We start from the raw sequence: 57,671 nt of genomic DNA on the forward strand, positions 1-57,671 counted from the left end.
TTTCAGCCGATATGCCCAGCTGGCCTGATCACCCTCAGCACCGGTTAACGTGACATTTATGGTTTGATCATTGGTCAAATTATCGGAATCACTGGAGCCAGTATCTGTAGCCAAAGCAAGCCCGGGGGCATCCGGTGCAATGGAGTCGGTGGTAATGGCTGCCGTATTGCTGGTTACTTCAGAGATATTGCCTGCATCGTCCGTTTGGCGAATCTGAATTTCACCCACTGCATAGGTGGTATTGGCATCCAGCTCAAAACTGTCACCAGAGCCCGTTACCCAGTCCGCATTTTTCAGTTTGTACTGCCAGATGGCCTGATCACCAGCATCACCGGATAGCGTCACATTCATGGTTAAATCATTGGTGATGTTGTCGCTGTTACTGTTTCCGGTATCTGCATTAAGTGTGAGTAGAGTAGGTTGAGCGGGCGCTGTCGCATCATAGGTGAAAGATGTATCAGCTGGAACGGTAGCTGCATTGCCTGCGACATCACTGACTGTCAGCGTGTAATTGACAGTGCCTTCAGTGAGATCATCCAGATCACCAGCGGGTACTGTAATTGCAACAGAATTGTTGTTCACCTCACCGATGTAATTGTTTCCGCCCAGACCAAGAGTCAGTGTCTGACCATCTTCAATGCCAGTAGTGCTGGCTGTCAGAGTGGCATCATTGTCATCTCCCACAGCGTTCAGGGTATCACCGAAATCAAAGGAAGCACTGGTAACCTCTGGTACGCCAGCGTCGTATGAAAAGCTGCCATTAAACGTATCTGCAGCATTACCTGCGGCATCGCTGGCGGTGACGGTAAAACTCACTGCATCACTTTCTGGAATATCTTGCAAATCTGCGGCTGGCACAGAAATAGTAACCGTGTCTCCACTGACGTTTTCTGTGTAGGATTTTCCATTGAGCGTTAAAGTGACAGGGCGACCATCATCCAGCCCGGTTGTGCTCACGGTTAATGTGGCGTCATTGTCGTCGGATGTGGCATTCAGGGTGTCATCAAAATTAAAGGTGGCACTGGTAATTTCGGGTTTCAAAGAGTCTTTGTTAAAACTGCCACTTTGCTCGGCTGCCGCATTGCCAGCAGCATCACTGACGTTGATGGTGTAGGTGTGGTCTCCTTGATTCAAACCCTGCAACACGGTTGAACTCACGGTAAAGGTCGCGGAGTTATCATTCACAGTTGCCGTATAATTGATGCCATTTAAAGTTAAGGTGGCCTGCTCTTCATCTTCCACATTGGTGGTGGTGATGGTTAATGTACCGTTATTGTCGTCTTCGCTGGCATTGAGCACTGAGCCAAAGTTAAAAGCGCCTGCTGTGAAAGTGGGTGCGCTTTTATCGTACTTGAAATCACCTTCATAGGCTTGAGCGGCATTGCCCGCAGCATCACTGACAGTCACCGTATAATCAACTTCGTCAGCTTCAGTGATTTGACGTAAAGGGACTCCGCCCACAGTTATCTCTGCTAAGTTATTGTTAACCTGACCTGTATAACCCTGTCCGTTCAATAGAAGAGTAACTGTTTCACCATTTTCTACACCGCTGGTGGTGACGCTCAGTACTGCATCATTGTCGTCTTCTGTGGCATTGAGTACCGGGCCAAAGTTAAATGTTGCATCTATTATTTCAGGCGATACTGTATCTTTAGTAAAACTGCCAGTCAGTGTATCTGCAGGAGTCTCGGCAGCGTTACTTACCTCAACGGTGTAATCATATTCTCCTTGTTCCAAATCCTGCAGCACAGTAGAGCCTACAGTGAAAGTTGCTGAGCCGCCTGTTACCGTAGCTACATATTCTTCACCATTCAGGGTCAGCGTAGCTTCTCGAGTATCTTCAACACCGGTTGTAGTGATTTCCAATGTACCGTCATTGTCGTCTTCATTGGCATTTAACTCTGATTCAAAATTAAACCCGTCAGATAAAATAGTGGGCTGATTGGTATTGTATTCAAATGAGCCTGGAAACGAAGTTGCCGTGTTCCCAGCCAGATCACTGACGTCTACGGTATAGTTGACAGTTGTTCCTGTATCATCTGTTGTTAAATCGGCTAATGCTTGTAAATCAGCCGCTGGAATTCCTGAGATGGTGGCAACATTATTACTCACAATGCCATTGTAGGCTTGGTTATTCAGCATCAGTGTAACTGTTTGACCGTTTTCCACACCCGTGGTTTCAACGCTCAAGCTGGCAGGACTATCATCTTCCGCAGCATTCAAAATCGAACCAAATGAGAATGAAGCTTCGGTGATTTCCGGCGCTGTATTATCCGTTCTATATACTGTGTCGTTAGTTACTATGTCAGAAACATTTCCTGCGGTATCCGTTTGGCGAACCTGAATATCATCAACGGCATAGGTCGTATTATCGGCCAGATCAAAACTTAAACTGTTGTCACCTGTCGTCCAGCTATCACCACCATCAACGCTGTATTCCCAACTGGCCTTATCGTCACTACCACCGGACAATGTCACCGTAATGTTTTTGTTGCTGGTGATGTTGTCATTATTTGCGCCAGTGGCGGTTCCGGTATCTTCTGTCAGTGAAAAGCTGGGGGCTGCAGGTGCGGTAGTATCAGTAGTGATCGCGTTGGGGTATTGGAATACATTGGAGGTATTACCAGCCGCATCGGTCTGCCTGACCTTAATTACATTGGCTGCGTAGCTGGTATTGGCAGCCAGCTCAAAACTGTCGCCACTGCCCTCAGTCCAGTTATCACCATTATCCAGGCTGTACTCCCAAGTGGCCGCATCGTCAGCAACGGTCACGTTCATGGTTAAGTCGCTGGTAACACCGTCACTGTTATCGCTACCGGTATCTTCGTTTAAAGTAACTTCTGGCGCTGCGGGTGCAGTTGTGTCGGTGGTGATGGCCGTTTCGCTACTGGTGATGGCTGAAACATTGCCAGCCGCATCGAATTGGCGAACCTGAATGGCGCCGGCTGCATACTCTACCCCAGCCTCCAACTCGAAAGAAGTGCCGCTACCCCCATCAGTCCAGTCGCCTCCATTAAGCCTGAATTCCCAACGATCCTGATCGTCGGCCAGGGTCACATTCATGGTGAGGTCGTTAGTCACATCATCATTACTGTTGCTACCGGTGTCCTCATTAAGAGTCAGCCCCGGCGCATCTGGACCAGTGTTGTCGGTAGTAATTTCAGTATTGATGGTGCCAACGGTCGACACATTGCCAGCAGCATCGTACTGTCGAACCTGTATATGACCATCGTCGTAAGTTGTGTCTACTGCCAAGTCAAAGCTTTCACCAGAACCTTCCGTCCATGAACTGCCATTATTCAGGCTGTATTCCCATTTGACCTGATCGTCTGACAACGTGACATCCACGGCACGGTTGCTGGTGATGTTGTCACTGGTGTTGCTGCCGGTATCTGCATTCAGAGCCAGAGTTGGCTCGGTTAAAGGTGTGTTATCAATAATGAATGTGCTTTCATTACTACCAGCGTCCGATACATTACCCGCCGCATCGAATTGGCGAACCTCAATATCATTGGCGTTATAAGTTGCATTTGCTGCCAGCTCAAAGCTACTGCCATCACCATTCTGCCAACCAGTCTCATCATCTACCCAATCAGCCTCATCATTGCTTTTTAAGCGGTATTCCCAGCGTACATCGGCACTGTCAACATTGACGTTTACAACCCAATCCCTGGTGATGCTGTCGCTATCACTGCTACCAGTATCGGTATTTAAATTCAGCTCAGGTGCATCTGGAGCAGTGTTATCGACTGTGATGGCGCTGTCATTTTTTCCAACCAGTGACACATTACCCGCTGCATCGGTTTGCCGAACCTGAATCTGCTCTGGGGCATAGGTAGTATTTTCTGCCAGATTAAAGCTGGTTCCGGTGCCTGTCTGCCAGCTTGAACCCCCATTCAGGCTGAACTCCCAGCTTACTCTGTCTTCGTTATCACCGAGGTTTACAACACCATCTGTCGTAATGCCATCGCTATTATTATTATCGGTATTACTGGTATCGTTTTGTAATGAGAAACCCGGTGCGGCCAGAGCAACAGTGTCAATAGTTATCGCGTCGCTGTTGTTGAAAATGGATGAAGCATTTCCGGCGCCATCAAGCTGTCGAACCTCAATTGAGCCAGCGGTGTATTCCCTATTTGCGCCGCCTTCCAGCTCAAAGCTGCTGCCAGTGCCATTAACCCAATCATTATCATCACTGCTATTCAGACGATACTGCCAACTTACTCCGCCATCGGACAATTCAACATTAACGGTTGTGTCATTGGTCAAGCCATCGGTGTTGCTGTTGCCTGTATCACTAGGCAAAGTCACGGCAGGTGCTTCGGGTACGATATTATCAACGGTCAGAGCGTCGCTGTTGCTGGCAATGGCAGATACATTCCCGGCGCCATCAATCTGGCGAACTTCTATAGTGCCTGCGGGGTATTCCGTATTGTCTGCCAGCTCAAAGCTGCTGCCAGTTTCATTAACCCAGTCGTTATCATCATTACTGTTCAAACGATACTGCCAGCTGACACCACCATCGGACATGGTAACCGTGACGGTTCTGTTCTGGGTAATGTTGTCATCTGCTCCGGTGTCACTTGGTAACTCGACGGATGGCGCTTCTGGTGCAGTGTTGTCGGTGGTGATGGCAACGGTATTATTGGCTGTGGAAGAGTTATTACCGGCTGTATCGGTTTGGCGCACTTGAATAGCATTCGTGGAATACTCGACATCTGTCGCTAAATCAAAACTATTGCCACTGCCAGTTTGCCAGTTTGCGCCACTATCCAGGCTGTATTCCCAACTGGCCTGATCTGCATCACCACCGGAAAGCACGACAGTGACCGTACGATTTTGAGTAACGCCATCAGCGGCACCGGTGTCAGTTGGCAGAGTGATTGTGGGCGCATCAGGCGGAGTGGTATCCAAGGTAAATGTATCTTGAGCCGTGGATTCGCCTTCGGTGTTTCCTGCTGAGTCGGTGATGGTGGCGGTAAGGGTATATTCTTTTTCGTCGGTTAAGTTATTCAGTATAATTTCAGCGTAACCATTGGTTATATCGTCTTCATCCACTTTATATTCGCTGTGCAGCGATGTGCTTTCACTACCCACTTCATAGACTTTGATGACGTCATCAATAAATACGGCAGAACCATCAGTACTATCAACATCCAGCTCAACCTTGACGACCACTGGGTTTGTGGCGAATTCGTTAATTTCAATGTTAATGGCTGCGCTTGGTGCCACGTAATCAAGGTATTTTTCCTGAACGTCTGCTATTGCTTCGGGAGTTTCAGACTCTTCTATCTCACGAGCAGCGGCAACAATTTCGTCACGAACGATCGTGTCTATCTCCAGACCAACAATCGCGTCATCAATAACACTGCCATTCATCAAATTAACGGGGTCGCTGGTTCCATCAGCTTCATTCTTAGCAATATTATTAACCAGTACTTCTGCAATATTGCTGAGAATCGCTGCTTCATTGCTTTGAACCGTTTCATCATCTCCGCTTTCAAGCGCCTCTTTAGACGCCATAGTAATCAGAGATACAATTTGCACTGCAGCCTTTTGAGCCTCCATGGCTTCTGTGTCATTTGAATCAGCAGCCAAATCAGCAAGAGGGTCATAGGTTTTAAGATCAATACCTTCTTTCAAACCCAGTGCTTTAATGACGATTTCCGCTGCTGCTTCCTGGTTTGCTGCCTGACCATTGTCAATTAACGTTTCCGCCAGGGTGGTGATGGGATTGATGATTTCTGAGCCCGCCGCCCCTCTCAAGCTTATGGTGTTAACAACACCGGTATCCGTGTTGACCCCACCTTTGGCGATAATGTCATAATTATTGGGGTTGGCATCTGCAGCCATTGAGAAGTAGCCGTCTTCATCGGTAAACACCCCTTCAAGACGTTCGTTGTCATCGGCAAGCCCATCATTGTCCTGATCCAGATAGATCTGAGCACCTTCTATATAACCGTCTGCGACTCTGCCTGTGATGTCTGGCACAGCATCAGGAACAGTTGCACTACCAGAACTACTACCATCGCTACTGCCATCGCTACTGCCAGAACCACTACCATCGCTGCTGCTACCACCACCAGAAGCTGCAGCAATTGCCCCAACGCCACCCAGAATATAAGGTGCATACTCCCAAATCGGAGAGGAAAACTCTTGCCAGATTTCATCGCCAGTTAAAAAATCAAAGTTTATTGGCTGGTTTTCATCGCTAAATAATGAAGTAGTGCTGTCATGGTGGGAAGGTGTTGATTCAGATTGATCAGAGCCATTATCGTCAAGATAATGCCCAGCCAGTTCTAAAACGGGGTTAGGGTTTGAATAAAAAGCAGCATTATTGAAAAAATCATTGAGCAGCAATGAATCACCATTTCCCAACTCAATAATTAAATCGCCATCCTTTTCATTAAGAGTGTGCTTGACGCCTGATTTCTTATCAGAGCTAACAATAGTAACTCGGTCACCCATTAAAAACTTGAAGTTTGCAAGCTCATTTTTAGCGAGCTGCAGAACCTCACCATTCTTGCGAACCACCAGCAGAAAAAAACCCGACGACATAAAAAAGCCCCTGATATTAATACACTTTTACAAAAACTGAATCAAAACGCCAGACTCAAAAATAATTCTTATATTCATCTAATACTTTGGTTGAATCTTTAGTGTAGCAGTCTAACCTTAATTTAAACCCAATCAATTAAATCATTTAAAAATCTTATAAAACCAATTAAAAACACTAACCAAAACCACTTTTTATAAATGAGCTTTTCTATGAATAAATCAAAGCTAGTCATTATTGATTCTTCACTCGACGATAAAGATGAGATCCTCAATCAATTTTCCAGTGATGCTCATATCATTTATCTTTCTCCGGATTCTGACGGCTTTGATCAACTGCTCCCTGAATTAACAGAAAACAATCAATTCTCCAATGTTCATATATTTACCCACGGTGAAGCCGGCAGTTTTGAATTGGGTTCAACCTCCGTTAATCAATCCTATCTGGATAACAACACGGAATCCCTGAGCCAATTAAAAAGCCATTTTGCCCCCGGTGTTGATATTCACCTTTACGGTTGTGATGTGGCCTCCACAGACAACGGTCAATTATTTCTGGAAAACCTTGCCACAACGCTGGATGCCGATATTGCCGCCTCTGATGATCTGACCGGTATTGATGGCGATATGGAGCTGGAATTCAGCACCGGAGAGTTATCAACGGAATCCGTTAGCGATATTGAACTGACCACCAACCTGAATGTGAGCTGGCTCGGTGATATCACAAACAGCTATTTCTCCGACTTAATCGCCAGTTACGACGATGACAACTCCTTTGTATATTCAGAAATTCTCGACATGATTCAACAAGTCGTTGATGGCGGGATTACAGAATCAGAACATGCCGACCTGAAAACCTTCTACTCCAAAACGTCTAACGACAACCAGTTCGCAAACGATTATCTGGAAACCGTCACCTATAACACCATCTACAGCAATAAAGGGAATGATTACTGGTGGGGTGGAGTTACCGATATTGATGACCGTATCGATCTCGGTAATATGGACGCTGGCATGACTGAGGAAAAAGGCGACTACCTCATCGGCAAATGGTTTCTGGGCACAGACACGCCAATGCCTGTAGTGGGAGGCGACACTGCAAATAACTCAGCGTCTTCCGGTGTCTACAGTTACAGCTTGGCAACCGGAGATTTCTGGGAAGCTAATACGCCGCTGGCAAACAGCCAGGGTGAAGGCGATCTCATTGATGAAGATGATGTTAATCAAGGGCAAGCAGGGACATGCTACCTTCTGGCAGCAATGGGCGCTATTGCTCATGATGATACGTCCAGTTATCTCACAGATGCAGTAACAGACAACGGAAATGGCACCTACGGTATTCGATGGTATGTTGACGGCGAAACTTACTATACAACGGTAGATAAGCAGGTCATCACCAATACCAGTGGCACAAAAATGGTGCTCACAGGTAACCCCGACAAGGCATTGGATGGTGAGTTGTGGGCTGCGTTGTTTGAGCGCGGTTATGCGCAACTGAACTCTCAGGTTAAAGTAGGTGATAACCTGGAAGCCAGCATACAAGCGGTTGAGGGTGGAATGGCAGATCCACTGACCCATATTACCGGCCTGGATTTCACCTATTATTCGGCCTCCTACAACATGGGAAGCGGAACCAAAATATTCACCCAAAATGATGAAAGCTTCAGCACCTACAAAACTGAAATAATTAATGCGCTGACGGTTGATAACTCCATCGGTTGGATTGGTGCTTGGGGAGACCATAAAGTTAATGGCAAGCAGACCGTGGTCAGTGGTCATGCTCAAATGCTGCTGGACTACAACAGTGATGACGATACATTCCTGATGCAAAACCCCTGGGGTGCGGGTGAGTCAAGCAGCTGGATCGGCACTTACTGGTTGAAACTGGAAGACTTCTGGAATGCAGACGTCAAACCAGTAATCGCCATATCCGAAAAGCCCGATCTGACCCCAAAACCGACATACCAATACGAAATCGTCGTACAGAATTCCCCCGTGGTAGAAGGTGACGCCGTTACCTTTGAAATTCGCAGGAGCGACTCCAATACCGAAACCAACGCTGCAAACGGACAATACGACATTGAATCATCGGTTTACTGGTCAACACTGTTGACGGACACAGGCGATGCAGCAGATGAATACGACTTTGAACAGATAGACAAAAAGAAAGTCACCTTTGCAAAAGACAGCAACACAATGACCATTACCCTGGATACTTATGAAGACAATCTGGGGGAAGCGCTCGAGTCCTTTAAGCTCGCGCTTTACGAAGAAGAGAAAGATACAACCCCTGCCACGTCAGAAACCGTCGCCATTGCCAATAAAACTGCCGCTGAGTTTAATTACACCATCACCACCAGTAACGACACAGAAGCCAATGCAGCGACAGAAGGTGACAGCATCAGTTTCAAGATCTCACGAGATGGTGACAGTGAGCGCTCGGTGGTTTACCTCAGCACCGTTCACGGTGGAACCGACAATTCTGACTTCGAACAGCTCGATAATTACGCCATGGTGTTTGAAGCCGGCGAAACAGAAAAGACCATAGATATCGTATCCTCAAACGACAGTTCTGACGAAGGTGTAGAAACCTTCGATTTGGTACTCCGCGAAAGCCGGGGCGGTAGCACTATTACCAGCAAAACCGCTCACATTACTGACTACGATGCCCCCTCCATTGAATACTCTGTGATTACCGATGCGGCCAGTGAATCGGGTGCTGTGGCAGAAGGTCAGCGAGTTGATTTCACTATCAGTCGCAGTGTTTCCGGTTTTACGTCGTCTGTCTTTGTTAAAACGGTCACAAAAACAGCCGGTTCTGAAGATTTTGAAGGCATCAATAAAACTGTTGAATTTGCTCCTAACCAGAAAGAAGCCACTGTCAGCGTCTGGATAAACAAAGACCTATGGCTGGAAACCAGCGAATATTTTGCTCTGGAAGTATTCAACAACGAAAACGATGAAGAGCCCGTAGCCACCAGCACAGCCTTTATCGAAAACACACCTTACGATGATTACAACTACACACTATCAACCACTACTGATGATAATGGAGACGACCTACCCGTCACTGAAGGCGACAACGCCAAGATCACCATTACCCGAAGCGGCACTGGTAATGCATCCACGGTCTATATTCGGACGGCAGAAGGCTCCGCCCAAGGGGATGACTTCAAAGAGATGGATCGCTTTGCCGTTGAGTTTGCTGAACACGAAGCATCGAAAACCATCGATATCAAAACCTTTACTGACAGCGTCAGCGATGACAACGAAGCATTTCAGGTGCAGTTGCTGAGAAACCCATCGGACGATGAAGCCACCGAAACTCTGGACATCACCCTGGCCGACAAAACCATAGAAGACTACGGCTATACATTGACAACAACAGGCGGTGGCGGTAGCGCAGAAAACGAATTTATTGAAGGTGATACGGTTGAATACACCATCACCCGTGATGGCGGTGACTCTGGCAATGGCAGCGGCACCAGCTCAACAATTTATCTAAGCACCACTGGCGTCACCGCAGGTGATGCCGATTATGTCGCAGCCGATACTGTGGCACTGACTTTTGCCGCCCATGAGACAACCAAAACGTTCACCGTCGAAACCCGTGAAGACAGCCGGACAGAAGGATCGGAAAGTTTTAAGCTATCACTGTTCAAAACCGAATCCGATGCGGCAAACAACAACGCCCTGCAAACCGCAGAAGCCACTCTGGTCGATAGTTCTCAAGCATCCAACCAATACACCTACGAATTATCAGCCGAAAAATCCGTGCTGGAAGGTGAAGACTATCAATTCACTATCGAAAGAGGCACCACCGGTTCTCCCAGTTCTGTTTATGTAAAAACGTCTTTCTGTAACTCAGACAGCAGTGACTTCGATGTCATGGCATTGACCAAAGTTAATTTTGGTTCCGTTGAAGAGCAAAAGACCATCAGCGTTGCAACCTACAATGACAACCAGATAGAAGGCACAGAATGTTTCTGGTTTGAAGTTTACGCCAGTAAAGCAGATGCGGAGAACTACAACTCTATTGCCCGCTTCAGAGCCAATATTCAAGATAAACTGGAAACACCGGTCTATCAGTACACCGTCACCAGCTCCACCGAAGACAAACCCACCGAAGAAGCAGCTGACCCAACCGCTGCGGATGAAGGCACAGAGATCACCTTTAACATCAAACGTGAATTGCTGAATGATGATCAGGCCGTTGATGAAGGTCCATCAAGCATTTATATCAACACAACGGATGGCACGGCAGGCAGTTTGGACTACGAAGGGTTGGAGCTAAATGAAATTCAATTTGCCTCAGCAGAAGACAATGAAAAAAGCGTCACCATTCAGTTAAATACCGACACAGCACAAGAAACAGAAGAGTACTTCTGGCTTAATCTTTACGAAACCTATGCTGATGGGTTAAACCAGAAAACCCTTGACGTTGCCAAGGGGCGTATCGAGCACGTTGACCCTACACAAGCCTACAGCTACACCATAGAAGCACTGGAAAACGATAATGGCGATAATGCGGCCCTGGAGGGAGACTCTATCGCATTTCGCATAAGCCGTGAGCGGGATGTGGATTACCTTGAAGATACTGCATCAACCACTTACATAGGTACCTGGGAGGGCTCAGCCATTGAAGGCCTTGATTACCTGGCAATGGACCCCACCGAGATAGTCTTTGGTAAAAATGAAACGGAAAAAGTCATCACCATTGAAACACTGAGGGATACCAACACCGAGCAAACCGAAGAATTCTGGTTGATGCAATATGACACGGCAGCAGATGCAAAAACCCAGAACTATGAAGCATACGCCGCAGGCTACATCAAAGACGACACAAACACTGATGTCTTAACCTATGAAATGACCACCAATGCGGCAGAGGATCAATTATCGGAAGGGCAGCAGATCGAAGTGACCATCACACGCAAGGGTGTTGATCTCAATCTCTCTTCCACCATTTATCTGGAATCCATGACTGGGAATGCCGACGGTCTGGATGTCGAAGAACTGGAACTGACCAAAATCGAGTTTGCCCCTAACGTAGAGAGTAAAACCATTACTCTCAACACATTTGTCGATTATGACTCGGAAGGTGACGAATATTTCTATATAGCCCGCTACGATAATCACACACAGGCAACCGACAAAAATGCAGTGGATTCCACCAAAGTTTACATTGGTGACACGGATGACAATGCACAGCACTACAATTACGAAATCATCATGCCCGCCGACGCCAATGGCATTCATTTCTTTAACGAAGGCTATGACATTCCGGTCACCATTCGCAGAACCCAAGATACTGAAAACCTCAGTACCGATGTAGCCTCTACCGTCTATCTCTCGGCCATTGAAGGCTTTGCAGACGCCACCGACTTTGATCCGATCACCAACATGGCAGTCAACTTTGCGGCTGACGAGCAGGAAAAAACCATTAACATCCGTACCTTTTCAGACTCTGAAGTCGAGCTGGTACCCGAAACATTGACTATTGGTGTTTTCAAAACTTATTCGGATGCGGTGTTCACCATCACTGACGTATGGGATACAGCCTTTATTCAGGATGATAATACGGATCATCAATTCAAAATCAAAAATGTTGCCCTATCCAGCTCGGCGACCACAGAAGATGTCCTTGATGAAGATGGTAACCCGGTGCTGGATGACAATGATCAAAACATCACCCAAAGCATCATGAACTTTGATACGCCAACGGCAATTGGTGATGTTCCCATCATCCAAAGTGGTGAGAGTTCTTATCGCACTCTGGCAGTGGAAGAGGGTAAGACTGTCAAGTTCACCGTAGAAAGAACCATCGGTTCGCAAGACATTGGCGCAAGAATGTACGTCAATACTTCCGGTGGCTATTCCACATCGGACGACTATGAAGCGCTGAACGCTCAGGAAATATGGTTTGAGGTTGGCCAGAGCGAAGTTGAAGTCGAATTTCAGGTCTACCGCGACAGTGACAGCACCGAGGCCGAAGAATATTTCTGGTTTGAAACCTACAATAGTTATGACGATGCTTATTGGGGAGCCCAGTTCACCGATTATACCCGCATTAATATCGACAATGTCGCGTTAGCTAATGACTACACCATCACCAGTTCAACCAACAACACCGATGGCGGCGCGGCGGAAGAAGGCGACACCATTACGTTCACAATCACCCGTGATGGCAGCGAAGGTGAAGAGGAGGTTTATCTGCGCCTTTACGAAGGGTCTGCGGAACGCACGATCAGTCAATCGTACTGGGAAGGAGACCAAGGGTTTTCTGGCGCCTATAACCCCAGTCAATTTGGTGATTTTATCGACGATGAGGGCTGGCCAACCACCGATCCCAGAGTCGTTACTTTTGCAGACGGTGAAACTGAGAAGACCATCACCGTTGACACCATCGTTGATACCAAAGTTGAAGGGATAGAAACCTTTGAACTGCTACTGTTTGGTGATCGGTGGGATGCCTATTTTGCCGACATCTCTGATGAGTACAGCTATGTTACCAAAGATGTCGCTCATATCAGAGATCAAGTCACGGCCACTGAGGATGGCTTCACGTTTACCCTCTCAGCGGACTCAACCAACGTAAACCCAACGGTAGAAGGCGATACGATGACCTTTACCGTCACTCGTGCCGGTGGCCCAAATAATGATGGTACTGGCACGGCTTCTGACATTTACCTGCTGGCAGATCTATTACAAGCACGGCCAGAGCCAGGCATTGCTGATCAAGGAGACATTGAGTGGCCTTTTGACCCTCAGCCAAGTTTCCAGAAAGTCAGTTTTGCAGCCAACGCCACCACCGCCACATTAACGGTGAATACTCTTTCAGACCCTGGGCCTGAGGGTCTGGAAGAACTCACTATGTACTTGTTCGATCGTGAATATGAACTCTCAGACAATGTTTTTAATCAGGCCCTAACCAGTACAAAAGGTTATATTACAGATCCAACCTCAAGCGCCACGCCACCCGAAACGGGCTCAACGCCACCACCTTTGGGCACAGGTACAGCCAGTGATGTCGATATCGCGCTGACAGATACCGGTGACGGCTCCGCTTCTCACCCCGGACACGATGGCTCCTTATATACCAACAAATACGCCTTTGCAGAAATTCGCGATGATGGCAGCGTGGTCGCCTGGGGCGAAAACGACAAAGGCGGCGATATTGAATCAATCCAGGGTCAACTGGTTAACGTTCAATCCATCAGCGCCACACACGGTGCCTTCGCTGCCATCAAGTCCGATGGTTCTGTAATCGCCTGGGGAGATGAAGATGATGGTGGAGACAGCAGTGATGTAGCTGCTCGCCTGAACGGCAACAATGCCGTCGTGAGCATCGCCTCCACACACTCAGCATTTGCCGCTCGTCACGAAGACGGCACCGTCACCGTGTGGGGTAAAAACGCCAATGGTGGTAATATTTCCTCCAGTGTCGAAACCCGGCTAAATGATACGGACAACCCGGTCACTGAGCTTTATTCAAACAGCTCAGCCTTTGTCGCCGTTCATCAGGATGGCTCTCTCACCACCTGGGGCTTCAGTACCTTTGGTGGCGACAGCTCCGGTGTTGCCAGTGACATTGATGGCACCGTTGATGTAGTGGCTGTGGAATCCACACACTCATCATTCGCAGCCGTTCGCTCTGACGGTAAAGTCATTACCTGGGGTAACGAATACGATGGCGGCGACTCCAGTGAAGTCGAAAGCAGCCTGAATGGCGATGCCTACGATGTGCTGAAAGTGTGGTCCAATGCCTCCAGTTTCGCGGCACTGCTTGACAACGGAGCCATCAAAACCTGGGGTGACCCCACCACCGGTGGTGACAGCTCGGCAGTCGCTGAGTTATTGGATGGCTCAACCAACATCAAAGAGGTGTATGCCAGTAACAACGCATTTGTTGCACTGACAGAAAACAACACTCTGGTGACCTGGGGTGATCCGGATTATGGCGGTGGCGCTCTTCCAGATACCCTTGATGGCAAGGAAGTTTCAACGGTTATTGCCAATGAAGCTGCATTCGCTGCCATTCTTAGCGATGGGTCTGTCGTCACCTGGGGACAAAATGCTTACGGTGGAGACAGCAGTTTCGTTGCCAGCTCGCTCGATGGCACGATTGATGTCACCTCCATTGTCGCCTCTGGCAACGGTTTCTCTGCTATACGCTCTGATGGTTCCTTAGTTTCATGGGGCGGTGGCTTACTAGAACAGGAAATGACAGACATTCAAAATACGCTGGATGGTGACATCGATGTTGTGAAAGTGATTGCCAACGATGCCGCCTTTGCAGCTATTGATGCAAACAACAACGTCTACGGATGGGGTAACCTGGAATACGGCGGCAACACCAATGGTGTGGACTTATCTGAATCCGGAAATGGTATTCGCCTGATTGTGAGTGGCAGCGCCATTCAAACCCGTGGTGGCGTCATTTTGACCGGTGTCGAAGTCCTTTGTGACTTGGTCGGTGCAGACGATGTAACCGTCACTACTGCTGCTGATGGCTCCTTTGAATTTGATCTTGACGGTGATACCGACCTTTCCGGAGCATCAGTGACCGCCAGTCTTGATACCGCAGGCGATGCGCTGATTAGCAGCAGTATTGATCTGCAAGACGCTTTGGCTTGCCTTAACCTCGCCGTGGGGTATGGCGTGACCGAGGACTCTACCGCCGACAGTGATGATTTGATTGCAGCTGACTTCAACGGTGATGGTGTGGTTAACTCGCAGGATGCTCTGGAAATCTATGAATACTCACAAGGCATTGGTTCCGGCTCCAACGCCGCACCCGATTGGCTATTTGTGGACACTGACGTTGCCGGAGTATCACTGGATAATGTTGCTTTCGAAACGGCTGTAGCGATTGCTGGAGCCAATAGCGATGTTAATTTGATGGGTATTTTGCGGGGAGATATTGACGCCTCTTATGGTGCTTGAGTACTGCAAGATGGGGAGCGTTAATCAGCGCTCCCCTAACGATTCATCCAAAGTTTTGATGATGGGCTTCGTGATGTACTGCAACACCGTTTTCTTTCCCGTTTGGATTTCCACTGTCGCCGTCATGCCCGGTTGAATATCCAAAATCACTCCGGAATTACTCGCCAACTGATCGCCTGAAGCTTTAACTCGCGCCCGGTAATACGGCGTTTCTCCTTGCTGCAGTTCCTTCTTGATAGTATCAGCACTGATAAACACAACCTCCCCTGCCAGATCACCAAAAATCGTGTAATCGTAAGCATCCACCTTCACTACGGCGGGCAAACCCAGACGCATAAAGGCGATATCTGAAGGGCTAACTTTAGCCTCCACCAGCAAATCATCATCGAGGGGAACAATCTGCATGATATCTTCCCCCGGCTTGACAACACCACCAACCGTGGTAATCCGTACATTTTTAACAACCCCTTTCACCGGCGCTTTTAGCTGTGTCTGCTCTAACAAGCTGCGCCTCTGGGTTAATAGTTGTTGATTTGTTTCCAATTGCTCACTGACAGAAGCCAACTCTGACTGTACTTCCTGTAGATAATCATTTTTCCGCTTAACAATTTTCGCTCTAAGATCTGACATTTGTCGTTCAATACGAAGCAAATCCGATTTACTGACATCACCGCTTCTATACAACGGTAGGTTCATATCCAGCTCCTGCTGTGCGAGATCACGAATTTCATCCAGAGATTCAAGCTCTTCACGCAGTGCGCTCTGACGAATCTTGAGCAAAGCATCTTGTCGTATTTTAAATTCGTTATAGTCTACTAAAACCTCCTCATAGGTTGGTGGCTCATTCAACAACTCGGCAGTCAACCGGCTGACCTGTGCACTCAATGAGGCGACTTTAGCACGGGTTTCCAAGTAGGCGGCTTCTGCCCGGGTTTTATCAATTAGAACCAATATCTCTCCAGCATCCACCTGATCCCCTTCCTGCACCATAATGCCTTCCAGAATGCCGCCATCCTGAGATTGAATTAACTGAATCCGGGAACTGGCGACCACTGTCGCCGGCGCCCGGGTGATTTCATCGATTTCAGCCAGTGACGCCCAGATAATGAGAATCATAAAACAAGAAGAGATAAGCAACACAATGCGCCTGGAAGGCGCCAGGATATCATTCAGAGAATCATCCGAAGCCTCTTCACTGGCCCTCCTTTTGAATAACGCCAGAATATTAATCATTAAGAACCCTTCCCTGGCGCCTGTTTTTTCTGGCTTTGATTGTGTTGATAAAGCTCAGCCATGATGGTCTGGCTGTCACCATCCAGAACCACCTGCCCTTTATCAATCACGACAATACGATCAACCTTGGGCAACAATGCAGTTTTGTGGGTGACAAAAATAATGGATGTTTCTGGCGGAAAACCAGAAAGAATCGCGTTGATGGCTTTCTTTTCCGTATTAGAATCCATAGACGCAGTGGGTTCATCCAATAAGATAACCGACGGTGTCATCAGTAACACTCTGGTCAAACCCACAAGCTGACGCTGCCCACCAGACAATCCTTTACCGCCTTCAGAGATGGTCAGGTCAAGACCTTTGGAGCTTCCACTGATGACAGTGTCCAACCCCGTCTTGCGCGACGCATCAAGAATTCGTTCATCGGACGTGTGACCTACACCTAACAGGAGATTCTCTCGCAATGTGCCGTTAAAAAGTCGAACATCCTGAGGGAGATACACGACTTGCTCCCGAAGGAATTCCGGTGCAATAAACGACATATCCATACCATCGAGACACACCAATCCAGCGGATGGCTTATAAAGACCGGACAGCACTTTCAATAGTGTTGATTTACCAGATCCCACTGGCCCCACAATCGCCAGTCGCTGCCCCCCCGGAATAATAAGCTCCGGGATATTAATAGCCTGAGTTTCCTGATTGTAGGTAAAGCCAAGCCCTTGAGCTTTAATGTCTCCATGACAAAACCCCGGTATGATTTTGCGCACACCTTCCACATGATCCGTGGGTAAATTCAGGATGTTAGTCAACGCATCCAGTGCAATTTTTGCTTGCTTCCATTGCACAATAAGGCTCGGAATCTGCGCTAATGGCGACAACGCCCGACCGGAGATAATGGAGCAGGCAATTAACCCTCCCATGGTTAAAGCGCCCGTTGTGATGAGATAGGCTCCCACGGAAATCAAACCAATATAATTACATTGCTGGATAAGTTGAGTGAGGTTGGTGGCTTTGGTCGACAGAAGTCGTAAGTGCAATTCACTCTTGGCGATGGTTTTATTCAGTCGTTCAAATTTTTTACTGGCAACCCATTCGCTGCCTACGGATTTGAGGGTTTCAATGCCATCAATGGCTTCAATCATCAGGCCATTTTTAACATTAGACTCTTCCATATGTGTTGAGCTGGCTTTCTCAATGGGTTTTCGAAACAGCAAACCCACGGTAATTGCCAGAGGAATGGTAAACATTGGCACCAGTGCCACCGGCCCGGCAATAAGGAAAATAACAAAAATAAAAATCAGTGCGAAAGGCAAGTCCGCCAGTACAAACAATGTCGATGAGGTCATAAACCCTCTCACCGACTCAAAATGTCGTATCTGGGATGCAAAGGTGCCAACGGTTGCAGGTCGGGCATCCAATCGGATATCGAGAGCCCTGGCGAAAAAGGTGCTCCCTAAATTCAAATCAATCTTTTTCGCAGCATGATCCACCATAAAAGCCCTTGCCTGCTTCAGCAAAAACTCAAACACAATGGTAAACGCGACTCCTACGGTTAACACCCAAAGCGTAGAATACCCTTTTGATGGCACTACTCTGTCGTAAACCTGCATGGTGTACATGGCAGTGATCAAACCGAGAATACAAATAGTCAGCGTGGTAAATACCGCCTCAAGAAGAACACGACGATTAGCCAGTACCTGCTCTTTGAAAAGATCATGGGCGGAAATACTACCCGGAGGGATGATGCTTAAATCTTCAGTATCCAAAAAATGGACAACAACGCCCACCTCTTTTAATACTCCGGCCAGCTCTGGATGAACCTCACCATCCATATCTTCAATAATCCAGCTACCATTGGACTTAACACCCGTGACCAGATAACCGGTTGAATCTGAAAAAACAATATAGGGTGCTTCAGTCGTTAAAAGATCACCTTCATAAATAACCTCTCCCTTTTGCCCTGACTTAACACCAGAGCACACTGAATTAATAAAAGTGATCAGCTCATTTTCGGAGGAGATGACGGTTTCATTTCCATCAACAGCTTCTGAAATCGCAGCCGTTGAAACAGCAACACCTTTCATAGAAAGGAGTTTTTGCAGGACATGACATACCTGATTCCCACAGATATTTAATGCTCTACCCTCTGTCATTGATGGCCGCCCATCGTATCCGTTGATTCATCCATCAACATGCCAGAGGTCTGCAATATGCCTGTGTATAGCAACAAATCCACTTGGGATTTCTCCAAATCCACTTTAGATACTAGATAGTCGACCATTGTTTGATTTCTTTCACGCTGGGCATTCAAAACATCAAGCCAGGATTTTTTACCTGCCTGAAACTGCCGGACATAAGATTCAACCACGGATAACGCCCCGTCACTGGCAATCTGTAGGGGTGGAAGCAGCCTTTTAAGATTCTCAATGTAATCCACCTTATCATTCAATATCCGCCGATATTCACGTTTGAATGTTTCTATTCGCTGGTAAGATTCCTCTCTTTCACTGTATCTTGCTTTCAGCGTTGATAATTTCGAAAACCCACGCCCCGTCTCAAAAGATGCGGACAATAGAAATTCATCCGAGTGTTCGCCTGCATTTGTACTGCCAAGGTCTTTGCGATAATTAAGACTTATATTTGGATATTGAAGTGCTTTCTGGTAATTAATTCTTTCGCTGGACAATTCCAGCTCGGAGTTAAGGCGCTTAAATACCGGAGAGTAATTAAATCCTATGGCATAAAGCTTATCTTCTGGAGGTATTGAAGGGAGTGACAGTGTAGCAAAATTATAGTTGCTATAGTCTTTTCCCGTATATTCCCGCAACTTCTGGTAAGCCGATGCAATGTCACGCTCCAGGCGAATCCTCTCAGATATTGCAATTTCCAGTCGGGCAGCAGAGAGTATTTTATCAACTTCAGGGCTGACGCCAGTGTCTGACCTTCGCTTTATAACCCTTGCCAATTCTTTATACTGCCGTTCATTATCATAGGACGCACTGAGACGAGCCTTCAGCGTCATGATCTGATAAACCGTTTCAGCCGTATCCATAAGCAATGTTTGCAGTACTTCGATACCTTCTGCCTCGCTGGTTTGCCTTCTAGCTTTTGCCTGAGCAATATTTCCTGAGACTTTTCCACCATCCCAGACAACTTGGGTGATATTCAATGTGCTTGCCTGAGTCCCACGAGTATTTTCCTGCCAAGACACGGATAGTTCAGGAAAATATTCCCATCTTGCGGCATTAAGATTAGCCTGGGATGACTGAATACGATGCTGATATTCTGACACTCTAGGATTGTTATTCTGGGCTTGTTTTAAAACCGATATCAGCGACATGCTATTTGCATAAGCCATTGATGTCGCAATGCTTAACAGGAGTAACGCCAAGTGTTTTATCAAGCTATTCAAGTGATATCTCTCAAATTTACGCATAAAATAATTATGCGAAGTTTCGGGTAAATTTTTGCATACCTATCAATGTCAGCAATTTCCAGTAATTGCCTGAATCTTTGGAATACCCGTTATCACTACATATTTTTACGTTTGCAACAGAACAGCTAACCCATAGCTCGAAAAAATCGACACGTTACGAGGTTTTACCATTTATATACTTCATTCGAATTATGGTTAGTATCGGATGCTTATTGAATAAGTTAAAAAGTACATACTTGGAAGCCGCTTTAATACTTCCGAATATTTTATAATTAGCAAATCAGGTAAAATAGACAAACTCACGGTATATTCATTTGAAAAATGCCAAAGGTCTTGCTGGATGTTTCAACATCGCAAGCCTTCTCATCAACATACAAAACGTCCATCTTTGCTACTTCCCTCTGCCATGAATAGAACTGAAAAAACAAAACATTTCAATAAACCGAGTGGCAGGACAAACTCCGTGCCAGCCCAAACCATGAAGGAGAAAAGCAGCCTGCATAGTCGCAATCTTCATCAGGGTCGATATGATTTCCCACGTTTAATGAAAGCACTGCCTGAACTTGCTAATCACGCAATGAAAAACCCAGTTGGCGAGCCCACTATATACTTCGATGACCCAGTGGCAGTCAAACTATTAAACAAAGCATTACTCGCAGCCTATTATCAGGTCAGACATTGGGACATTCCCGAAGGGTACTTGTGCCCTCCCATCCCAGGCCGTGCTGATTATGTCCACTATCTGGCCGACTTGCTAACTCAAGAAGCAAAGCACCTGAACCACAAATTAATAAAAGCTTTAGATGTCGGTGTCGGAGCCAACTGTATTTACCCCATTATTGGTGCAACTCAATATGGCTGGCACTGTGTTGGTAGCGATGTTGACCCAGTGTCCGTTGAGAATGCGAACCTGATAGCCCAATCAAACCCTGTTTTACGAGGGAAAGTTCACTGTCGTTTACAGTCGAACAATCGGCATGTTTTCAAGGGCATCATTCAGCCTAACGAATATTATGATGTGACCTCCTGTAATCCACCCTTTCACAGCTCACTTGAGGAAGCACAAAAAGGCACTAGCCGTAAGCTAGCAAATTTAAGTGCCAACAAAGCCAAGCATGGCTCTATCTCCAGTAAAACGGGTAAAGCTGGCAATAGTACACCGCTGAATTTTGGCGGTCAGAAAGCAGAATTATGGTGCCCCGGGGGGGAAGCAGAATTTGTGAAAACGATGGCCTATGAGAGCCAGACTTTTTCTGATCAAGTGCTGTGGTTTACCACGTTAATTTCTAAAAAGGATAATGTGCGCTGGCTTCGAAAGCAGCTTGATAAAGTCGGCGCGAAAGCAATCACTGTCGTTGAAATGACCCAGGGACAAAAAACAAGCCGTTTTGTTGCGTGGAGTTTTAAAAATGATGAACAACGTACGGCCTGGTTGGCTCAGAAATCAAATAAATCCTGAGTCTGGAGGGTTTCACTAACCCTCATGGACGCACTGAACAACCTGTGCCAGCTCCATTGTTTTACAACCATACAAGATCAAAGAGCTGACACTACCAGAGGCTATTGTTTCAAAATCACTTCAGTGTCTTCTGCCACTCAGAGCTTTCAAACCACTTGCCATAGATTTTGTCGTAGGTACCATCCCCCTGAATCTGAGTCAGGAAGTTGTTCAGCCAGTTAACAAAATCTGGATCACCTTTACGCACACCCCAAGCCAGAGGCTCATAGGTAAATGGTGTATCAAGATGGATCAACTGATCAGGGTGCTGGCTGGCATAGACGGCATTAAACGGCAGATCGTAGATAAATGCGTCGACCTTATTGTTCGCCACTTCAATGGCACCGTCCGCTTCCGTTTCATACATTCTCTGCTTGGCTTTGCTCAACATACGCTTAGTTGCAATATCTCCGGTGGTACCTAAACGAGAAACTACCGTGTATTTTGGATCGTTCAAATCCTTGTAAGACTTAACCTTGTCTTTTAGGCCTTTGCGCAAAAGCACACTCTGACCAACGACAATGTACGGATTGGCAAAGTTAATCTGCAGATTACGTTCAGACGTCAGCGTCATGCCTGACATAATGATATCGAACTTATCCGTTACCAACGCTGGAATAATGCCATCCCATGCTGTGTTGACAATCTCCAACTCAACACCCATGGCTTTCGCCATCTGACGGGCAATATCCACATCAAAGCCGACTATTTTCCCTTGTTTGTTGGTCATTTCAAAGGGCATGTAACCGGCATCCAACCCCACTCGAAGCACACCGCGATCAATAACTTGATTCAGCGTAGACTGCTCCCAAATATCGTTATACGACGCAAACAGTGAAGAACTGAAGGCAAGTAAAAATGCCAGCATGGCGGTTATTTTTTTCATCTTCTCTCCTTTTGGCGGCCAGTATTTAGAAGCTGTCGCCTGTTTTATTATTGTTATACCGATCCCCCTGCCCTTTTTGATATATGTCATTCAGAGGGATGAGATTGTTACTACCTTGTCGCTTTGCCAGTTAGAATCGCAGCGACATACAACTAACGCCACCGTCCACTTTTTGAAACTCAGACGTATTCACTTCAATGACTTCATAGCCAAGTGCAGCAATTTTCTCCCGGGTAACAGGGTACCCTGATGGCATAATCACTTTGCCGTTTACCCAAATACAATTGGCAGCATAGGACTCTTCAGCAGGCACCACGATCAAGTTGTACTTTTGAAACTCTGGCTTCGTCACAAACTCGCCGGCGACCAATAGATTGTCATTTTCAAGATAGGCCAGCCCTGTCTTCAAATGCAGAACCTCTTCGAGGGTCACAATCGTACCGGTCATGCCATGGGCTTCAAGAATATTTATTAGCTGCAGCGCACCGTCTTCATTGGTTCTGGCCGATTGCCCGATGTAATAATGGCTTCCTACCTGCATCACATCGCCAGCATCTAATGTACCCGGCGCCTTAATCCATTCAACTTGTTGATAAAAACGTTGGATAGCAGGCGCGATCAGCTCTGCTTCATTTCGGCGACTCTCCGCACCAGGGCGGGTGATAATCGCGCAGTGGGGTGTACATAAAACAGCATCCTCGACAAACACAGAATCCGGGTAATCATTCTCGGGCGGTAACATGGTGATCTCAACACCACAAGACTGCAATGCCCGGATATAGTGGTTATGCTGCTCCATGGCTTTTTGGTAATCAGGTTGTCCCAAGCCCGCTTCGCTGAGTCCATCCACTAAAGCAGGACAGGGAGTACGAGTGATAACGTGCTTAAACATGGTTTCTGCCTTATTGATATTATGATGCTGCACTTTTGATACTGCACTTTCATTTTCACATCGTCGTATATTCAAGATACATGCCAAAATACAGAGTGCTTTTTCCAGTTGATCGATGAACTCTTCCCCCACTTTTTTACCTATATAAAGCTTAACTCTAGATCTACCGAGCACTTTGAGTAATCATCTACATAAAGAACCGACGATATTTCGACAGGCGACGATTTATCAACACCCTTAAACTGTATGTAGTGATCAAGTGTTCTAACAATAATGTCGAAGAGTGGTATAGGTGTTTTATGGAAGAACTGAACTGGTTGGTATCCTGCGTCAAAAATGTCTTTGATACTCTCGAGCAACCAGTCACGATGGTCGATCGTGATGGACACTTCATCTACTACAACCAAGCCAGTGCCCGAATGGATGGCACAGACCCGGGAAGCATCCTGGGGAAACACGTGCTGGAAGTGTGCCCCTGGTTAAGCGCAGAAGAGAGTTCATTGCTTCGTTGCATTGCAGAAGCGGCACAATTCACGGATCAATATCAGGCATACATTGGCTCAGCAGGGCTACGAATGCACTATATGCACAGCTCTATGCCGTTGTTTGGAAAAAACAGCAATATCATCGGCGCCATTGAAATTGGCCGCTCGTTGAAAGAAAAACCTTTCAGTGATGTCGCCAACGAATTGCCAGACATAATCACTGAAGACCCAGAAATGCATCGGCAAATCCGGGCAGTTGACATTTATGGCGCCAGCGAATTGCCGCTGTTGATTTACGGTGAAACCGGCACTGGAAAAGAGTTATTTGCCAGAAGAGCTCATGCCATCAGCTCCCGCAATCGACACCCTATGATTTGCCTTAATTGCGCAGCTATTCCAGAGACATTACTGGAAAGTACGCTATTTGGTACTAAACGCGGTGCTTATACCGGAGCAGAAAACCACAAGGGATTATTGGCATTAGCCGACAATGGAACACTGTTTCTTGATGAACTGAACTCCATGTCTGTCGAGCTACAAAGTAAGCTGCTACGAGTGCTTCAGGATGGCAGCTATCGCCCACTGGGTAGCCATCGTGATCAGAACACAAATTTTCGATTAATTGCAGCTATCAATGAAGTGCCTTCTGATGCCATTGAAAAAGGCAAGCTACGGGAAGACCTTTATTACCGAATTGCTGTCGGCCTTATTGCAATACCGCCTTTACGACAGCGTGCCTGCGATATAGCCGCCATTGCCAGACGATTCACCGTAAAGTATGGCCCTGAACTGAACCCTTCAATTACCTGCCTTGGCGATTCTGCAGTACAGCAATTAGAGGCGCATGACTGGCCGGGTAATGTACGTGAGCTGGAAAATGTTATACGACGAAGCCTGTTACTTTCCGAAGGCAATACGAGCCTAATTAATATAGAAATGATAACGAACTCCCCGACCAAACAAACCGCCACTAAAGAAATGACACGTTTGAATAAACAAAGCTCCTTAAAAGAGCATCTGTCTGAATACGAAACAAGTTTGATACAAAACACGCTTCAGCAACAGGAATTCAATCTTTCCGCCGTAGCTCGTGTTCTTGACATACCACGAACCACATTAATATCGCGCATGAAAAAACTGGGAATCCGATGAGTTTGGCATCATTTCTAATAGTCATTCAGCTTTGATAATTCGACATTGATCTTCAGCCATCGCCCTTACCGCTGCAATAGCGAAGTAGTTGTGCAAATGGAATCGAATATTTCTGGCCGAGTGGTTATCTACTATGCAAGGCGCAGCATAGGGAGCATAGCCTTAGCTATGTGACCGGCACTGCAACGCGGCAGAGTGGATGTCCACTTGGTCAGAAAATACGATTTCATTTGGTCAACTGCTTACACATTGACACTCGAAATAATCGACTATAATCGATCGACTATTTTTCAGTTCCCCGAGACACTGTGATCATTAATCAATTTCATCAACCGCTCTTTTCGGCTCTATTAATGTTGTCATTTTCGGCAGATGCAGACATGCACTTTGGACTGGGCAAAGAAGCATCTGAAAAAGAGATCTCAGCATGGAATATTGATGTCCGTCCTGATGGCTCTGGATTACCATCAACAGAAGGTGGTAATGCTATTCAAGGAAAAAACCTTTATCAACAACATTGCCAGTTCTGTCATGGACTGGCAGGCCAGGGGGGAGCCTATGATCAATTGGTTGGCAGACTGGAAAACGATAGCTTTCCGTTTGCTGAACACCATCCACCGGTGAACACCATTGGTAACTACTGGCCTTGGGCAACAACCTTGTTTGACTATATCCGTCGTGCAATGCCTTACACTCGGCCTGGCAGCTTGTCCGATGATGAAGTCTATTCTCTGACTGCATACATCCTTTATGAAAACAAGATAATCCCTGAAGACATGATGCTCACTGCCCATAACCTTCCAACCATCGAAATGCCTTCACAGCGTCGTTTCGTTCCTGATAACCGCACTGAAACCCAAGCTCTTAGATAATATGAATGGCAATAAAAAAGCATTTTCCCTTATTCGTCGCAAACTTCTAAAAACAGCAGCGCTTTCACCCTTTATGTATGCAGGCAGTACCGTTGCGGATGATTCTCGTCATCCAGGAGCCACTGCGACAGCAAAAAGTGTTCACTCTCCATTTGAGAACCTTGAGAAGAAAATTCGCACACCTCTACAGACTGAAGCGTTAACACCACTTCACCAACTTCATGGCACCATCACGCCTGCAGATCTTCACTACCAACGGCACCATTCCGGAGTGCCCGATATAAACCCGGACCAATACCGTTTACTCATTCACGGGCTGGTGGATAAAAGTCTGCAATTCACCTTGCAAGAATTGAAACGATTTCCTACTGTCTCCCGTATCGCCTTTCTTGAATGTTCGGGCAACTGTGATGACTATTTTACCAATAGCCCTCAGTCATCCCCCCAGGATATCGCGGGACTGACCAGCCAAAGTGAATGGGTAGGTGTCAGCCTTGCCACTTTACTCAGAGAGACGGGATTAAAACCCAAAGCTCGCTGGTTGCTGGCAGAAGGTGGCGACGCCTGTCTTATGACTCGAAGTATCCCCATTGAAAAGGCCATGGATGATGCCATGATCTGCTACGCCCAAAACGGAGAAGCGATACGCCCAGAGCAAGGCTATCCAATACGATTATTTTTACCCGGCTGGGAAGGATCCACTTCGGTAAAATGGCTTAGGCGATTGAAAGTAGGAGACCAACCATGGATGAGCCGAGAAGAAACTTCTCGATATACAGACCCATTGCCAGATAATACCGCTCGACAATTCAGCTTTGTTATGGATGCCCGTTCAATCATCACTTCGCCAACCTACCCTTCATTGATTGAAAAAGGCTGGCATGATATTCGTGGCCTGGCATGGAGTGGGCGTGGCGCAATTAAAGCGGTCGAAGTCAGTGTGGATGGCGGCGGTCACTGGCAGCCCGCCAAGCTTCATCCTCCCGTTTTAGCGAAAACTCATACCCGTTTTTCATTACCCTGGCTATGGAATGGCAAGGAAACGTTGCTATTAAGCCGAGCAGTAGACGAAACCGGATATATTCAACCCAGTGCGACGATGCTGATAAAAGCTAGAGGAATCGGATCTTTGCGATATCACAACAATGCTATCATTGGCTGGCGTGTCCATCAGGATGGCCGTGTGACTTATGATGTTGTCGCCTGAATTATCACACGACGCATTATGCGAGCTTGTTAGATATCGCGCTTGCGATATACCGCTTTATCTGAGCAGTAATGCAGATCAAAACCGATACAACATACCCAGTGATAATGCTGAGATGTCGGCTTCATAGAAATCAATATTTGAGCTTGATTTCATGACTGCAACACTGCCCATAGCGTTCCAGTTTTTCCAGCCAAAAGGCTCGCTATAAAAAAGCGTAAACGAAGCGCCATAAATATCATCTTTTTGCGTCTTTCCTTTGAAATCCTCAATCGGGTTTGCTTTGTCGTGTTTGTTTCTTCCAAGGACGAGATTACTCACTGTCCTCCAACGCTCCACTCCCCAAAGATGGCTTAACTGCAGCAAATACTCATCAGACGCCATCGCTTTACCATCCAGATCGTAGTGGGTCGCTTTGAGAGAGGGGATTAATGTCTGGCTGTCGTTTAATTGATAGTGATAAAGAAACTCAATGGCTTTTGAGTCTCCCTTTCTAGAAAGCAAATGCCTTTTTTCAGGGGATAAGTTGCTGTTCTGGCCATGCTCACCGCTGTGCTCTTTATCAATCTCGATTTTGCGTGCGGAGAGTGTAATCTGTGCATCGCTGCCCATGATATTATTCCACCCGAAACTTGCCCCGGTGGACTTTCGATCGGTATCACGTCGATTACTGTTCAACTGGTAGGGGTCTTCCCAAACACGGGTGGGAAATGCAGAAAACAACAGGGATGCAGAAAACTCACCCAACGCTCGGTATTGATGTCGTATCCCAAGGTCTGAGGTAAAATCGTATCGTATCCAATCCTCCAACCGGTTTCCGAGAAACACCTGCGTCTTACTATCAGCCCACGTGTATTTTAGTTCTCCTGTGATGTAGCCGGCTCCTTTAGATTCTGATTTTGGGGAAGTCGTAAGGCTTGAAATTCTTTTTTTAGAAAACGTTTCCGCCGAGTCGCCCGCTACGGTATTGCTTTTCAGGTCAATTCCATTAACACCAAGGGTTACAAACCCTGAGAACCCATCTTCATCAGGTATTCCTCCGTGCGCAGAATTCGCAGGATTCATGCTCAAAGCAAAAGTGCTGATCATACAAAACAGGCTTTTTTTCATTGATTCGACCCCTTAAACAAATAACCTAAACCAGTCGTTTAAGGTTAGATGACATACGAATCAAGTGTAGAAATTTGATTAGATTTATAGACTGTAAAACACAGCGATAAGCTCTGAGTCCTTGGGATTCTTGCATCTCATATGCTTCGAGCACTAAACAACCCCCATCGAAAAACGTTGGGGGTGCAACTCACAAGCGATTAACACATATTCAACTTACCCATTGCAGGGCTATCCATTGCTACGTCTCTATTCACCATTACCTGAGGAGTTGCTCGATTAAACAATACGACACTCAAGGCAAAGGTCAGCATTTCTGCAACAGGAATAGCGAAAAACGCCCCCTGAAGTCCAAAGACTTTCCAGAAAACAACGATTAACACCAATGGCAGTACCAAAGACCTGCTAATGGCTATCATGGCTGACTGGGTTGCCGCATGCATGCCGGTAAAATAACCCGACAAAGTGATATTCATTCCGTTAAACAAAAACGCAGGCCAGATCACCGCAATAATTGACAAAGTCAAACCCAATGTTGCGGTTTCGTCACTGCTGATAAACACACTGGCCAGTGCTTCTGGATACACTTGCAGAATCCCGGCAAAAAATAGACCAACCACAATGGCGAGACCAATGCCAAGTTTCATAAATTGTGCGATGCGTTCTGGCTTTCTGGCACCAAAATTGACACTGACCAAAGGACCCAGCGCTTCAGCAGTTCCATAGCCCACCATAATACTGAGCCACAAGATATAGTTGACGATGGTAAACGCTGCTACACCCGCGTTACCGATTTCAGTAATTAATATCCAGTTAATAACGAATATGATCAGACCACCGGACATTTCATTTATAAACTCAGAAAAGCCATTGTAGGCCGCTCGGAATAATTCAAACCAGGAACCATAGGGTTTAATCAGTCTTATGCGTGCTCCGCTGCCAATATAACGAAGCATCAGAAACACGGTGCCCACTGTATAGGCAATGCCACTGGCAAACGCCGCGCCATTGACGCCCAATCCCCACCACTTAATAAACAACGCATCCAGTACAATATTCGTCAGCGCCGTAATCACCAACCCCACTAAAGCAAAGTTTGGCGCATCATCAATCCGTGCAAAGTATGACAATACATAAGCCAGCCCCATAAAGAGCATAAACGGAGAAATAACTCGAATATACCCTGTCGTAAGAGGTAGGGTCTCTCCTCTGGCGCCAAGGAATTCGGCAATATCGCCGGCAAAAATGAATGCAAGACTGGCGACGATGACAGCAAAAATCACAATCACCGTTAATGACTTGGTGAAGATATTAGACGCTGTTCGGATATCGCCAGCACCCAGCGCTTTACCGGCTATGACAGCGCCACCCACCAGCATCATGACACAGATGCCAAAAAAGACAGAATAGAGTGGCACAATCAGGTTCACCGCTGCCAGAGCGGTTGCACCCACATAGTTCCCCACAAAGATGCCATCCACAATGCCTGCTGATGATATGGCCAACAGACCAAGAATGGAGGGGATAACAAAACGGAAAAAGTCGACAGTCGTATTACCGGTCGTCATCTTTTCATCAGTAGTATGGCCTGACATAGGGTTTCCTGATTGCCTACAGAGATAATCCGTAGAAGCAATGCTTCTCTTCCTTTGTGTATTGATTGATAAAATGAACACACGTTCAAATTGGACATATGTTCAAATTATTCTTATGATAAGTCAACTCGTATTTGTATCGGACAAACAAGGCCAATGAGTTACCTGTCAAAAGATGAAAAGCGTAAGGCGATTCTGGATGCCACACTATCCCTTGTTGCATCCTCTGGTTTTGCAGGCATTACGGCACGTAAGGTAGCTGCGAGAATGGGTGCTGCAACGGGTACAATACATCACCATTTTTCTTCATTAGATGAGTTGAAAAGTGAAGTTATTCGTCACGCCGTCTCGACCACCATGGAATCGGATGTAGCAGCGGTAAAAACATTGCCACCCTATGAGGCGTTGTTAAAGATTTTGCGCCCTTCTCAATCAGCGAACCGCGAGTTCGAAACCCGGATATGGCACAGTGCTGCAGATGAAATGTGGCGAAGCGAGGCGTTGAAAGCGGTCTATTGTGAAGCGATGCACAGCCTGACGGATCTTATCGAAGAGGTTATTACCAAAGGAAAAGAACAGGGCATTTTCAAACCCACTCTGGCGACCAGACTCTGTGCCTGGAAGTTGATAGCCATCGCATTTACACTTTCCGACTACACCTATCTGGGTGACCCTCTCCTCAATCTGCAAACCATCGATGAGCTCGTGGTTCATGATATTCAGCTAACGCTGGGCATGTAATCAAACGACAAAGGATCGGAATGACGTTTTTAACCATAATAATAACGCTTGTGATAGCACTCGTTCTCATCATTGCCCTACAGGGGAAGTGGGCAAAAAAAACAGCGATCCGGTTGCCAGAAGCATCAGGCAGTCGCGAAGAACTAACGGGTAATAACCCTACCCTGCTTCACATTGGAGAGAGCACCGTAGCCGGTGTCGGTGTGAACCATATAAACGACGGATTAACAGTTCAGATCATCCAGGACCTTGCCAGCCGTCACCACAAAACAATGGACTGGCAAGTGCTCGGTATCAATGGCGCCAAAATTGCCGATCTGCTTCATTGCCAGACAGCGATCAAATCACCTGACGTGTTATTAATAACCACCGGTGTGAACGACACCACGGGATTCACATCCGCTTCAACCTGGCGCAAAAACCTCAAACAGAGTGTTGACACCTTTGCCAACGCTGACACCGACGTGTATTTCACGGCTGTGCCTCCCATGGAAAAATTTCCATTGCTACCCCGCCCACTGAACTATTTTTTGGGAGTAAGAGCCGCATGGCTCGATTGGCAATTGAAAACACTCTGCCAGCAGCAGGGCTGGAATTATCTCGCAAACACGTTAGACACCCGAAAAGAGTTTATTGCCCCTGACGGCTACCACCCCAGTGCCGAAGGCTATCGTCAATGGGCTGGTATGATTTCAGGCGAAATAGCTGAGGGCTTTAAGGCGGGTTAATGACTCACTTAGAAGCTGCCCCTTAATAACTTCACGACTCAGAGAGGTGTTTTCCGTTTTCCGTAAAAGCATAAGCAGTAAGGCTTTACGGATAAGGGTTCTGCTTAAAAGTGAAAGTTATTTTTTGACAGCTCCTTAATGCTTAAATCCTCTGGCGAGAGGAATCAATAAATACTTCATGACGGTTCGGGTGCCAGTGACAATATCCACCATCCCCGTCATACCAGGCAGTAGCCCAATATGGCTGGTCATCGGCAGATTCAGACGCACCCGATAATAAGGCTGACCATTTTCATCGTTCAGCGTATCGGCACTGATGGAACCCACCTGCCCCTGAATACTCCCATAAATTGAGAATTCATAGGCACTGAGTTTAACCCAGGCGGTTTGACCCGGTTTCAGGAAAGCAATGTCTGCAGGCTGAATTCTTGCCTCAATAATGAGCGGATCATTTGCTGGCACAATCTCAACCAACGTGGCACCGGGCTGAATCACACTGCCTTCTGTGTGTACGGAAATACGTTTTATCATTCCATCCACGGGCGCATAGAGAATGGTTTTTTGCACCCGGTCTTCAAGACCAGCCTGCCCCTCCGATAACTTCCCCAATCGCTCCCGCACCTCTTGCAGCTCTTTTTGTATATCTGCCCGATAGCGTGCCACTAATTCACGACTGCGGTTGTCTGCCTCCTGCAGAGCAGATCGTAATCGATTGGTGCGCAATACAGCATTACCCACTTCACCCTGAAGCTCATTGACCTGACGTTCAAGAGCAATAATCTCCACCCGGGTAACGACGCCATCGGCCGATAGCGGGGCTTTTAGCGCTAGCTCCTCTCTGGCGAGAGTCAGGCTTTTTTCAAGTATCTTTATCTGAGCTCTCAACTCATTCATTTCTTGTTGTTTTTGTAAGGACTGCTGACTCAATACCGCCATCTGGCTTTTTAACGCCCCCACTCGCTCTTCAATCATTTTTTTCGCAGAAAGCGCCTGAGCAGGAAATTCATGCAGGAATGTTTCCGGAATCACTACACTCTCATTGCCTTTTATTAACCAGCTGCCATCCTGCTGTTGCACCATAAGCGAAAGCTCAGCATCCAACCGAACAGCAGTTCCCTTCAAAAATTCCAACTCCGACTCATTCACTCGGAAAGATGACTGAAAGCGAGTCTCATCCACCTGCAAAAGCGGCTCGCCAGCTCGAACAAAATCGCCTTCTGCAACAAATACCGATTTTAAATTGCCACCATCCAGACTTTGCACCTCTTGCACTTTGCTAAACGGCGTTACCTTGCCATAACCTGAGACTGTGTCGTCCAGTTCAAGAAAACAGCTCCACAGTAAAAACACCACGACAAACACCGACAAGAGCCAGACAAGCCAGCGGGATGATGACGTAATGTCCAGTGCTTTCGCCTGCTGTCGATTGGACGCTGTACGAATCAGCCAGCGATGCCAGATACTATCCATGGGCTGACTTCTTAATAACCGCCTGATCTGAAACCAGACGTCCGCCTTCCAACATCAGAACACGGTCAACAATAGAAAGGAGTGAACTTCGATGAGTAATCACCACCAAGGTGACATGCTCTGGCAACGCTTGCAGGGTCTGTTGCACCCGGGCATCCATCATACTGTCCATGTGCGCGGAGGGTTCATCCAATACCACAACCCCGGGGTTGTTAATCAAGGCTCTGGCCAAAGCCACTGCTCGACGTTGACCGCCAGAGATATTGCGACCACCTTCGCCAACCGGATATTCCAAACCGGCTATCGACTCTCCGGTAAACATGGTGACCCCTGACTGCTGCGCCACACTCAGTACGTGCTCTTCACTCTTCACCTTGGCACCCATCATCATATTGGCTGCCACTGCCCCATTAAATAGCCAGGGTTCCTGCGCCAGAAAACCGATATTTTCTCTTAACGTAACAGGATGTATATCCTTTAGGCTTATGCCATCCAGATAAATCTGACCACTGTCTGGTAAATAAAGCGCTGCCAATAAACGAGCCAGAGTGGACTTCCCCGAACCGGATCGCCCAACAATGGCGATTCGCTCGCCTCGTTTGATCGTAAATGAAAGATCTTTAAGAGTCGGCGACAAACAACCCGGGTATGAAAACGACACCTGATCAAAAACAATGGTCTGCTGTATCGGTGTTAACGGACGATATGATTCACTTCTCGATGTTTCTTCCGGAGCCTGCATTAAACCATCAATATTTCGGTAAGCCGTTTTCGCCTGCCAGTAACGCGCGCCCAGCAGAGACAGCTGCATAAAGGGTGCAATGGCTCGACCAGAAAGCATCATAATGGCAATCAGCGCACCCATATTCATCTGAGATTGATGGATAAAACGAACACCAAAATACACAATACCAATGGTGGCCATCTGCTGTAGCCAAACCGAGAGGGCGCTCATATTTCCGGTGATAGCCCGGGTTCGCAAACCACAGGTTGCCATCAAGCCGGTAGCCTGCTCCCATCGTTTCTGAAAATAACTTTGACCACCCGCAAGACGAAGGCTTTCCAAGCCAGAGATGCTTTCCACCAAGTCACCATGTTTCTGTGTGGACAGTTTTTCGCCTTCCTGAATACTTCTACGCAACGATGGCTGAACAAATACACTCAACCCCACCATGACCAGAATAACGATGATCGGTATCCAAACGATGCTCCCGCCCATCACCATAATCACTAACAAAAAGATAAAGGCAAAGGGAATCTCCACCAGCACCGTTAGCGTGGTTGAGGTCAGAAACTCCCGGATCGATTCAAAATCCTGAACCTGTCGGGCAAATGCCCCTGCAACCGGAGGAACCGATGACAGATCAACATTCATCACCTTAGCGAATAACTCACTGGACATAATGAGATCTGTTTTTTTGGCCGCCACATCAATAAATCGAATACGCAGCTGCCGGCAAAACAATTCAAACGTCACAACCAGAAGCACCCCAGCAACCAGGGTATTCAGTGTCGTCATTGCCATACCGGGAATCACACGGTCATAAATCAGACGAACAAATAACGGAACCGCAAGGGCAAACAGATTGACCAGAAGCGATACCAGTAATACTTCGCGATAAATTCGCCAACCGGACCATAACGCCCCCCAAAACCAGTGATGTTCAAAATACTGTTCTGTACTTGAAAGTGTGTTGTGGCTGTTGGGTTTGGGACTAAAAAAGTAGACATCCTTCTCAATACTGTTGAGCAAGACACCATAATCCACCTCATTACTTTCATCATGATCATAAGGTTTCAAGGTGGATACTACTAACCCATTGGCGTTGATATGGGTGATGATCAACGGTTTTCCATTACTTATCACCAAGCAAGGCAAAGGGCTTTTATCCGTCAGCCAATCCCCCGTTAGCGACTGACGACAAACATCCATGTGCACATTTGAAGCGGCTCTTTCCAACAGCGAGAAATCCAGATCGAAAGCGGTGGCTGGTAGCCCAGACAGTATTTTTTCAGCGGTCGCTGGTGTACCAAAATATCTGGTCAGCCAGATCAGGCAGGCTAATAACGGGCTTACGGTCATAGTCGTCCAGTAGAGAAGAAGGAATATCAACAGAAATTCTTCGCCATGAAAGGATAGACGCACAATGACTTTTGCGACCTTTGAGATGATCGACTATTTTGAAAGAGTGTTTTCCTTTTCCCTGCCAGACAGGGCAACGCTTTGCTTTGTTAGCAGCCGGTGTTTGTCAACCCGGTTGTTTGTCAACTTAGTATTGCAATACCAGAGTATCTTCTTTGCCATTCAGCAATATGACTACCATTGATTTTCACCCACGCCTTTCTTATCGCCATTACGTTTTGTTTGCATTCATCACTTTCACGACAGTGGCGTCTGGGCAGAGCCTTGAGGAAGCAGTTTCCATCGCTCTAATGACCAACCCAAAGATGCATCAGCAAACCCAGCGGGTTCAAACCAAAATAGACGAAGAGTCCATTGCCAGAGCCAACTATCTTCCCAGCATCAACCTCCATGGCGGGACGGGTTATGAATGGACTTCCAATGGGACGACACGCGGGGGCAGTGCTTCATCCAGTGATCGCCTTCATCGATATGAATCCTCCGTTGCCTTGCGTCAGGAGATTTTCTCAGGTTTTTCAACCTGGCATGACACAAAAAGAACCAAAGCCACGACCTATTCTGAACAGTTCCGTCTGCTGACCATTGCCTCAGAAATGGCGCTAAACGTCGCTCGTGCTTACCTTGCTGTCATCATGACTGAAAGAGCCCTTGAGTTGGCTCAGCAAAACCTGAAGGTTCATCAGGATATTTTTTATCGAATATACAAACGATCAGAGTCTGGTATACAAAGCTCTGCAGACCTATCGCTGGTTTCAGGCCGGCTGGCCAGTGCAGAAGCAAATACCATTGCGGCTCAAAACAATAGGAAGGATGCAGAGTTACGATTTCATACATTAACCGGAACCCAACCAGACCGTCTGGTTGAACCCGTACCTGACCGTGGCCTTATACCAAACACCCTACCGCAGGTTGTGGACATAGCTATTACAGAATACCCATTATTGAAATCTGCAAAACAGGACAGTCTGGCAGCGAACAGTGAGTATCAAGCCAGCAAAAGCCGATTCTACCCTGATGTCTATTTTTCTGCCGAGCGATCGTGGAATAAAAATCTGAATGGCATCATCGGTCGAGATGATGACTACACCTTGATGTTTCACGTTCGCCTTAATGTCTTTAATGGAGGCGCAGACGACGCCAGAAAAAGAGCATCCATGAGCCGCTGGTATGAATCAAAAGATATCTACCAACAAACCCTGCTGGAAGTTCAGGAAGAAACCCATCTGGCCTGGGAAGCCCACATCCAGCTTCATCGACAGATTCCTCAATTGCAGCGACACGTGACTTATAGCATGGAAACAGTGAACGCCTATAGACGTCAGTTTTCTATGGGGGAACGCTCACTGCTGGATGTCCTGAATGCAGAAAACGAAAGTTTAAGCGCTTCCCTGAACTGGAGCCAGGCTCAGATTGCCAGCCTTGAGGCAGATTACCGGCTGCTGCATATCTCTGGACGATTGCTGGATGCGTTTAAGATAACCCTGCCCGCCAGCTGGCAACCATCGAACAGGGAGTTGTGATGCAGCCCTCATCATCCCTGGCTATCAAGGTCAGCCAATTACCACTCCTTGCCCTTATGCTGCTTCTCGGGTGTAGCAGTAACCACAACCATCAACAGCTCTATGACCTGCAAGACAGCAATCATGACGGCAGAACCACACTTCTACTCTCGATTAAACCCCAGAAATCCATCAAGAAGTGGTCTGCACAGAGCTTTTCAGGCCCAGCCTTTCAATAAAGTCGTTCCTTATGAATAAAGTCATTCTGGTTAGCAGTCCTGGCATCGTCACCCTTGTCAGTGGAGTCGTCTGGCAAGTCACGGCTGACAATGTACGAGAACGAGTATATGAAGGAGAGCTATTGGAGTCCGGCACCCTTCTGGAGTTGAATGATGATTCTAGGATTGAAATTAACTCAATTAACTTAATCAAAGGGGAGCAGCCGGACTCAACGCCATTGCATGAGAGCATCACTGATAGCAGTGGACAAACATCAGCAGACCAACATCCAATTTCTCAAACTCAACATGCCAGTAATGTGTCGGGTATTACGTCACCAGAAATAATCCCACTGGCTATTTTAGCGGTAAGTCCTACCTCCGGCTTCCACACAAGCTGGCAATCTCAACAGGGTTCTGGTTATGAGGATTTCAACAAGCTCTCGTTTTCGGGAGGTGACATTATCCTGCCAGCCATTTTTATTCATACGCCCATCACCGCAGACAACATTGTTAATCGTCAGGAATCCACATCACTCACTGTCTCGGGTACTGTAATCAATGTTGAACCCATGACCCCGATTATTCTCACCCTGACTGATCACAATGGTCACCAGCTGAAACAGGAAACCCGGGTTGATGACGATGGTATCCACTGGAAAGCAATACTTTCACTGTCTGACCGACCAAAAGAACTGGATGATGGAAGCATTAAAATAACGGCGCAGATCAGTGACGGTTCCAAACAGGATGTCTCCGACACCACCACATTTCTCCTGGATACAATCACCCCAGTGACCCTGGCGCTCGCCCACGAAAGTGACTCCTGCTACGGTCACCCAGGGTATTATTTCGGTAACCCAACTAGCGACAATCGTCCTCTAATTGTAGGCACTGCCGAACCTGGAGCAACGCTCAGCCTGTTAATTGACGACCACATAGAAGTAAGCGGGCTCAAAATAAACAACACCGGTCAATGGTCAGTGCAACTTACAGAGCCATTGAAAGATGGAATTTATCAGTTAAAAGCAGAATCTAAAGACATTGCCGGAAATACGTCAACCGCTGAGTTCCCATTAACCATTGATACAAAAGCGGAAGTCTGGATCAATGACATAGATAGCTACCAAACGGATTTCCTTTATTCAGCTATTACTGGAGAGACCACAGGAATAAATAATAATCGAGTGGTTCAACTGAATTTTTACACCAAGTCCGATCAACCCACTCCCCTTGCATCCTACGATGCACTGGTCACAGAGGCCAGTTGGGAGACATCATCTCTTTATGTTCCATTTAACAATACCAGTGACTATTTTGAAGCTTATGCAGAAGACCGAGCATGTACTGTTGTCAGAGATCAGATGGTGCCTCTTGGTAATCCCGGAGCAATTAGTTTTCACGAAGCCAGCTTACAAGAAAACAAAGGCAGTGCCCTTACCAAAATAATTAACCCAATCGCCAACCATTCGACACAGCTCAGTTTCTCAGCTGCAGACTTAAGGGATTTACCAGCAGAACTTAAAGTAATTGATGACAATAATACCTTCCCCTTAACCTGGCAAACTCAGGAACAGGCGAACTCACAAATACTAAAAGCCATCTACCAGAACAAGAATGAAACTCAAACCGCCTTTTCTATTACGCTCCCTGCCCGGGGAGATCAGGATGCCATCGCCACGCTTCACAAGCCCCTGGATTATTCCATCATGGGCGACGGTGAAGCCATAATACTCAACATCCCTTACCTGAAAAGTCTGTATTCAGCTAAATATAATAGAACTCATCATTCGAAGGCCGGATTTTCAATTTCCATCTTCGATGACAGCCCCGCAGTCATTGACCATCCACCGGTGTCTGTGATCGAAGGTGAAGTAAAATATTGTGGCGACAATGCCTGCCAGATCCCACCAAACGACAGTTGTAAATTATTCACTCCGAATCAGTTGGGAGCGGATGGTGGTGAGCTGACGGCTATTAATGACATTCCTGTTAACGCCATCACCCCAGCAACCGCAGATCCATTTACTGGCTTATATCCATTCACCGGACAGTACGGAACCCTCTATGCGTCTATAGACGGCTGCTGGAACTATCAAGCAAAACCAGCACAGATTCATTTGCCCGATAAACCCTTAACCGATACGTTCAATATCACAGTTACCGATCAGGATGGAGACAGTGATACAGCGCCCATTACCTTTTATGTACTGGATGGCCCTGCCCCTGTTTTCGCCCCTGCGTCCGTTAAGTCCATGATCATTGATCAAGAGTGCGAACAACCCGCGCCCAGTCCAGATTATGGATCTCTTGAGGTAATAAAAGGTTCCGATCCTCTGTTACCGGCCAAGCTGCAATTCAACCTAAATGCGACCACTGCCGCTTTACAACAATCACTGGGCGACGACTTCCCCAACAGTGGTGGTGCCGCTCTGGACCTAACCAACCTGCACCCTGGCCCAAACAATCAGAGCCTGACATTGTCGACGGTTTACGGTGATCCGGTTCTGGACATCAGCTTGCAAAATATTCACGCCGATGCGCTTGGAAACCTGCAGGCCAGTCTTAAGATTCTGCAAATAGCCAACCTTAATGTTGTCTCATCGTCGCCTGCGGTACTTCCGATGGTAATATCCGCCACGGATCAGGACATCAGCAGTGCCACGCATACCATTGACCTGACCATGGTAGACGGTACAGTCACCCTTTATGATGACAATATTCAAGTGGTTGAAGGAAAAACCGTCACTGGCAATCTGCTGGCCAATGATCAACACTGCCTGGATACTCTCACCGTCACTGCCGTCGAACCAACCCCTCAATCACTGATTGAAAACCCACCCGACAACAACACATTTTCTTACCTACCAAACCAGACCATCAAAACGCTGTACGGTGATTTTGTCGTTCAAGCTAATGGTGATTATCAATTCACTGCGAAAAAAAGCCTGAAAAATCGTGACCCAATCAAACTGAACTTCGACTACACCGCCACTGACAGCAGTGGCGACACGGCATCAGCCAAGGCCATTGTTTCTATTATTGATGGCGCGCCGGCCTCCGGTGGAGACCAGTTATACCTGACTATGGAAGAAGAGAGCATGAGTCGCTCTCCCGGATATCCAGTCTATAAATCCAGTCAACCTGTTGCCCTTAGCAGTGATGGTTCGGATGCCATAGATCCGATGACACTGACCTTCACGGCTGACCCGGACATGCTTAACGGCGTACTGACTTCTCTTGGAAACCCTGTCACTTTCACTATTAACAAGAATCATATAGATGGTTTTATCAATGACCACAACGGCGTTAAACCTGTACTGAAATTGACACTGGAGGAAATTGGTAAAGGCGTTGATCACCAGATTGTGCGGGTTCTCGGGGAGCTGGATCAACCATTGGATCACATACACGGCATCAGTGGTTCAAACCTGATAAACATAAGTGACCAACAAATCGTACTAAAACTGCCTTTCACTTATCAGGATATTGACGGTACATTGGCGAAACAGGAAAGTCTGCTTACAACCACGATTATTGATGGCGCACCTCCCGCACTGATTCAATCTTCCCGGCTTCATATGGAAGAAGACAATCTTCCAGCCACAGCCACAGGGACTATTAGCGCCATTCCCAATGCCGATCCGATAAACCCCGCCAGCTGGCAATTCACTTCCGATCAACCGGGCCTCAATGGTTTATTTTCCAATGATTTGCCTCTGGAAATAGCCAACAATGGCCAAACGATAACACTCTACACAGCTGGACAGCTGGATAACCCAGTACTCACCCTGACTCTGGATGACGCTCCACTTGCATCCACACCGTCAACATTGCATTACACGGCCACACTGACTCAAGGTATGAATCAGGATAAAGGTCAGTGGCCTCTTATAATCAATGTCGCAGTATCTGATAGCGATGGAGATACCACCAAAGCGCAACTTGAGGTGGAAATTACAGACCACAGCCAGCTAAATCTGTCTCTGGATCTCCATGATCTAGTGCTGAAAGAACCCATCTATCTCAGCGACGGAATTTCTGAGCGAGTACCTCTGCAGGTAAGCGCTGATAGCGATATCATTAACGATGTTTTCTTTTTAAAACCTGACAGTGATGTTACAGGCTTTGTTATTGACGACACTGGCAACAGGATCACATCGGATGGACTCCCCATTAAATTCTTCCCAGCAGGCTCAAACAGTCACCCCAATGAGCGCTGGGAAGCCTGGTCTATGGATGGGGAAAACAGAAGCACTCATATCCTTGATTTGTCTACCGTGCAGCCCGATGGGTCAAGCATCATTGTTCCTGCTGGAGAAACCATTAATACTTCAGTTGGGGTTACGTGGTTAAACTACATTGATCACCTCACGCCTTCTGGAGAACACACAGCCAGCAGATCAATGCCATTAACACTTCAAGCCAGAGATGCCGATGGCTCGACAGTGAACGACACTCTTGAACTCTGGCTTCTCGATGGCGCACTCCCGGTTACCCAAAGTATTCATCAACCGCCCAGTACCACCGACATCAATAAAGGTAACAGCACACTGGTTGAAGGCTCTTTTGAATTCCAGCCCGGTTCAGACCGCCCCGTACTCAGGTTTGATGTGCCAGCTATTAGAAAAGAATTTCTGGAGTACAGTTCTGATGGCAAATCATTAGTCGATTTCACCTCGTCAGGTAAAGACAACTCGGTCTTAACCATTAGCCGTGAAGATGATCACTTCCCTGTTTTTCGTTTTTCAGTGTCCTATCCAACCTCCACGACCGCTATCGTTCAGTTTGAACAGTTAGACAACCTGGATCACCCAATTACCTCTGGAAACCATTCCGAATCGATCACTTTTGATGTCCCGGTCATATTAAGCGACAGTGATAAAAGCGTTAATAGCCATCCAATGACGTTTAAATACACAGTGATGGATACTGTTCCTGAAGCACATGGTGATTTCTTTGGTCAAGATGGCAAGCCTATTACGATAGAAGGTAAAACTGTAGGATTCGCCCAGCATCGCAATTTGCTTACCAATGATGACTTACACGCCGATATTGATGGTGCATCCGTCAGCGGTATTGTCTACAACGGCGTTATCCATACTATTGGAAAATCCGGCAAAGTCGACTTCAATACCGATGCAGGCAGGCTGACTGTGCTCAGTAACGGTCAGTGGAGGCTGATAACCAAACCTCATATTGACCACGCTCAGGGTGAAAACTTCACCCTGAAGATGACCAGCATCATTCAGGATGGTGATGGCGACGTCAGTACTGCGCCATTTCAAATCACTATCCGTGATCAACCCGCAAGATTTGAAAAAATCGTTAATGCCCGGGGAGAAGAAGACACGACCACCCCCATCCCCGTTCAGTTTTCCATCAACCTGGGAGATATTGACCGTCACGAAACCATCAATACACTGTCGGTTAAAGCTGTTGACCTACAGGGCGGAAAACTGTTGTGGCATGATCAGGTACTGCCTGCGACGAAAGGTACCATTTACATTCCTCTCGATGCCCTGCATCAATCCTCAGTGAATCAAAATGCAATCTTTACTGCCAGTGATCTAGGCTACCTTCCCGCAGAAAACGCCTCGGACTTTACGCTAAAAAACCACCAAATCACTCTGAGACTGCACGCCAACATTCATACAGACCCTGGCCCTGATCAAGGCATCAACAGTAAACTGGTCATTCATATTGACGGCATAGCTGATGCGCCTATTTGGCCTGATCAATTACCGGTTATCACAGGACTGGAAGACCGCACGTTTCCTCTGCAGCCCAAAAATCCCTCTATTAAGGCAGAGCTTCAGGATACAGACACCTCTGAAAAGCTAACCTATGAAATCACACAACTCTCTCCCGATCTGAGCCTCTCACTGCCTAATGGCAACCCGGTTACTGCTGGTGAAAAATTATCCCCTGAGCAGTTTTCATCATTATCGATAACTCCCAGAGAGCACTGGGCAGGCAGCACAGAAATACACGTCAATGCGACGGCAACAGAAAAAGGCAACTTCGCCACCAAAACCGCCAGCACTCCAAAAGTATTGATCGTCAATGTTGTGCCTGTCGCTGATAAACCAATACTGACCGTTTATCCAGCGGGGCGACAATCAGATCTGGCCGTTATTAACGGGTATGAAGACCAGAAGATTGACATTGGTGATCACATAAAAGCATCGCTGACAGATGCAGATGACTCGGAAAGTCTCTTTTTAAGAATAACGCCCTTGATTAAAGCGGGTGAATCCATAGGTTCTCTCTGGGTAAACAACAATGGAACATGGAATGAGATTCGTCCCGGTAAAGGGTTCTTTGAAGTCTCCGGAGACGCTATTCCTCATCTATTTTATCAACCTGCAGAAGACCGAAGCTCTGCCAATTTTTCAACCCTGAAACTGCAAATCAACGCCATTAGCCGTGAGTCTAGTCAGGATGAAATAGAGCCTGCCTTCGGGGCTGGCGAGGCCATCTCAGACAATGGCTACCTTCAGATTGATATAGCCGGTGTGCCAGATCACCCTGAAATCATCTCCAATGAAATTTGGCAACTAAACGACACCAAACAAGATTTCATTATTGGTCATGGTTTTGAGGATAGCGCCTTACCCCTGAAATTTGCTCTGATATCTGGCGATATTGATGATTCAGAAAACCTGAATTCGGTCATTTCTTTACCGAACAAGCAGTTTCGGCTGCTGGATGATCATGGAAACCCGCCCCCTATCGCACGAGTTGTGAAGGGTGAACCCATGTATCAAATAAGCCCTGAAGACCTTAAACAAGGCATCTATTCCATCAAACCACCCCATGACTTTGCGGGGACTGTCCTGTTGCCTATGGATGTGCTTGTCACCGAATTGGATGGTGCCAGTCAGACCTTCACCTATCAACTTGAAGGTATTTTTCAGCCCGTTATTGATACACCGAATCAAATCAGCGACACCTTGAAAGGCGTTGAAGTTTCCATTAACCGTCAAGGTGGCTATCAATCCGGCGGCGCACCTTTTTCCCTGCAGGGCATTCACTTAAAAGACGACGATGGAAGTGAGTCCATCACCGACATCAACCACATCAATCTGCCTCAGGGCTTTGGTGTCATGATTGATGGTAGGCTGAGGAGTAATTCAGAGGGTTCATTCGCGAAATTATTGGGAAGTGAACAGGCTCTGGAAAATGCATTACAACATGAGAAAATAGTGATCGTCCCCGTCAACCCCGACGGTACGATCAACCATGACTACCCAACACCGGATAACCATACTACACACTTCAGTTATGACCTGACGATCCGCGATGCCCAGAACGGACTGGTCAGCAGTAAAGTGATTAAAGTCTCCTCCACCATCGACTGGAAAGGGGAAGTCGATGGCCAGCAACCAGAGCCTTCACCCTTTAATCCCAATGAAAACACTCAGGTGGCCATTATTGGTAATCCGCCGCCTATGACCGGCAATGATTTCCCTTTAAACAATCTCAAGCTGATCTCAACGGACTCCGATGGCAGTGAAGCCCTGATGACCAGTAAAGTACCTCAGTATGAAATTAATGTCTTTGACCAACACAGCGGCGATAAGGTGACCAGCGGCTGGAACCTGGCCACGTCAGGATCACAACAACTGATTTTCGATAACGAAGCCTGGCTGGTACAAAGCGGCGGGTTGAAAGGTGTGTCCGTCCATTTTACTGAACTCGGTGATTACTCAATTCAAATCAAGGGGATCGTCAAAGACATCGGAGACCAGGAAGCCCGTTACGCCAGATGGGCCGTGACGGTAGATCATATAAACAGCCACGCTTCGGAAGAACCGACTCCTCCTGACAATATCGTACATTGCAGCGAGCCCACTGAGGGACAGGAAGACCATTGGTTAACGATTCCTGAAGCCTGCATTGATCTGAGTCTGGCTCATACGACAGAGGATGAACAGACGACGTTCCAGATACATGTTAATGATCTGAATAACTGGACACTGGCAGGCAGCACCTCAAACTACTGGGGAGATAATGGTCAGATAATCTCCTATCTGATAAACCCTGAGGATTTCAGTAGCCTGAAATTTCGACCACCCGACGATTTTTCCGGGCTCTCAACCATTCAGTATCAGACGTTGAAGCAACATAAGCTTTCCGACAAAGTCAGCTCCACCACCTTTGACCTTGATTTTGATATTGCACCCATTGCGGATCCACCCTCCGTATCAACCACACCCGATGCCATTGCACCCGAGTGGAGTAGTAACAGCCAGCCTTCTCCTTTGAACCTGCGTATTCAACCAAGTGACAAAGACCGTTCTGAAACGTTAGAAAGTGTCGTTTTTACACCACCAGAACAAATTCATATCAACGGCTCGGGCTTAACAAATAACACCGCAGTACGGCAAGCCGGGGAAAGTGAGGCTGCTTTTGAGCAACGTATTAGCAGCTTTACCTTTACACCAGAAAGCGGAGCCACGCCGGGTGTCTATACATTGCCGTTTACTGTAGAAGTACTGGATACTGCACCGGGTACAGGAAAAACGGACAGGCAATCCTTCCCCGAGAAGATTAACCTGACGGTGACTCCCATCAATCACTGCACCAATATCGCCACGATGAATCAGGCTGGCCAGGAAGACAACACGGTAACCATCTCCGGTCTTTCAGCACGCCTAAACGATGCGGATGGTAGCGAAACTTTATCCGTGACCCTATCGGGCGTACCTGCCGGTGCTGTATTGAGTGAACAATCAGGGAAACTATTGCCCTTTAATGGCCGTGGAGAATGGCAAGTTCCGTCAGAACTCATTTCGGCCAACGGTGTAATCGAGCCCCTGAGTTTACAACCACCAAAAGATTTCAGCGGAATCATTAATCTGACCCTGAATGCTTACAGCCATGAAAAATCCATAACTACCATTTGCATGGATCAAGCAACGTTCAGCGTTAATATCCAGCCAGTAGCCGACCACATAACCGCAAACTCTCTCGAAAAAGAATACACCGGGCAGGAAAACACGCCATTGTCGTTCGATCTTAATGCCCGGACAACAGACACCAGCTCCGACAGCAAAGATCTCGCCGAAGGGCTGAAGATGACCTTTACCATCTCCGGCGACTCAAACACCCTTTTCCCTAAAGAGAGTGCTGCGATACAACCCACCCTGCAAATACCCGGTAGCCCTGTGATGTCATTTGTCGCGACGGATTCAGGCTATTTCGCGTCAATGGAAACCAGCAGCGCGGTCATAAACCAGGTAAATTTTAACGCCGGTGATGGTTATGGCACAGCCAACATTTCCATTACTCTCCAGTCCGTTGATAAAACGACTGGTATGACCACCAGCTATGGTCCAGAAGTCATCAGAGAAAGTACTATTCATATTCTACCCAAAAGCGACCTTCCCACTCTGGACGTCACTGGTAACCATATTTTTGCAACACCCAACACCGCTATCCCTCTGGATATAAATGCGTCTGTTATCAACCCCGCCATGGCTGTGAGTACACCAGTAGGTACCGAGCTTTATGTTGAAATCAGTGGCATGCCAGAACATGCCAGCCTAGTGGACAGCCAGTTAAAACCGGTTGGGCTGGTTCTGAGCACAGGTTCAGTGGCGCTAACCAGCACTGAGTTAAATGACCTCTATCTGATAGACAGCCAGGTATCCAGCTATAACCTGAGCGTTCAGGCAGTCTCCGATGTCGGCGACGGTGACGGTCAGACCAGTAGCGCAATACCCGTCAATGTTACGATATCTGCCGACCATCAGAACCTGACGGGCGTCTCTGGCGATAACATCCTCATTGCCAATGGCAGTGTTCCAGTGATTACTGGCGGAAGTGGTAACGATGTAATTGCTGCAGGTGCCGGTAAAACCATCATCTACCCCGGCTCTGGCAATAATCAGATATGGGCCGGCAGCTATGGCTCCACAGAACATAATCATCAGGATACTTTTGCGTTTCAGACAGGCAACTCTGGCCGTACAAACATCCACAATTACGATCCGGGTGTCGATCATATTGACCTGAGTAAATTGTTGAAACTAACCGGCATTTGGGACAGCACCACGCTTGCAGAACAGGTCGTTATATCCGATGTGGCGGACAGCACCCAGATTACCGTTGAATCAGAAAATATATTACTGGATGCTGTACCCATGGATGTTCTGCTACCCAACAGTTCGGGCATGACATCGGCACAGTATCTAAACACCCTCGTCAGCAGTGGTAATCTGGTGGTCTCTAACCAGTACGGTCATGACGGAACTGATATCCTGCACGTACCCCCAGCATCAGAGCTAATCGGTGACGGTGTCGTGTATGGTGGTGCCGGTAACGATACGATCTATGCCAACAGTGAAGGCAGCAAAATTCAGGCGGGGCCCGGAAATAACCAGCTCATACTTGATGGCGAAGCTCATGCAAAAGATACGCTGTTTTGGGTCAACAGTGATGCAGGCACAGCAGAATCGCCTTATCAAAATAAAGTCATCGGCTTTCAGCCCAATGAAGATGTTATCGATATTGCCAGCTACCTGTCAAAAGATGCTGTGGCAGACCCTTATCACTACATGAACCTGACTTATGAGAACAACAATACCTACCTTAACATCGCTAATTCTGAACCTGACCAATGGACCGACACCATTGAACTCACTGGCGTCGACTGGCGACAGGGAGGAACTTCAGAGGACGCTTTAAGACAGCAAATAGAACAGAACGCTCTCGTTACCGGCATCCACTTGTAGAAATTCAACGCTTGCGTTTGCAATTTAACGTCAAAGTACACATATTGTGGTTCAAAGAAGATGACATAAAAACAACAATAAGTAAGGTTTCATCATGGAAGTACTGCAACACTGGCAGGGGTTTTATGCAGACCTCTGGTTCTGGCAATATCCAATGGCAACACTGGCCATCAGCATGGCTTCTTTCTTACTGGTTGCCATACCCTGGACTATTGTCGCCTGGTTAGACCCTGAGCCACTACGAAAATACAAAATCCAGCAGAAGCCTTTCGAATTTGACAAATATTTATGGCCGTCCATTGTTCGAATTATTATCAACAACAGCATTCTTGCGGCGCTTCTCGTAGCCGTCTGGCCATTAATGAAACTGACTGCCGTTCATAATGGCGCACTCCCCGCCTGGTACGTCATCATTGCTCAGCTTATGTTTTTCCTATTACTGGATGACTTCCTTTATTACTGGATGCACCGCTATATGCACGAAAACAAGTGGCTGATGAAACATGTGCATAGTGTGCACCATCGCATACACAACACTTGTGGTATTAACGGAAATTACATGAACTGGTTGGAGTATACTCTTACTGCCGGCCTGACACTCGTCGGCCCAATGCTGGTAGGCGCTCACATTTATGTCGTTTGGTTATGGGTCGCTATACGCCAGGTTGAAGGTGCAGATGGGCATATTGGATATGATGTCCCCTGGAATCCGGCACACCTTTTCCCGGTTTATAAAGGGCCTGTGTATCACGATTTTCATCATGCCAAGTTCAAGGGAAACTATGCGGGCTTTCTGCCCTATCTTGATGAATACCTTGGCAAAACCCACATTCCAGCCTATCTACGCTACCTGAAAGGACGAAGAGCAGGCCTAACACCCCAGCAGATCCATCAGCAGGAAAAAGAACTCAGGCTGTCTCGTCGTCAGACAATGAGAAAGCCTGAGGCTGCTGAAGTGTGAGTTGTTTTTTACGCAGCCTGAATTTCAACGGAGGCTGCTTCCTTCACCCGAGCAGGAAGCAGTCTTGGACCATTCATCAACAGCAACACAATCCATGCACAAATACTGAAGTAGCCTGTATGCCAGATCACAAAACCAACGCCACCCCACTGGCTCAAATCTCGTGTCTCATTCACCACCAACAGTGCATTTTTAACGGCTTGAATCCCGGTCAATATCTGATAGTTACCCTGCTTCAGGTTTTCAAGCACATGGGGCCAGTACTCAATAGGCAAGTGATAGAAGACAGAGTAACTGCAATAACCCACCAGCCAGGTAATGTTGATCCAAACGAAAGGCTTTATCAGCCTTAGCTCGGAGGACGAGTGATTACTCACCGATACTGCCCGCAGTTGTTTAATCGCCAAAGGAACAACTGAAATAAACGCCATTCCCCACAGGGTCTCTTCAATTGCAAAAAGCAGTTCAAACTTAGTAATCAGTGCTGTCGTCGCAAAGAATTGAGCGATAAATATACAAAGGAAAAGAAACTTGGGTGACTGACTCACCAGTGTATCAACAAAGGACTTTTCAGTAGAACGATACAACCTCAAATCATCATTCAGCTTAAGCATAGCCCCCATAAACAGTCCCGCAAAAGACAACTCTGCAAACAACGCCATACTGCGAATGAGTACAGAACTGTTTGCCAATGTATCGAACCATGCCAGTTGTTCTAAATAGCTGGAAACAAAGATGGAGCGGTACAAAGCCACCGCTATAAAGATAACGCCCATCAGCTTCATCCGTTTCAGATAAGAATTGCTTTCAGGATCGTTCTTGTTTCGACGGAAGAATACCAAAGCAATGGCAAGGTTAATGATATTAATGAGAACCAGAGAACTCCACCAGGCCCAGGCCCACTGAGTGTTTTCCATTTTGAGACTCCATTATTAGCGCCTTATGAAAAAAACGACAATCGACGCTTTATTATTAGTATTCGAGCACAATAGGAGAATTACCCGGCTATTGCAATAGAGAAAAAACCCAGTTGGCATATGCCATCACCAGTGGATATAGAATGACCTGATGTCCAAGATATATCTTCAATGAATGCCGTCCTAGAAAAGGAATTAGATTACTACCAGACTTTATGGGCAAAGAAAGCCGATGAAACCCAATAGAAGCCGCAAAAACCCCCAAAAACAAAGCTGCTCCAAACGGATACAGTGGAATATGGTCCAACGAGCCTTGCTCTCCAAAGCGAGGAAACTCAATAGATGCTTCATAGGTGTATAGCAGACTGAGGTAGTTTACAGCTGCGACCATTAGCGCAAGCAATGGCTTTTTCACAAAGAGTAAGCCCAGCAGATAGCTGGCCAGAATGCAGTGCAGTGTCCCGAAGTAGATCCAGCTATTGGGAAAAAGATACCAGGTGATCACACTGATTGAGAGAGCAGCTGCCCCCAATTTCATCACCTGCCTCCTGACCACCTCCCAGCGGATTCCCTGACGATGACAAACGTAGAGCCCCAACCCTGCACAAAAGAGGAACAGGAATATAATCAGATTGTTGTACAGTCGCCACCACAGCGCTTTTGTGTCGAACGCAATCAGATCAAAAGCGCGAAGATCATACACAAAATGAAAAACCACCATCAAGATGATAGCAATACCCCGGAGCCAGTCGATAATTGGGTAACGGTTTGAATGATTCACGATGCTGGTACTGAACATATTTTTTATTATTGGTCACCAATAGACACTATCACCGTTGGTCATTCAATCAAATACCGGGCACCTGGTCCACGATCAGAAACGTTATCGTTAGGATTAGTCAAAGAACACCGTTTCAGCGATAAACAGCCGCAACCAATGCAGCCTGAAAGATTATGCCTCAAGTTCTGCATCTGATTAATTTTATCATCCAGAATATCACCCCACTGTCGTGAAAGACGCTCCCAGTCTCTTTTTGTTGGTGTGCGACTGTCGGGCAAACTGCGAAATGCTTCACCGATCTCTTCAAGGGTTAAGCCAAGGTTCTGTGCCACTTTGATCACGGCAATTCGACGAATCATACTGCTGTGATAACGGCGCTGATTGCCTGCCGTACGTGTTGAAGAAATCAGCCCTCGGGTTTCATAGAATCGCAGAGCTGAGGCTGCTACATCACAACGTTTAGCAACTTCCGTAATGGTTAGATATTTGGGTGCTTTTGCCATAACACAGCTTTCAATGGATACAGACAAAGCTAATCATAACTTAAAGTTAACTTTAACATAAACACCTAATAAAATTGTTAAAGAAGTCTTCTCGCTCAAGTCGCCAGTTTAAGTAAAATTATTGAAATAAGTGATTTAGCAGTGATGGAATTACGAGGGATTTAGACGGGTCAAACAACTTTCTGCTTATATGATCATACTACAACGTTGAATAAATTCAGCCACCGTCGTACGAAAGCCATTTAGCTTCAGATCAAATTGTATAATGCGATCGCTAGAGGTGGATCTGACTTTTAGGTTTTTTCCTTTAGCCAGTTGATGGATGATCTGACCAAACATCCACTCTTGCTCATCTCTCAATATCACAGACTGGCTAAACCCTTCCAGGTTCGTCGATAATGAATGAAAGTTATGCGACTCCTGATCATCAATACTAAGTTCGACAGCACCGCTCTTTGCGCTTGAATCAGGCAATTGTGATGATTGAACAACAATGACTTTTGCTCTGGTTTGAGGTTCGCAGCCAATCGTTACCGACTGCCCTACTGCTTCATTATTCATTACCAAAAGAAGCCCCATTTCATCAGACAGCACTTGTTGCGGCAGCATGAGCCATAACAATGCGATTAATCCTGCTACCTTCCATGTGTTCATATCGCTTCCCCGTCGCTGACCTGCTCGTCCATGAGCATCAAGGCCGTATCTGAAATCATGGAAATATCATCAATGATCTGGATATAGAATGCTATTCGACCTTTTGATAGAGCGGTAAGGAGAAGGGGCGATCGTGAACCAACAGTCGAGGGGTAAATCAGAAGAATACTGAAAAATTAGTACTTAAGTATGAGTGTTTAGCGTTGATAGGGTCAGCGGATAATCGTATAAGAATGAGAAAGTCATTTTGAACACTGCTAACAACTCTGGTAGCAAACAGTGCAATTAGAAGAATAGATATGAGAAACAAATATGGCGGAGGGACAGGGATTCGAACCCTGGGTAGGCTATTAACCTACGCTGGTTTTCAAGACCAGTGCTTTCAACCGCTCAGCCATCCCTCCAAGGATGATCTTTCTGCCGCAGATGGCATCAGAAACTATGTTATAAAACATGCTGAAATGGCGGAGGGACAGGGATTCGAACCCTGGGTGGGCTATTAACCCACGCCGGTTTTCAAGACCGGTGCTTTCAACCGCTCAGCCATCCCTCCGCGACGAGGCAAATACTACCTGAAAACAGAATTCTGTCAACGCCTTGATCGTTGAAGGCACTCACAAAGGCACCTTCTTTACGGCCATTACCACCAGACATACCATCAACCCGGATGCAGTACCGTAGTTTTACTTGAATCACCGCTTACCAAAGCGGGGAGCCAGCTTCACCATCTGCTGTAGAAGCCAGTTTAATGTTCTTGGCATCAAGCGCGCCTGAATGTACGTCAACTTGCCCATAATGCCCGGTACAATCATATACTGCTTGCGTCTGATGCCCTTCATGGCTGCCCGGGTCACAGTACTTACCGGTATTGTCCCACCAATGTCTTTGATAAAGCGGGTTTCCGGTAACACATGATCCCGCTCTGCGGCTACCATTGGGGTATCCACTTCTGGCGGGCAAAGCACTGACACCGCAATACCGTGACCGTGCAACTCCTGTCGTAAAGCGCCAGCCATACCCAGCACCGCAAACTTGGACGCACTATAGGCACTGTAACCATAGGTTGACACTGTGCTGGCCAGCGAACCGACAAAGCAGACATGACCAGACTTCTGTGAAACCATCTCCGGTAGAAATGCTTTGGCAACCGCTCTGCTGCCAAGAACATTTGTATTCAGAATACGCTCAAAATCTTCATCGCTCTGATCCAGAAATCGTATGCTTTGCAGAATTCCGGCACTGAGGATTAACAAATCAGGCATGATGCCTTCTTGCTGAATAGCGTCAACACAGCTTTGCAATTGTACTTTATTAGCGACATCAACGGAGAAGGTGAGTATTTTTTGCTGCTCATTCAACGCCAACTGACGACACTGATCTTTTGCTGAACTGAGTTTTTCTGTGTTTCGAGCCAGCAAAATAATGTTGCAACCTTTTGCAGCATAAGCTTTTGCCAGATCAAGACCAATCCCACTGGAACCACCACTGACCAATACAGTTCTGAACATCTCTACTTCCCAACGTTGTTTTTTTTATGCGTGAAATACTAACAACGAATAGTGGGCGGGTCACTGAACACCATCAACACTTGTCACAATTTCTTAATGTTCGAAAGCTATAACAAGAGAGGTCTCTCATCTAATTATTCCAAACCTGGTGCCCAATGATCATAAAACAACTCGCAACCATCCCTCTTGTCACTACGCTCGCTCTATCGGGCTGTGCAGTTGATAGACAATCAGCCAATATCGATCACCCGGAAATTCAGCCGGTCGGTCGTTTCGCATCAGGCACATTCTTTGATGGCGCCGCAGAAATTGTCGACTGGCACAACGAAAGTCAGTCGATCTTTGTCGTCAATGCTGGAGACAAAAGTGTCGACATTCTGGATGCCAGTCGTTTAACCAGTGAAGCACTGGCAAACCCACTGACCGATTCAAACCTGACCAAACGAGGCAGTATTGATCTGCAAGGCTATCTACCAAACATCGAGCTCGGTGCTGCCAACAGTCTTTCGGTGCATGATAATTTACTGGCGGTAGCTGTCGAGGCTGCCAACAAACAGGAACTGGGGGTTGTGATTCTGTTTACTATCAACCATCAGGGCACTGTCACTTACAAAGACTACGTTCATACCTCTGCCCTGCCCGATATGGTGACATTCACGCCAAATGGACAGTATGTGCTTGTCGCTAATGAAGGTGAGCCTTCCAAAGATTATAAAGTAGATCCAGAAGGTTCTATCAGCCGAATTGAGATCCTCAATAATGGCACGGTTGGTAACGTTACACAGATAGGGTTTTCAGACTTTAATCAATACGGTTCCCGCCATCATGAACTCAGCGACCAAGTCCGTGTTTTTGGGCGTAATGCCACGGTCGCTCAAGATCTGGAGCCCGAATACATTACGGTTTCCGAAGATTCAAAGATGGCTTTTGTCAGCCTGCAGGAAAACAACGCACAGGCCATTATTGATATCGAGCGGGCCGAGGTCGTCAAGATCTTTCCCCTGGGTTATAAAGATTATGGAAAATATACGGCAGATATCAGCAATAAAGATGGTGGTGTCAACCTGAAAACCTGGTCGGGCGTATATGGCATGTATCAGCCTGACACCATTGCCTCTTATCAAGTGGATGGAAAAACCTATGTCGTGTCTGCCAACGAAGGCGATGCCCGGGACTATTGGTATAACAGCCCATCTAAAAGTGACTGCATTGCTTCCGGCGGCCTTAAATACGACGAAGAGGATGGTTGCCTAGCCTTCACCGAAGAATTTCGCGTTAAGAAAATCAAGGTGTCCAACAACCACCCTAACGCGTCAAAAGCTAAAGATAATGCCGGGCTGGCTCGGTTAAAAATCACCAATACATTAGGCGACACAGACAATGATGGCCAGTTCGAACAACTCTACGCTTATGGCGGTCGGTCGTTTTCAATCTGGGACGAAGCAGGAAATCTTGTGTTTGATTCTGGTGATGATTTTGAGCGCATCACGGCGGACATTCTCAAATCCGACTTCAACAACAATGACGATGAAACCAAAGGTGATAATCGCAGTGATGACAAAGGCCCTGAACCTGAAGCCCTTGCCATCGGTGAAATGAATGGACGACATTATGCATTTATAGGCCTTGAGCGCACCGGCGGCCTGTTTATGTACGACATCTCCCGACCTGATGCGCCAGAATATGTCCGCTATATTCATAATCGTGATTTTTCTGTTGATGTATCTGATCAACCAGAACTGGCTGGTGATCTGTCGCCTGAAGGCATGGTGTTTATCGATAAAGCGGACAGCCCAACAGGCAACCCACTGTTGGTGATTGGCCACGAAGTATCTGGATCAACATTAGTCTATGAGCTTTTCTGATCTAACCCAGGCATAAAGAGGATGCGGTTTTGGGTAAACCCATACCACATCCATTCAATTAAAGCGCAATTAGAACCAGTTGCTCTGCATATCGAATACGGTCTGATCCGCTGCTTTCATAACGGCAATGTCACGCTGAACAGTCGGCAGTTCCCAGGCAAAGAAATAGTGCGCCGCCTGCACCTTACCCCGATAGAAAGCCTGCTCTTGTTCGCTACAATCTCCGGCCAGCTTTGCCTGCGCAATACCAGCTTGCTTTAACCATTGCCAGGCGACAACGGTATGCCCCATCAATGTTAAAAATGCATGACTATTGGCCAACGCTTTATCGGGATTTTCACGCAACTGCCGACCCACCGTCATCATGATTTCGGTGATCGCTGCCAGAGTGGATTGCAGTTGAGTCACCCAGTCGTTAAATACTTCAGGACTGTTCTCCATCGTCAGCGTCATTTCTCTATGCAGTAATTTAAGCCCCTGACCAGATTGCATCCAAACTTTGCGACCCAATAAATCGATAGACTGTATACCGTTGGTTCCCTCATGAATCGGGTTCAGACGGTTATCTCGCCAGCACTGCTCTACTGGGTATTCACGGGTATAGCCGGCACCGCCAAGCACCTGAATTGCCAAATCATTGGCTTTTAGACAAAACTCCGAAGGCCAGGCCTTGAGTATGGGTGTTAAGAGATCCAGTAACAGCTGAGCCTCTTCGCGCTTGCTGCTGCTTGCACTGTTGATATCATCCACAAGACTGCAGCCGTATAACCCAAGAGCCAAACCGCCTTCTGTGTAGGCTTTCTGAGCCAACAGCATACGTTTCACATCGACATGTTCAATAATTGACAGTGGTTTTGAATCCGGGTGGCTGTTGGATGGCGACCTGCCCTGCTCCCGAGTCCGGGCATACTCTAATGAGTGCTGATAACCTCGGTAACCTAAAGAGGTCGCGCCCATGCCCACCATGATTCTCGCCTCATTCATCATCTGAAACATGTACTTCAACCCCTGATGCGGCTCGCCAATCAAGTAGCCGACACAGTTACCCTGTTCTCCAAAGTTTAGGGCGGTTGAGGTTGTCCCGCGGTACCCAAGCTTGTGAAATAATCCTGCCAACGCCACATCGTTACGCTCAGCCGGTTCACCGTTTTCATCCAGAAGAAATTTAGGCACCAGAAACAACGAAATGCCTTTCACCCCGGCAGGTGCGCCTTCGATTTTGGCAAGAACCAGATGAATGATGTTATCGCTGAGTTCATGATCTCCGGCGGAGATATACACTTTGTGCCCTTTGATTCGATAGGAACCATCATCCGAGGGCGTCGCTTTGGTGACGATGTCCGCCAGAGAAGAGCCTGCCTGAGGCTCCGTCAGTGCCATGGTTCCGGTAAAACGACCTTTAAACATGGGCGGCAGAAATTGTTGCTTTAGATCATCAGACGCAAAATGTTTGATCACCCGAGCGGCGGCTGTCGTAAGAAAAGGATAAGCGACAGTGGAGACATTGGCTGCACTCATTACTGCCATGCAAGCGGACATCACCGACTCTGGTAGTTGCATGCCGCCATTTTCATAGAGCTCTCTCCCAGCAATAAATCCGGCGCCAGCGATTGCGTCAAAAGCATCTTTCACTTCCGGTCGCATGGTGACCTTTTCACCGTCAAACACTGGCTCCTGTTCATCCACCAAACGGTTATGGTCAACCAGATAATCCCGGGCTATTTTTTCGGCGACATCGAGGACCGATTCAAACGTTTCCCGGTCGTGATCCTGAAATGCACTGCGGGTACACAGTTGTTCTACATTGAGCATGTCATAAAGCTGAAATGCCAGTTCCCGTCGATCAATTAAGGTGTCCATCAGTCGCTCTTCTTATTATGTATTTTATGAGCGGTAGGATGACAAAATTCCAGGGAAAACTGTAGCCTCAGATATGACATAACTCTGCTCACGCATGAAATTCATAAAAAAACATATTAATTTGGCTGATTTTGACGCATTAAGACGATGTTTTCTAAACATTGACCGGTATCAAATCCATCATAACTTCCTCACTTTTTTGCTTAATACGCCAACATTTCTGCCTGCTCCATTATTGACCCTGAGATTTGATTCCCTTAATGTCTATATCCAACCATCCCAGAAACGCATAGGAATCAGGCGAACTATTCAATGGGCAATTTCAACGCTTCCAGATCCTGGATATTACTCGACTTTAAAACCGCTTTTTCGTTCCCTCATTAATTCCTTTCTATTCGCTTTCCAGCTATAGACAGCTTCGTGCCGTCTTAAGTGGCTTCATCGTGCGCCTGATCTTTATTCAGTTTCGCAGGATTTCATTCGGCCACTAAAAAAGCCTCTGGCGAATACCTCTATACCCGTCGCCTTTCAAGTTGCTACTTTGTTGGCTGTCCTCACTCACCCCAATCACCTACTACTCGTAGGCTCATGGGGATTCACTCGGTTGCCGCCGCGTAGCAACTTGAAATCCTTTGGGTATAGATCATTTCGACGAATTTAATTTACGAGCATCGTGCTCAAACCGATAACAAATAAATAGTTAAGAGATAACAGGTGCAGTCATGGAAAACTTTAAACATCTTCCAGAACCATTTCGTATTCGTGTTGTTGAGCCGGTAAAACGCACTACCCGTGAGTATCGCGAAGAAGCCATTCTCAAAGCAGGCATGAACCCATTTCTGCTGGACAGTGATGACGTGTTTATTGATTTGCTTACCGACAGCGGTACCGGCTCCATCACGCAGAATATGCAAGCCGCCATGCTTCGTGGCGATGAAGCCTACAGTGGTAGCCGCAGTTATTATGCCTTGTCCAATGCTGTGAAAGATATCTTCGGCTATGAGTACACCATCCCGACTCATCAGGGCCGTGGCGCAGAGCAAATTTACATCCCGGTGCTGATTAAAAAACGTGAAACCGAAAAAGGCCTGGATCGCAGCAAGATGGTTGCTCTCTCCAACTACTTCTTTGACACCACTCAGGGTCACACGCAGGTAAACTGCTGTATGGCAAAGAACGTCTATATTAAGGAAGCGTTTGATACTTCTGTTCGC

General features: G+C 46.9%; 29 protein-coding genes and 2 tRNA genes (2 of these 31 cut by a window edge). 13 read left to right on the forward strand and 18 right to left on the reverse strand.

The window, feature by feature from the left end; all coding sequences use genetic code 11:
* Positions 1-6,558, reverse strand: partial view of an Ig-like domain-containing protein gene (locus Q1B11_RS09145; RefSeq protein WP_299731040.1) — the 5' portion only. 6,942 nt of this gene lie to the left of the window's left edge; the window shows 6,558 of its 13,500 coding nt (coding positions 1-6,558); the start codon lies at positions 6,556-6,558; its stop codon lies beyond the left edge, outside the window.
* 210 nt (positions 6,559-6,768) lie between these two features.
* Here Q1B11_RS09145 and Q1B11_RS09150 point away from each other — a divergent pair, with 210 nt between their 5' ends.
* Positions 6,769-15,501, forward strand: a complete 8,733-nt coding sequence (locus Q1B11_RS09150; RefSeq protein WP_299731043.1) for a Calx-beta domain-containing protein — start codon at positions 6,769-6,771, stop codon at positions 15,499-15,501.
* A gap of 24 nt (positions 15,502-15,525) precedes the next feature.
* Here the strand turns inward: Q1B11_RS09150 and Q1B11_RS09155 are convergent, their stop codons facing one another.
* From Q1B11_RS09155 to Q1B11_RS09165, 3 genes are read right to left on the reverse strand one after another with little or no spacing between them, the layout of a single operon-like run.
* Positions 15,526-16,734, reverse strand: coding sequence for an HlyD family type I secretion periplasmic adaptor subunit (locus Q1B11_RS09155; protein ID WP_299731046.1), 1,209 nt, complete (start codon positions 16,732-16,734; stop codon positions 15,526-15,528).
* The gene (locus Q1B11_RS09160) at positions 16,734-18,887 is read right to left on the reverse strand and encodes an ATP-binding cassette domain-containing protein (protein WP_299731049.1); all 2,154 of its coding nucleotides are present in this window, start codon (positions 18,885-18,887) and stop codon (positions 16,734-16,736) included. The genes Q1B11_RS09155 and Q1B11_RS09160 overlap by 1 nt, the downstream gene beginning before the upstream one ends.
* Positions 18,884-20,074, reverse strand: coding sequence for a TolC family protein (locus Q1B11_RS09165; RefSeq protein WP_299731052.1), 1,191 nt, complete (start codon positions 20,072-20,074; stop codon positions 18,884-18,886). The genes Q1B11_RS09160 and Q1B11_RS09165 overlap by 4 nt, the downstream gene beginning before the upstream one ends.
* 574 nt (positions 20,075-20,648) lie before the next feature.
* On the opposite strand from Q1B11_RS09165, the gene rlmF reads away from it, so the two are divergent.
* Positions 20,649-21,629 (forward strand): 23S rRNA (adenine(1618)-N(6))-methyltransferase RlmF, encoded by a 981-nt coding sequence (rlmF, locus tag Q1B11_RS09170; protein WP_366139449.1) that lies wholly within the window; start codon positions 20,649-20,651, stop codon positions 21,627-21,629.
* 115 nt (positions 21,630-21,744) lie between these two features.
* Here rlmF and Q1B11_RS09175 read toward each other — a convergent pair whose 3' ends face one another.
* Positions 21,745-22,554, reverse strand: a complete 810-nt coding sequence (locus Q1B11_RS09175; RefSeq protein WP_299731058.1) for a transporter substrate-binding domain-containing protein — start codon at positions 22,552-22,554, stop codon at positions 21,745-21,747.
* A gap of 130 nt (positions 22,555-22,684) precedes the next feature.
* Positions 22,685-23,578: a dimethylargininase gene (gene ddaH, locus Q1B11_RS09180; protein ID WP_299731061.1), complete on the reverse strand. Its 894-nt coding sequence runs from the start codon at positions 23,576-23,578 to the stop codon at positions 22,685-22,687.
* A 167-nt stretch (positions 23,579-23,745) separates the two neighbouring features.
* Here ddaH and Q1B11_RS09185 point away from each other — a divergent pair, with 167 nt between their 5' ends.
* The 3 genes from Q1B11_RS09185 to soxC all read left to right on the forward strand — a co-directional run bounded on the left by Q1B11_RS09185 (position 23,746) and on the right by soxC (position 27,162).
* Positions 23,746-25,083 (forward strand): sigma 54-interacting transcriptional regulator, encoded by a 1,338-nt coding sequence (locus tag Q1B11_RS09185; RefSeq protein ID WP_299731064.1) that lies wholly within the window; start codon positions 23,746-23,748, stop codon positions 25,081-25,083.
* 353 nt (positions 25,084-25,436) lie between these two features.
* A complete protein-coding gene (locus Q1B11_RS09190) occupies positions 25,437-25,955 on the forward strand; it encodes a cytochrome c (RefSeq protein ID WP_299731067.1) in 519 nt (172 codons plus the stop codon).
* Between the two features lies 1 nt (position 25,956).
* Positions 25,957-27,162 (forward strand): sulfite dehydrogenase, encoded by a 1,206-nt coding sequence (gene soxC, locus Q1B11_RS09195; protein WP_299731070.1) that lies wholly within the window; start codon positions 25,957-25,959, stop codon positions 27,160-27,162.
* A gap of 78 nt (positions 27,163-27,240) precedes the next feature.
* On the opposite strand, the gene Q1B11_RS09200 is transcribed toward soxC, so the two are convergent.
* Positions 27,241-28,272: a DUF2860 family protein gene (locus Q1B11_RS09200; RefSeq protein ID WP_299731073.1), complete on the reverse strand. Its 1,032-nt coding sequence runs from the start codon at positions 28,270-28,272 to the stop codon at positions 27,241-27,243.
* 200 nt (positions 28,273-28,472) lie between these two features.
* Positions 28,473-29,867: an MATE family efflux transporter gene (locus Q1B11_RS09205; protein ID WP_299731076.1), complete on the reverse strand. Its 1,395-nt coding sequence runs from the start codon at positions 29,865-29,867 to the stop codon at positions 28,473-28,475.
* A 156-nt stretch (positions 29,868-30,023) separates the two neighbouring features.
* Here Q1B11_RS09205 and Q1B11_RS09210 point away from each other — a divergent pair, with 156 nt between their 5' ends.
* On the forward strand, positions 30,024-30,608 hold the full coding sequence (locus Q1B11_RS09210) for a TetR family transcriptional regulator (RefSeq protein WP_299731079.1): 585 nt from the start codon (positions 30,024-30,026) through the stop codon (positions 30,606-30,608).
* Between the two features lie 20 nt (positions 30,609-30,628).
* A complete protein-coding gene (locus tag Q1B11_RS09215) occupies positions 30,629-31,336 on the forward strand; it encodes an SGNH/GDSL hydrolase family protein (RefSeq protein ID WP_299731082.1) in 708 nt (235 codons plus the stop codon).
* Positions 31,337-31,471: 135 nt separating this feature from the next.
* Here Q1B11_RS09215 and Q1B11_RS09220 read toward each other — a convergent pair whose 3' ends face one another.
* Both Q1B11_RS09220 and Q1B11_RS09225 read right to left on the reverse strand, forming a co-directional pair.
* Positions 31,472-32,806, reverse strand: a complete 1,335-nt coding sequence (locus tag Q1B11_RS09220) for an HlyD family type I secretion periplasmic adaptor subunit (protein ID WP_299731085.1) — start codon at positions 32,804-32,806, stop codon at positions 31,472-31,474.
* Positions 32,799-34,889: a type I secretion system permease/ATPase gene (locus tag Q1B11_RS09225; RefSeq protein WP_299731088.1), complete on the reverse strand. Its 2,091-nt coding sequence runs from the start codon at positions 34,887-34,889 to the stop codon at positions 32,799-32,801. The genes Q1B11_RS09220 and Q1B11_RS09225 overlap by 8 nt, the downstream gene beginning before the upstream one ends.
* A 230-nt stretch (positions 34,890-35,119) precedes the next feature.
* Here Q1B11_RS09225 and Q1B11_RS09230 point away from each other — a divergent pair, with 230 nt between their 5' ends.
* The 4 genes from Q1B11_RS09230 (at position 35,120) to Q1B11_RS09245 (ending at position 48,369) form a co-directional block, all read left to right on the forward strand.
* Positions 35,120-36,469, forward strand: coding sequence for a TolC family outer membrane protein (locus tag Q1B11_RS09230; RefSeq protein ID WP_299731091.1), 1,350 nt, complete (start codon positions 35,120-35,122; stop codon positions 36,467-36,469).
* Positions 36,469-36,687: a hypothetical protein gene (locus tag Q1B11_RS09235; protein ID WP_299731093.1), complete on the forward strand. Its 219-nt coding sequence runs from the start codon at positions 36,469-36,471 to the stop codon at positions 36,685-36,687. The genes Q1B11_RS09230 and Q1B11_RS09235 overlap by 1 nt, the downstream gene beginning before the upstream one ends.
* Before the next feature lie 11 nt (positions 36,688-36,698).
* Entirely contained in the window at positions 36,699-47,408 is a 10,710-nt protein-coding gene (locus tag Q1B11_RS09240) for an Ig-like domain-containing protein (protein ID WP_299731096.1), read from the forward strand.
* A 94-nt stretch (positions 47,409-47,502) separates the two neighbouring features.
* Positions 47,503-48,369 carry a sterol desaturase family protein gene (locus Q1B11_RS09245; protein ID WP_299731099.1) on the forward strand — a complete coding sequence of 289 codons (867 nt, stop codon included), beginning with the start codon at positions 47,503-47,505 and terminating at the stop codon, positions 48,367-48,369.
* Positions 48,370-48,377: 8 nt separating this feature from the next.
* On the opposite strand, the gene Q1B11_RS09250 is transcribed toward Q1B11_RS09245, so the two are convergent.
* From Q1B11_RS09250 to Q1B11_RS09280, 7 genes are all read right to left on the reverse strand, one after another.
* Complete coding sequence (locus Q1B11_RS09250; protein ID WP_299731102.1) at positions 48,378-49,286, reverse strand: hypothetical protein; 909 nt, start codon at positions 49,284-49,286, stop codon at positions 48,378-48,380.
* An 88-nt stretch (positions 49,287-49,374) separates the two neighbouring features.
* Positions 49,375-50,085: a heparan-alpha-glucosaminide N-acetyltransferase gene (locus tag Q1B11_RS09255; RefSeq protein ID WP_299731105.1), complete on the reverse strand. Its 711-nt coding sequence runs from the start codon at positions 50,083-50,085 to the stop codon at positions 49,375-49,377.
* A gap of 41 nt (positions 50,086-50,126) precedes the next feature.
* Positions 50,127-50,570, reverse strand: coding sequence for a redox-sensitive transcriptional activator SoxR (soxR, locus tag Q1B11_RS09260; RefSeq protein ID WP_299731108.1), 444 nt, complete (start codon positions 50,568-50,570; stop codon positions 50,127-50,129).
* 186 nt (positions 50,571-50,756) lie between these two features.
* Positions 50,757-51,224 (reverse strand): hypothetical protein, encoded by a 468-nt coding sequence (locus Q1B11_RS09265; protein ID WP_299731111.1) that lies wholly within the window; start codon positions 51,222-51,224, stop codon positions 50,757-50,759.
* A 313-nt stretch (positions 51,225-51,537) separates the two neighbouring features.
* A tRNA-Ser gene (locus Q1B11_RS09270) sits at positions 51,538-51,628 on the reverse strand.
* 58 nt (positions 51,629-51,686) lie between these two features.
* Positions 51,687-51,777: transfer RNA gene (locus tag Q1B11_RS09275), tRNA-Ser, on the reverse strand.
* A gap of 139 nt (positions 51,778-51,916) precedes the next feature.
* Positions 51,917-52,732, reverse strand: coding sequence for an SDR family oxidoreductase (locus Q1B11_RS09280; protein WP_299731114.1), 816 nt, complete (start codon positions 52,730-52,732; stop codon positions 51,917-51,919).
* Positions 52,733-52,887: 155 nt separating this feature from the next.
* On the opposite strand from Q1B11_RS09280, the gene Q1B11_RS09285 reads away from it, so the two are divergent.
* Entirely contained in the window at positions 52,888-54,597 is a 1,710-nt protein-coding gene (locus Q1B11_RS09285) for a choice-of-anchor I family protein (protein WP_299731117.1), read from the forward strand.
* Between the two features lie 69 nt (positions 54,598-54,666).
* On the opposite strand, the gene Q1B11_RS09290 is transcribed toward Q1B11_RS09285, so the two are convergent.
* Positions 54,667-56,457, reverse strand: coding sequence for an acyl-CoA dehydrogenase (locus tag Q1B11_RS09290; RefSeq protein WP_299731120.1), 1,791 nt, complete (start codon positions 56,455-56,457; stop codon positions 54,667-54,669).
* A gap of 722 nt (positions 56,458-57,179) precedes the next feature.
* Here Q1B11_RS09290 and tnaA point away from each other — a divergent pair.
* Positions 57,180-57,671, forward strand: partial view of a tryptophanase gene (gene tnaA, locus Q1B11_RS09295; protein ID WP_299731123.1) — the 5' end (the start) only. Its footprint extends 927 nt past the window's final position; the window shows 492 of its 1,419 coding nt (coding positions 1-492); its start codon is at positions 57,180-57,182; its stop codon lies off the right edge, out of view.

The organism is uncultured Endozoicomonas sp. (assembly GCF_947495845.1).
Lineage (GTDB): Bacteria > Pseudomonadota > Gammaproteobacteria > Pseudomonadales > Endozoicomonadaceae > Endozoicomonas.

What these genes read in the sequence shown, in the direction of transcription:
- Q1B11_RS09210 (WP_299731079.1), top strand. Translation starts at nt 30,024, where the DNA reads ATGAGTTACCTGTCAAAAGATGAAAAGCGTAAGGCGATTCTGGATGCC.
- Q1B11_RS09245 (WP_299731099.1), top strand. Translation starts at nt 47,503, where the DNA reads ATGGAAGTACTGCAACACTGGCAGGGGTTTTATGCAGACCTCTGGTTC.
- Q1B11_RS09155 (WP_299731046.1), bottom strand. Translation starts at nt 16,734, where the DNA reads ATGATTAATATTCTGGCGTTATTCAAAAGGAGGGCCAGTGAAGAGGCT.
- Q1B11_RS09205 (WP_299731076.1), bottom strand. Translation starts at nt 29,867, where the DNA reads ATGTCAGGCCATACTACTGATGAAAAGATGACGACCGGTAATACGACT.
- Q1B11_RS09200 (WP_299731073.1), bottom strand. Translation starts at nt 28,272, where the DNA reads ATGAAAAAAAGCCTGTTTTGTATGATCAGCACTTTTGCTTTGAGCATG.
- Q1B11_RS09225 (WP_299731088.1), bottom strand. Translation starts at nt 34,889, where the DNA reads ATGACCGTAAGCCCGTTATTAGCCTGCCTGATCTGGCTGACCAGATAT.
- Q1B11_RS09250 (WP_299731102.1), bottom strand. Translation starts at nt 49,286, where the DNA reads ATGGAAAACACTCAGTGGGCCTGGGCCTGGTGGAGTTCTCTGGTTCTC.
- Q1B11_RS09215 (WP_299731082.1), top strand. Translation starts at nt 30,629, where the DNA reads ATGACGTTTTTAACCATAATAATAACGCTTGTGATAGCACTCGTTCTC.
- Q1B11_RS09175 (WP_299731058.1), bottom strand. Translation starts at nt 22,554, where the DNA reads ATGAAAAAAATAACCGCCATGCTGGCATTTTTACTTGCCTTCAGTTCT.
- Q1B11_RS09160 (WP_299731049.1), bottom strand. Translation starts at nt 18,887, where the DNA reads ATGACAGAGGGTAGAGCATTAAATATCTGTGGGAATCAGGTATGTCAT.
- Q1B11_RS09290 (WP_299731120.1), bottom strand. Translation starts at nt 56,457, where the DNA reads ATGGACACCTTAATTGATCGACGGGAACTGGCATTTCAGCTTTATGAC.
- Q1B11_RS09190 (WP_299731067.1), top strand. Translation starts at nt 25,437, where the DNA reads ATGTTGTCATTTTCGGCAGATGCAGACATGCACTTTGGACTGGGCAAA.
- Q1B11_RS09185 (WP_299731064.1), top strand. Translation starts at nt 23,746, where the DNA reads ATGGAAGAACTGAACTGGTTGGTATCCTGCGTCAAAAATGTCTTTGAT.
- Q1B11_RS09150 (WP_299731043.1), top strand. Translation starts at nt 6,769, where the DNA reads ATGAATAAATCAAAGCTAGTCATTATTGATTCTTCACTCGACGATAAA.
- Q1B11_RS09255 (WP_299731105.1), bottom strand. Translation starts at nt 50,085, where the DNA reads ATGTTCAGTACCAGCATCGTGAATCATTCAAACCGTTACCCAATTATC.
- Q1B11_RS09220 (WP_299731085.1), bottom strand. Translation starts at nt 32,806, where the DNA reads ATGGATAGTATCTGGCATCGCTGGCTGATTCGTACAGCGTCCAATCGA.
- Q1B11_RS09285 (WP_299731117.1), top strand. Translation starts at nt 52,888, where the DNA reads ATGATCATAAAACAACTCGCAACCATCCCTCTTGTCACTACGCTCGCT.
- Q1B11_RS09165 (WP_299731052.1), bottom strand. Translation starts at nt 20,074, where the DNA reads ATGTCGCTGATATCGGTTTTAAAACAAGCCCAGAATAACAATCCTAGA.
- soxC (WP_299731070.1), top strand. Translation starts at nt 25,957, where the DNA reads ATGAATGGCAATAAAAAAGCATTTTCCCTTATTCGTCGCAAACTTCTA.
- Q1B11_RS09235 (WP_299731093.1), top strand. Translation starts at nt 36,469, where the DNA reads ATGCAGCCCTCATCATCCCTGGCTATCAAGGTCAGCCAATTACCACTC.
- Q1B11_RS09240 (WP_299731096.1), top strand. Translation starts at nt 36,699, where the DNA reads ATGAATAAAGTCATTCTGGTTAGCAGTCCTGGCATCGTCACCCTTGTC.
- Q1B11_RS09265 (WP_299731111.1), bottom strand. Translation starts at nt 51,224, where the DNA reads ATGAACACATGGAAGGTAGCAGGATTAATCGCATTGTTATGGCTCATG.
- Q1B11_RS09280 (WP_299731114.1), bottom strand. Translation starts at nt 52,732, where the DNA reads ATGTTCAGAACTGTATTGGTCAGTGGTGGTTCCAGTGGGATTGGTCTT.
- Q1B11_RS09230 (WP_299731091.1), top strand. Translation starts at nt 35,120, where the DNA reads ATGACTACCATTGATTTTCACCCACGCCTTTCTTATCGCCATTACGTT.
- rlmF (WP_366139449.1), top strand. Translation starts at nt 20,649, where the DNA reads ATGAAGGAGAAAAGCAGCCTGCATAGTCGCAATCTTCATCAGGGTCGA.
- soxR (WP_299731108.1), bottom strand. Translation starts at nt 50,570, where the DNA reads ATGGCAAAAGCACCCAAATATCTAACCATTACGGAAGTTGCTAAACGT.